Below are 57,671 nucleotides of genomic sequence, written 5' to 3'. Positions count from 1 at the left end.
TTCGCGTTGGCACTGTTCCGGTATTTTTGCCGTGGTGCCAGGTATGAACAGCCTCAATAAATGCCTCCCCCTTTGTAAAAGTCAGAGGAGTTTCTTTCTCATAGGTGATCGTCAGCTCACCATCAAGTATATATCCGTAAGCGGGAACGGGGTGCATATGCTCAGAAACGACTGCCCCCGGTGCCAGCGTAATAACAAAAGAGGTTATTTGAGCCTGCCGGTCTGCTGGGTAAAGAACAGGTTGCTTTGTAATGGTGGTCTCGCACTTATCGAGGACAAGCTCGACCTCGGTATACAGATTTTCAACTTCCCGGGTCGTTGCGCTTTCGGAATTTACACCCAAATCTAAAGGATCGCGACCAGCCACATCTGCAGGTTTCATGAGAAACACCTTCCTCTTATTATTGGTTATTTCCAGCTGTTCTCTGCGGAATTTTTCGGCATATCCCGCCTCTGTTCACATTTGGTTAAACCGTTACTTGGCAGGCTTCACCTTCCGGTCCTCTATCACAACTCAGGGTCAAAAAAATGGCTGGACACAATTGTATACTGTTGTATATAATTTAGTAATGCCAAATCACATCCCGCCTAAATCAGGAGCTCCACCCCTACTCAAACCTGCCCCTGACAAATTGTTAGCCTTCCGCAGCAGTTTGATTGGAACCTGCGTCAGAAAGACGCTATAGCAACAACAACTATAAGCTGATTGAATTCCATGAAGCACTTTTAATGCATTTATTAGTTGATCAACCCACGCCATGACGGCGAACCACAAAACTCCGGGAGATATCGGAGAGGTTCGTCAGCTCAAAGCTCCGTTCCCAGCTCAAGTCGGGTAACGAAATAAGGAGATCGCCGAATGACCCAATCTCTAAACAGTTTTAAGGCCAAGCAAACGCTGCAAGTCGGCGACAAGTCTTACACTTACTTTTCCATTCCAGAAGCTGAGAAGAACGGCCTTGAAGGCGTCTCCAAGCTTCCTTTCTCTCTAAAGGTCGTTCTGGAGAACCTGCTGCGCTTTGAAGATGGCCGCACCGTCACAGCTGACGATATCAAGGCCGTCGCAGAATGGCTCAAAACCCGCAAGTCCACACACGAAATCGCCTACCGCCCTGCCCGCGTGCTCATGCAGGACTTCACCGGCGTTCCGGCCGTTGTCGACCTCGCCGCAATGCGCGACGCTGCGGTCAACCTCGGCGGTGACCCAAAAAAGGTGAACCCGCAGGTTCCCGTTGATCTGGTCATCGACCACTCCGTCATGGTGGACTACTTCGGCACCACCTCCGCTTTCGCCCTCAACGTGGAACGCGAGTATGAGCGCAACAACGAGCGCTACGAGTTCCTTCGCTGGGGCCAATCCGCATTTGACAACTTCCGCGCCGTTCCTCCGGGCACCGGCATCTGTCACCAGGTCAACCTTGAGTACCTCGCCCAAACCGTCTGGACCAAGGAAGAAAACGGCGAAACCGTCGCCTACCCTGACACCCTTGTCGGCACCGACTCCCACACCACTATGGTCAACGGCCTCGCTGTTCTCGGCTGGGGCGTCGGCGGCATTGAGGCAGAAGCGGCCATGCTCGGCCAGCCGATCTCCATGCTGATCCCTGAGGTCGTCGGCTTCAAACTCACCGGCGAAATGGCAGAAGGCATTACCGCAACGGACCTAGTGCTGACCGTCGTTGAAATGCTGCGTAAGAAAGGCGTTGTCGGCAAGTTCGTCGAATTCTACGGCCCCGGCCTCGACAACCTGTCGCTGGAAGACACTGCCACCATCGCCAACATGGCACCAGAATACGGCGCCACCTGTGGCTTCTTCCCCGTTGACAACGACACCCTCAAATACCTGAAGTCCACGGGCCGCACCGCAGACCGGATTGCACTGGTAGAAGCCTACTCCAAGGCACAGGGCATGTTCCGCGACACCCACTCCGAGCCAGTCTTCACAGACACGCTGGAACTGGACATCTCCACCGTGGTCCCATCCATCGCCGGACCAAAGCGCCCGCAGGACCGTATCTCCCTGATCGACGCTTCTGAAGGCTTCGCCAAAACCATGGCGGAAGAATTCAAGAAAGCTGGCGAAGAATACAAACGCGCACCAATCGAAGGCCGCGATCATGACCTTGGCAACGGTGACGTCGTCATCGCCGCGATCACCTCGTGCACCAACACCTCCAACCCGTCCGTTCTCATCGGCGCTGGATTGGTGGCCCGCAAGGCGCGCGCGAAGGGTCTTAAGGTCAAGCCATGGGTGAAAACCTCACTGGCCCCCGGCTCGCAGGTCGTTACCGACTACCTTGAAAAAGCTGGCGTGCAGGATGATCTCGACGCCCTCGGCTTCAACCTCACCGGTTACGGCTGTACCACCTGTATTGGCAACTCCGGCCCACTGCCCCCTGAGATCTCTAAGAGCATCAGCGACAACGACCTCGTCGCCTGTTCCGTTCTCTCGGGCAACCGCAACTTCGAAGGCCGCGTCAATCCGGATGTCCGCGCCAACTATCTGGCCTCCCCGCCACTGGTTGTCGCCTACGCCATCGCAGGCTCGCTGAACATCAACGTAGCCAAAGACCCGCTCGGCAGAGATCAGGAAGGCAATCCGGTTTACCTGAAGGACCTGTGGCCAACCACTGAGGAAATCACAGACCTCGTCCGCTCCTGCATCACTGAAGAGATGTTCGAGCAGCGCTACGCTGATGTCTTCAAAGGTGACAAGCACTGGCAGAACATCAAGGTCGAAGGCGGCATGACCTACGGCTGGCCACCAGCCTCCACCTACGTGCAGAACCCGCCTTACTTCGAAGGCATGACCATGGAGCCAACACCCCTCACCGACATTGAGGGCGCGGCAGTTATGGGTCTTTTCCTCGATTCAATCACCACCGACCACATCTCCCCGGCTGGGGCGATCAAGGCCGACAGTCCGGCTGGTCAGTACCTTGAATCCCACCAGATCGCGCCGAAAGACTTCAACTCCTACGGCTCCCGCCGTGGTAACCACGAAGTCATGATGCGCGGCACCTTCGGCAACATCCGCATCAAAAACCAGATGGTACCGGGTGTTGAAGGTGGCTACACCATGAAGGACGGCAAGCAGCGTTGGATCTACGACGCCTGCATGGAATACAAGGAAGCAGGCACCCCGCTCGTTGTCTTCGCTGGTAAGGAATACGGCACTGGCTCCTCCCGTGACTGGGCGGCCAAAGGCACCAAACTGCTCGGCGTTCGCGCTGTCATCGCCCAGAGCTTCGAGCGCATCCACCGCTCCAACCTGGTCGGCATGGGCGTCCTGCCATTCACCTTCAAAGAAGGCGAAAGCTGGCAGTCCCACGGTATCGAAGGCACTGAAAAAGTCACTATCCTCGGCGTCGCAGACCTCAAGCCCCGCCAGATGGTCGACATTCAGGTCGAATACGCAGACGGCACAAAGAAAACCATCGAAGCCCTCTGCCGCATCGATACCGAAGACGAACTAGAATACATCAAAGCCGGCGGAATCCTCCACTACGTGCTGAGGAACCTGGTAAGCGGCTGAGGCTAGCTTGGTTTAACGTGGATACAGAGACGGGCCCTTCGGGGCCCGTTTTTGTTGGCTTTTCCGCCACCTCAAAGCAAACCTCCTCCGCCGTCATCCCGCACTCGATGCGGGACCCAGAGCCAAATTCACAAACCTATCCAACTGAATTCAGTACCGTCCCACACGCGACGACGACAACATAAAGTAGCTCTGGCGTTATTGCTGGTAGCTTCTCGCTAGATCCCGCATCGAGTGCGGGATGACGATATGAGGGGCCGACCCACACAGTCACTATCCCAGCCCCTAAGACCGGGTTCAAAAGCCAAGCCCACAAACCCATCCAACTCCGCGCTTTAAACTAGCTCCGCGTACAAATCCCGCCAAGTCGGATTAAACCCTTCAATCAGCTCAATCTTCCAAACCCGTCTCCAACGCTTCAGCTTTTTCTCCCGAGCAATAGCATCCCCAATCCGCTCAAACTCCTCATAGTAAACCAGCCGCGACACATCATAGCGCGCTGTGAACGACACCGCGACTTTCTCCCGGTGCTCATACACCCGACGCGCCAGATCATTGGTTACGCCTATATAAAGCGTGCCATTCCGTCTGCTTGCGGTGATATAAACAAAATACGCCATGCCCAAGTCTGCGGCGTTCCACGCAGAACAACAACAACATGAAATGGCTAAGGCGTTATAGGTGGCAGCTTCTCACTGGATCCCGCATCAAGTGCGGGATGACAACTGGGGCTTCTGCCGCATCAATATCGAAGACGAACTAGAATACATCAAAGCCGGCGACATCCTCCACTACGTGCTGAAGAACCTCGTAAGCAGCTGAGCCTAGCTTAGTGTAATGCAGATATGCAGACGAGCCCTTTGGGGCCCGTTTTTTGTCGGCAAGCCTCGCAGTAGAGCCCTCCACCGCCCTAGATATCATCCCGGCCCTCATATCCTGTTTCAGAGCCACTTGCGAGGACCTTAGCAACCGCCATCCTGGATCCCGCAGTGCGCTGCGCTTATGCGGGATGACGGCATTGGGGCGTTGCAGCTGTTCCTCTCCCCTGCGTCATCCCGGCCTCCGAGCCAGGATCCAGAGCAGCACTCTCAAACCTGTCCACCTCAACATATAAATGTCTTCTCTGGGGCATTACTCATTTCAATGCCATTTCCAGTTTTCCCAAAAACACTTTTGCCTTAGTTTACCAAGCGAAAAATAAGAGGGGGTGAGAGCTATGCCACACGCGATTATCGAATGCTCAAAAGACGTGCTGAAACTACATTCGAGCCAGACTCTTTGCGAGGAGGTTCACAAAGTCACCTTTGCTTCAAACTTATTTGGTGAGCGGGATATCAAAGTCAGGCTATTGCCTTTTGAAGATTATCTGGCAGGCGGTAAACGCGAGGATTTTATACACATCACTGCCTACATATTGGCGGGCCGTACCACAGATCAAAAAGCTAAATTATCAAGTTCAATTTTGGAGCGGATGTCGGATTTATTCCCTCAGGTCGAATTTATAACGGTTGATGTAAGAGATATAGATCGGGAGATTTACGCGAAACGGTGAAACCACCAGTGCCATCTTGGCTCCCGAGCCGAGATCCAGAACCACTTCGTCAGATATTCACCACCACTCTACTGGATCCCGCATCAAGTGCGGGATGACGGAAAGGGATGCTTTCTGAAGTGTTGCAAACACACACCGCCGTCATCCCGGCCTCCGAGCCGGGACCCATGCAGCGGTAGCGTTATACCGTGAAGGTTGTGTTGTTCGAGAGTTAGTCTTGTGCCCCTCAAAAAACTTATCCCCCACACCAAAACACACCCCATACTTACTCCCATGCCTACGTAACGGGCTGCTGGCGGGCCGTCCGTCAGTTGGTCGTAGGCTGGATGGGGCTACTGTGGAAGGTAACGTATTTCGCAGCAGGTCCGTGGAGGTTGCCCAAACGCCATGAGTGTTGAGGCGGGAGGATGCGCGGCTGAACCAGAGGGCGTCAGCACTGGGAGGCATTTTCGTAACAGGAGTGCCTTCTCAAAGCGTCTTTTGGAGCTTGGCCATAGCCTCCTACAAAAACGTCCGGGCAAGGCGAACAGCCAATGCCGAAGAATCTATACAAACAAGTAGCGCAGGCACTGCCTGCTCGCCTTGCTCATCCCGTTTAACCGGGTTTCACGTGAAAACACCGCCGGAAATTTCCAGCGGTGCTATCAGTGTTTGTGTCTGGGGGGATCGCAGCAGATCACGCTGTCACCCGTTCTTTGAACATGTGGAGCCGGTCTGTATCCTCCCACAACAGCTTATAACCAAGCTGCTCCATAAACACCTTGCCGGATTTGGTATTGATCGGATTAAACGTCCAGCGGCTGAAGCCCTTGCGCTGAACATCGTCTTCCACACGCTGTAACAAACACTTCGCCAGTCCGTAACGGCGAAAATCCGGATGTACATACATGTTGAAGATATGCGCACTGTCCTTGTGGAGCCCCCAATAACAATAGCCGATGACCTCCTCGGACATATCAGCCACAAAGGTGCGCAGCAAAACCTCTTCCACACGCTTGCGGTGCACGGCCTCACACGCCTTCCACCGCTCAAAGTTCTGCGGCTCCAGCTCCGCCATATAATGAGCCTCAAGCTCCAGAATTGCCGGAGTATCCTTCGCTTCTGCCACTCTGATTATGGGAACAACCATCTGCGGCCCCCTATGTCACCAGTTCAACCTGACCCGTATGAAGGTCATAAACACCACCGACCACCCTCAAGGTTCCATCCTGAACGTGGCTGTTCAAAATAGGCGCGGCCTGCTGCAGAGCAGCGACGCCCCATTGCACATTGGCTTTGATGGCATTGGAAAGAATATCTCCACTCTCCGACTGCGCCTGCTGCACAGGAGGCAGAAGAAGCTCAACAAGGCTCGGAATATGGCCCGGCAGCTGGTTCCCGCTCTGAACGGAAGAAATAGCCGCCTGCACAGCACCGCAGCCCTGGTGACCGAGCACCATAATGAGCTGCGTACCCAGCTCCTCAACACAGTACTCAAGGCTGGCAAACCCTTCCGGCGTCACCACATTGCCAGCAATGCGCACCACGAACAGGTCACCGCGTCCGGTATCAAACGCCAGCTCCGGCGCAACACGGGAGTCCGAACAACCCACAATCGCGGCAAACGGGTTCTGCGCTTGTGCCAAAGCTTCACGGGTGCTCGGAAAATCAGCAGGGGTGATATTCCCCTCCACATAGCGCTTGTTGCCATCCATCAAACGCGTGAGAGCTGCATCGCCGCTGATCTCATTCTTCGGAATAGGAGGTTGCTGTGCCTGGGCAGACGAAACAGCACCAACACCACCTGTCGCCAGAGCGGCGCCAAACACGCCGGCCGTCTTCAGGAACTTACGGCGCTCCGGTGATCCGACCAGTTCCGCTTTCTTATTGCACATCCAACACATAGGCTTCTCCTGGCCAAACAAACAAAAGTCACCACAAGCCTAGAAGTCCATTCTGGATAATCTGTTGTCGAACAGCGCGAAACAGCCTTAAACCGCAAGAACCCGCAATCGCACCTAAATTTCCCTTTCCAACCGGGGACCAATTTCTCGGAATTCGTTATTAAGATAAAAACTTAACGTCGTCTTCCAGGCCGGCTGATGCGGCGCTGCCACTTCCAGATAAGGCCAATCCAGCTCTTGCCCTTTTAAAACGGCCCGCGCCAGCAAGCTCTTCCCAATCCCGGCACAACGCCCGGACGGCACAACGTAAAACTCAACAATCTCACCGAATGGGCCTCCCGCATAAATGGCCTTCTTTTCTGCAAGAGTGATAAATCCCAGCAGTTCTCCCTGAGACCGTGCCAGATAAGCCCAATAACGAAAGTTACCATCAGACAAAATATCCCTCGCCGTTTCCTTAAACCGATCAAGGTCCAACTCATCCTCGGGCCAAAGCTCTCTTTCCATTGCAAAGACAAGCTCCCCTAAGCGAGAGGCATCTGCTTCAATGGCAGGTTCCACTATGATCTCTTCAAATGTTTCAAATGTCATGGGCCAATCTCCCTGATCTCTGATCGCCATGGAGCGCATCCCCACACCATCTATCGTGATCTGAGATAAGGATACGCAAGAAAACAAAAAACCTAGGGCAAGGCACCCATGCGCTGGAAGCCTAGCAATTTTCAGTGAGTCTCCCCATTGTCAAAACTGAGAGAACTCTATCGCCAAACACGACACCAGAAAGGGACCGAGTTATTCCCCTCATTCATGGCAAAGCTATACTCAAGATCGTGTTGCGACCAACACAACAGCAAAGCACTACCTCCATCTGCGCTTACCTGAGCTTGGCAAATTTTCTTGGCGTTTCTGATAAAAGCTACAAATAGCCAAAGTGAGGCAAGCCAAAATTGGAAAATTTGGATGGGCTGGAACCAGTGCGCCGCATGGGCTCTCCGCAGTTGCTAAAACCAACAGCCCAACAAAAAAGCCCTCGCAAGCAAAACCTGCGAGGGCTCGGAATTTATAAGGGTCGTTGTTGCTTAGTGGCGGAAGTGGCGCATGCCGGTCACGACCATTGCAAGGCCAGCTTTATCAGCGGCTTTGATCACTTCGTCATCACGCATGGAACCGCCCGGCTGAATAACAGCAGTCGCCCCAGCTTCAGCAGCGGAAAGGAGACCATCTGCGAACGGGAAGAACGCATCAGAGGCAACCACACAGCCCTTCGTCAACGGCTCAGCAAGGCCAGCTGCTTCAGCAGCATCCTCAGCTTTGCGCGCTGCAATGCGAGCACTGTCAACACGGCTCATCTGTCCTGCGCCGATACCAACAGTGGCGCCGTCTTTGACGTAGACAATCGCGTTGGACTTCACGTGCTTCCCAACACGGAACGCCATCTTCAGATCAGCCAGCTCCTGATCTGTCGGCGCGCGCTTTGTCACCACCTTCAGATCCAGATCATCGACAACACCGTTGTCACGATCCTGGACAAGCAAACCACCGGAAACAGTCTTCACATAAAGACCTTTCGCACGCGGATCAGAAAGGCCACCGGTCACAAGCAGGCGCAGATTCTTCTTCTTGGCAACCAGCGCAATTGCTTCTTCCGTTGCATCAGGAGCAATGATCACCTCGGTAAAGATCTTGGTGATCTCTAGAGCAGCATCCGCATCCAAAGTACCGTTGAGCGCAACAATACCGCCGAACGCAGAAACCGGATCACAAGCAAGAGCTTTCTCGTAGGCTTCCTTCAGCGTCGCCGCTTCAGCAACACCGCATGGGTTGGCATGCTTGATAATGGCAACAGCAGCCGTACGGGCCGGATCAAACTCGGAAACCAACTCGAACGCGGCATCCGTGTCATTGATGTTGTTGTAAGAAAGCTTCTTGCCCTGCACCTGACGCGCAGTCGCCACACCTGGACGTTTCTCGCCAGTCACGTAGAAGCCAGCGGCCTGATGCGGGTTTTCACCATAGCGCATCACTTCGTTCAGCTTGCCGCCGATCGCGCGATAGTCAGGAGCCGCTTCATCAAGCTGGTCTGCCATCCAGTTCGAAACAGCAGCATCATAAGCAGCTGTGCGGGCATAAGCCTTCTGTGCCAGCTTCTTACGCAAAGCGATTGGAGATTGGCCCCCATTCGCATCGAGCGCATCAATTACCGTCGCGTAGTCTGCAGGATCAACCACAGTGGTGACATAGGCATGGTTTTTGGCCGCTGCACGGGTCATCGCAGGACCACCAATGTCAATATTCTCAATACCGTTTGCATAGTCAGCGCCAGAAGCAACTGTCTCTTCAAAAGGATAGAGGTTCACACACAGGAGATCGATACCGGTAATGCCATGCTCGTTCATCGCAGCAACATGCTCAGCATCATCGCGGATGCTCAGGAGACCGCCATGAACCATCGGATGAAGCGTCTTCACACGGCCATCCATGATTTCCGGAAAACCGGTCACCTCGGAGATATCTTTAACAGGCAGGCCTGCGTCCGCAATTGCTTTGCGGGTTCCACCTGTTGAGATCAGCTCAACTCCACGTTCAGAGAGAGCTTTCGCAAATTCAACAAGACCAGTTTTATCGGAGACAGAAATAAGCGCGCGTTTAACCGATACGAGTTCAGGTATCGGAACGCCTTTGGAGACAACGGCCATGGGTAAAAGCCTTATTCTCTAACGGAGGACAAAGAAGGGTTTGACGCCCGCCAGATAACACTTATTCACAGCCGTGGGAACCCATTTATTGAGTGCTGGGGCAGGTTTGACTGATAACCTTTCGGAGCAGTTTACTTCACTTAATGAGTGTGAGAGTAAATGACGTTAGGTCTTCCGCCGTCCTTTGGCAGATGCTGTCTTTCTCAACATCCATGTCACGCTCTGTGCCTCTTTCACACTAAGCGTAATGACGATCTGCTGCGTTTGCTGGTGCCCGAAAACGTCCGACAGGTAGATTGATTCTTCAACAGTGAACTCGAGCCCGTCAGCGGTAAACTCCCAGGTCTCACCATCCGGGCAAGACAGAACAGCTGCTTCACCTAGTGGCAGCATAGAGCAGCTTACCTGAGGATGCAGATGGAAGCGGATCGTCGCCACCTCTGCCTCAGTCTTGTCAGATGTCGGCTTGAACCGGTCAATCCCATCCAGAACAGTACCATCGCGAGATAATGTCAGATCACGCTCATGAACAATGCCATAGCGATCAACATATCCGTCATGGCTCGCAATCACGCGGTCAGAAAGCTCAGTATCCTGACGCTCCGCCTTAACCTCCTTCGGTCCGGACAACACCGGATTGCCCAGCACTTTGTCAAAACGAGAGGACGTCAGAAAACGGCAAGACGATGTATCCCCAATACCAGCGGTAGAATGGGCCGCCGTAGAACGCGCTACCATCTTCCAAGCAACCTGCTCACGCGTGGAAACACCACAGTTGACCACGATGCGATTACGCTTAGAGGAAAACTCAAACGACAAACAACCCGCATGGGTGGTGTTGGAGAACCGTGTTGGCGGAGGCGCGCCCACATCAACCATTACAAGGCTATCTCCACCCATCAGACGCTGGTAGCCGGAGTGAGGTGCACTTACGGGCGGCGTGCCGCGCGCGTCGTCGTAGGCAAGAATAGTTGCAACCACGTCGCCCGGCGTTGAGCCCATACCGTTGAAATGCGCAAAGGAACCATCACCATGTCGGAAGAAACGGATCATCGGCATCATACGGTCAATGGATTCCATCATGGTCGGTGACACCGTTTGCCCTTGCATCACAAGTGCTTGCCGAATTGGAAGCAGGTCCACGAGGATCTCGATGATTGCACCGGGATGCCGCGAGATATGACCGCCATCCGCTAGAATCTGACGCTTAAGCTCCTGATCAAGGCGCTTCAAAGCCTGCTTGATGTGACGTCCCTGCCCGTCCATGGAAACCGTCGCACAAGCGTTCGCCATAGCAACGGTGAGACGCGGCAGGCCTTCCGGCGTTTTGCCCATGGTTCGACGCAGGAAACGCACCTGTCGATACAACGAACGCATAAAGGAGCGATAGAAATCTGCCTCACACCCGGTCAACAGCAGCGGAGATTGGGCCATCCAGCTCAGCACGCGGCGGGCAACAACCTCTTGTTTCCAGCCAATGTCATCCCAGCGCCCACAGGTCTTGATCCAGTCTTCCACCAACGCGCGCGCATTTTGCTGCGCCATGTTGGTTTCAGCAGCACGCAAATGACGGAGCCATGAAAACCCGTGGAGCGCCTTCGCCCATTCCTGATTCGGCGGCTCAACGTCAAACGGAGACTGCCCGCCAACCTCAACCAAATGCCCGGCAAACAGGAAACGGCCCGCATAGATATCAGCAGCATTGGTGGCATCTGCAGTTCGAAGATCCTGAGGGGCAATCAACAGACGCGATGGCGCACTTCCAAACGAGAACGCGCGGAGCATTGATCCCCCTCGCGCCCAGTTCAGACTGTTTTGAGCCATGTTTTGTGTCAAAAGGCTAACGATTCGAAGCCTCTCGGACACTGTTGCGCCCGTCATACCCTTTCAGCTCTCCGCTAGAGCGTATCCCCGAAAAGCATCTTCGGTTTTCGGATCAGGATACGCACAAAAACAACGAATTGGAGCGTGTTCGTGAGTGTAGTGAGCAACGACACGTTCCAGTGAAACTTGATAAATGGTTTGCGCCCAAGCGGTTTAAATCTCGTTAACCATGCCCGATTTGCGCAAATCATTGGTGACATTCCACCACCTATTTTTCTAAGAGGCGCAATCGGGCCGCGAAAAAGCCATCCAGTCCGCCGGATGTTTTGCCAGAAGATGGGTTCTGCCCCGGCATTGCACGGAAGTCACCCTGAGAGTTAACTGCCTCAGCAACACCGCCCAGTTCTTCTGCACTCACCGGCACTCGCTGCACCTCAGGATGCTCCAGCAAGAGGCGTTGTATTTGCAATTCACCCTCTTCCTGCTCAAGCGAACAAGTGCAATAAACCAGCGTTCCGCCCGGTTTCAGCCAGCCAAGGGCTTTCTCAAGCAACTCGTACTGCAGATCTGCCAGCTTGAGCACATCATCTTCGCGCTTCAGCCACGCCACATCTGGGTGCCGTCGAATGGTGCCGGTTGCAGAACACGGAGCATCCAACAAAATAGAATCAAACAGATCGATGGGCACAAACTCGCGCAGATCAGAAACTTCTGTATCCGCTTCCAATCCAACACGCTTCAGGTTCTGTGTGAGACGCTGCAAACGACGCGCTGAGATATCGACAGCGGTTACATTCGCGCCAGCTGCAGCGAGCTGCATGGTTTTACCACCCGGCGCGGCACAAAGGTCAGCAACCGCTTTGCCTTTTATATCACCCAGCAAGCGAGCCGGAACTGCCGCCGCTGCATCCTGAACCCACCACTTGCCGTCATCAAATCCTTCGAGCTTTTCAATCGGTCCGTCCGGCTGCAAACGCACGGAATAGCCAAGCTGAACCTCACCGCCAAGCTTCTCAGCCCAGGCATCCTGATCCGCAGGCACCGATAGATCCAGATACGGTTCTTTCATATGCGCAGCAGACATCGCACGCGCGGCTTCTTCACCGTAAACTTCACACCAGCGGGTGAACATCCACTCAGGGGCATTCAACTTCGCTGCATCCTGCTCTGCGATAATCGCAGCACCTTCACGGGTTGCCCGGCGCAGCACAGCGTTGACGAGGTTTTTGTAAGGCTTGGCACGTCCATCCCGGCCAGCAAGCGTCACCGCAAGGGAAACAGCTGCATGATCAGGAACGGACATAAAGAACAACTGCGCCATGGCAACGTGGAGAATATCCAGAACACGACCAGTTTTCTCAGGGATCGGGCGATCAAGGAAGCGGTCAATCACATCTTGGATCTGCCCACGACGACGCAGCGCAGTGCCAATAATCGCACGCACCAACGCGCGGTCATTTGGCTCAAGACGCTTGTATCCCGGATGGCCATTGTTCAGATCTAGCTCACCATCCAACGGCATACGCTTGCTGAGGACCTTACCAATCAGGTCCGTCGCTGCTTTACGCGCGGCATAACCGGGATCATTAAAGGTGCCCTCTGCGCCTTCGGTTTCGGAAGCACTGTCGTTTCCACGTGAATGTTTCGGTGCTCCAGAACGCCCTCTCCCCTTGAACTTGGAGTTTCTGTCCTGGGAGGATGTTTTCTTACGCTCTGCGCTCATCATTGATCCATGTAATCCAGAATGTGTCGCCAGTCCTAGGGCGCCATCTCTTCTTGTAACTGTGCATTCCTGCGTGAAAGGCTTCTGTCAGAAACCGGGCTATACCATCTGGTTGCACTGGAGGTTTTGGCGGATTACTGCCAGTTGCAACCACAGGAGAACTGTCAAATCCTGCTCGGCTAACCACAGAACCCGTAATATTGCAAAGATATTTTGGGAAGCCCGAATAGTTATTCAGGTAAACACGGCACAATCAACAAAGCAAACGCGAGAGGCACCTCGCATTCGCCCATTTCCCTTGATGCCGCCTAGCCCCACGGCCCCTTTGGCCTGCGCGGCTCATCATGATCAGATTGATCATGACCTTGATGCTGTTCGGTCTGACCAGCAGAGCCCCAAGGGCCACTTGGACGACGGGTTTCACGCTCGGGCTGAGAATAGGATGTCTCTTGAACATGAAAGTGCCCGCCACCAGAACCATGCATATTATCGGTAAAGCCAGCTTCATCAGCCATCTCGTGAAGTGCGGCAATGCGATTATCTGTGTTTGGGTGGGTGGAGAACAAATTATCCATGTTCTGACCCGAAAGCGGGTTGATGATGAACATATGTGCCGTTGCCGGGTTATGCTCTGCATCCTCGTTCACAATGTGCGCCGCACCACCTGCAATCTTATGCAAGGCGGAAGCAAGCCACAGTGGGTTGCCGCAAATCTGCGCCCCCATCCGGTCAGCTGCATACTCACGCGTTCGCGAGATCGCCATTTGCACCAGACCAGCAGCCATAGGAGCCAAAATCATCATCAGGATCGTGCCAATCAGCCCCAGTGGATTGTTCCGGTTTCCGCCGAAAAAGAGCGCAAAACTCGCGAGCATTGAAATCGCACCGGCAATCGTCGCTGTAATGGTCATGATCAACGTGTCGTGGTTCTTCACGTGCGCCAGCTCGTGCGCCATAACACCCGCAACTTCTTCTCTGGTCAACGTGTCCAGAAGGCCAGTCGTCGCTGCAACCGCAGCATTCTGCGGGTTTCGGCCTGTCGCAAACGCATTGGGCTGCGGGTTATGAATCACATAAACCTTGGGCATTGGTAGTTCTGCACGCGCTGCCATGGTCCGCACCATGCCATAAAGCTCGGGAGCCTGCTGCTCATCCACTTCCTGCGCGTGGTGCATGGACAAAACCATGCGGTCCGAATTCCAATAGGAAAAAATGTTCATGCCGGCGGCGATAACAAGCGCAATCAGCATGCCGCTTTGGCCACCAATCAAGAAGCCAATTCCCATAAACAAAGCGGTCATCGCCGCAAGCAGCATACCGGTCCGAACATAGTTCATGGTTTCAATGCTCCAATTTCTTCTCTCGCAATCGCTAATTCACGCAGTCGTTCACTAACAAACGCAACACCCATTGCAAAGCAAAGGCTCTCGCGCCTATATCTAAGCCAACGCGATCATTGTGAAACTACCGCTTCCTGCTTAAGTGGTAGCTCCAAATGGCAAACGCAAGCTTACAAAAGCGATAAGCAGCACCAGCCAACGGGGTTTGAGATGGAAAAAACCGAAAAATCAGCAGTCGAAAATTTCAAGGCGAAGGACATCGACACCGCTGAACAAACCAAAGAAGCTCCACAAAAGCGCCGGCTTGAAGATCTTCCACCCGCTGCACAGCGTGCGTTGAAGGAAGCCGAAGAACGCCGCGCCGAGATCGATGCAGCCCAAAAGGCAATGCAAAAGGAAGTCAATGGCCGCGGTGGTCTGGACCCTGCACGCTACAGTGACTGGGAAGTCAAAGGCATCACCAGCGACTTTTAGGCTTCAAAATATCTTAAACCGCCGCACAATCACGAACAGCACCACCCCAATAAAAATCAGGATCGCGCTGACGACCGTAAACGCAACGGGATCATGGCTACCCGGAATTCCAGCCACATTAATGCCTAGCAATCCGGTGATGAAGGTAAGCGGCAGAAAGACGACCGCGATTGCCGCCATCGTCAACATGTAGCGATTGATATTCTCTGATCTCTTGAACATGATCTGATCGTGAACAATCTCAGCGCGCTCACGAATGGCATCCATCTCCTCCGTAATCCTTAGTGTTCTGTCCCCCGCCTCACGGATTCGGCGTCGATTAACTCGATTAACCCACTCGAAATTCTCCACCTCGAAGTTCCGCAGAGTGTCCAGATGCACCAACATGCTTCGACGAATAATCGTCGCCAACCGCCGAACCTGCGCCAACTCACTCTCCCAAGGGTGATCTCCGGTCTCAAGAACCACATCCTCCAGATGATCAATCCGGTCCTGCAAGCCCTCCACCATCTCTTCAGCACTTCCGGCAACTGCAAGCGCAAGCCGCGCCCAGAATTCTGCCGTGCTTGCAGGCGGTACGTGAGTCTGAAATCCTTCTAAGAGCCTTTGGAAAATATCTAGCGGATTATGCCAGATACAGATTATTCGTGTGGCATCAACCCAGAGCTGAACACACTCCATGTCGCTGCTGTCCTGCTTTGGCAACGCGTTGAACACGTTCATGGCGATAAACGCCCCTCCACTACGCATATGGCAATGCGGACGCACGTCTCGCGCTAGCAACTCATCGATATCGCAGCTCTCCAGCCCAAGATCTTCAAGAAAATCCCGGTTTTGAGAGGATGAACGCTGCAGGTAGGCCCAATAAAACTCACCGGGCTTCAATTCATAGTCACGCAATTGCTGCAGGTTAAGCTGGCGCATACCTTTGGATTTTGAGAAAATAACAACAAACGAGGAGTCCAGATGGATGTGACTCGCCTCAATGTTTTCTGTGGTTTGCGCCATTTTGACAAATCCCGGCCTAAGTTCAATTCTAACTCAGCGCGACAATCAAAACCCACACTTCTAAAAAATCAGATGACAAACCCCAGAAGAACCCCCTATTCAGCTTCGCGCATAACAAATTGGTTAACAGCCAATTTACCAAAAAATACTAAAATTTGGTGCTCTGAGCATTTACTGTAAATTATTCCAGCGAGAATTCTTGTGTCTACGAAAGAAGTTGAAAAAAAATCTAGCGGAGGAAACCCGTTTCAGCGTCTGAACCAGCAACTCGCTGGCATCGAACCGGGGCTTGATCCAATTGTCATGACGATAGGTGAACCGCGTCATGAACCCCCAAGCTATGTCATTGAAGTTCTTGAAGAACACAAAGCAGACTTCCGCAGATACCCTGCTATTCGTGGCACAGACCAATTCCGCACCGCTGTTGGCAACTGGCTGAAGACCCGTTTTAATCTGTCTGACGCCTTTGATCCAAACAAGAGCATTATCCCGCTCAACGGGTCTCGCGAGGGTCTCGTCTTCGGTTGTGTCTCCGCACGCGACTATCTGAAAAAAGACGGTAAGCCAGCTGTTATTTTGCCAAACCCGTTCTACCAATCCTATGGAGCCGGTGCCCATATTGCGGGTGCCGACGAAATTCTTCTGCCAGAACCGGCGGACGGCGTACTGCCAGATCTGGATGCAATCGACCCTGACCTGCTCGACCGGACCGTCGCCTTCTACTTTGCAACCCCGGCCAACCCGCAGGGTACCGTGGCGCCCATGGCGTACTTGCAAAAACTCATCAAGCTGGCGCGGAAGCACAACTTTATGCTCTTCGCCGATGAGTGCTACTCGGAGATCTACCGCGACACACCCCCAACAGGTGTTCTGGAAGCTGCTGAAGCCCTTGATGGTACGCTGAAAAACGTTGTGACCTTCAACTCGCTGTCAAAGCGCTCCAACCTGCCGGGCGCACGCTGCGGCTTTGCTGCCGGAGATCCGGAGTTCATCCAGTTCTTCGCTGATTTCCGCAACACAGCCGCTCCTCAGGTCCCGATGCCCATTCAGGCACTCGCTGTACGTGCTTTTGGCGATGAAGAGCATGTGGTCGAAAACCGCCGCCTCTACAACGAAAAGTACGATGCAGCCGAGGAAATGCTTTCCCCGCTGTTCGGCCCCGTGCGCAAGGATGGTGGCTTCTTCCTTTGGCTGGATGTGTCCCGCTGGGGCTCCGGCGCTCAGGTTGCGGAGAAGCTGTGGCGCGAGGCAGGCATAAAAACCCTTCCTGGAGCTTACATCGCCTCAGACATGCCAGACGGCTCAAACCCCGGCGACAAATACATTCGCCTCGCCCTCGTTGAATCTTTGGAAGTAAGCAAGGAAGCTTTCCGAAGAATTTTGGACTCTCTGGAGTAATCGAATGCGTCAGGCTGCTGCAATGCAACGACCCAAAGCAAACTCTGTTTCGCTGGCTGATACCGAGAGCCCGGTAAAGCGCTTTATCAAAAGCAACATGATCGTCATTGGCGGCGCGGTGATCCTTGTCATCGGCCTCTGTGTGGCGGCGGCTCTCGCAACATGGTCAACCAACGACCCGAGCTTGAATCACGCAACCAATGCGGAGATCAACAACGCTCTGGGCCAAACCGGTGCCATTGTGGCAGACGTGTTGATGCAGACAATCGGTCTGGCAACAGCCGTTTTTCTAGTGCCCGTCTTCATTTGGGGCTGGCGCCTGTCGCTCAAATACACCTCCGGCGTCACGCGCAAGCGCTTCGCAACATGGTTCCTTGGAACTCTGTTATTTGCAGGTGGTCTGGCCGCGATCCCAGTTCCGGCAAGCTGGCCAATCCCAACCGGACTCGGCGGATTCCTTGGCGATTGGATCTTCTCCATCCCCACCACCATCTTGCCTGAACTCTCAACCGGCCTGAGAACGCTGACGGGCACCGTGGGCCTTGGCCTACCAGCTGTTGCGCTGCTCGCCTACGCCGCTGGCCTTATCGGCAAAGACCCTGTGCCACAAGATGGCGCGGAAGAAGAAGCCGTTGAAGATGAATACACCCCGCATGAGGCAATGCCTTTCTCTGCGGATTCTGAGGAAGAGTACGAAGGCGAAAACAACCGCTATTACGCCATTGTTGGGGCGTTAAGCCACTGGAAGCTCATGGCAACCAGCGCAATCCAGCGCACCATCTTCAGACGCAAGCTGGCCACAAACCAGAACTGGCAGGAAGAAGACTACGCGGCTGCCCCGCACGATCACAATCAGGCTCAGCAGCCAGAGTACTATGAAGACGAACAGTACGACCCGCAGGCTGAACAGCAGTGGGACGAGCAGGAAGCCTATCAGGAAGAACCAGCCCAGAGCGGCGGTCTCGTTGCCCGTGTCCGGCGCAAGCTCGCGTCAAAGCTCATGCCAAGTGAAGACGATGGCCTTGGCGAATACTATCATCAAGAAGCCCAGCCAACGCGTACTGATGTGCAGTTTGATCCGCACGACGACACCACACAGCACTACGCTCCGCACGATGCGCAGCCGCACGATGAGCAGTGGGAGCATTCCCCTGCAAATGAGCCAATCTTTGACGACCAAGGCTATGAGCAAGACTCTGCCGACGAGCATTACGAAGATGACGACCTCGTACGCGGACCACAGCCGGTAGAACCAACTGGTCCAATTGGCATTGCCAGCCCGGATGAGCCAGCCCCTGAAGCCCAACCTGCCCCGCAGCCCGCACGGCCGGGTCGCAGTGTTCCACGATCATTCGCGCAAGAAAAGAAAAGCGCCGCAATCGTCAAACAGGCACCGTTTGAATTGCCGAGTATCGAACTGCTGACCGAGCCTCAATCAGACGGCAAGCAGCGCCTGAGCAAAGACGCTCTGGAACAAAACGCTCGTATTCTGGAAGGTGTTCTGGGTGACTTCGGCATACGCGGTGAAATCATCGCGGTCCGTCCGGGCCCCGTTGTTACCCTTTACGAGCTGGAGCCAGCGCCGGGTATCAAGTCTTCCCGCGTCATCGGTCTTGCCGACGATATCGCCCGCTCCATGAGCGCAATTTCCGCCCGTGTTGCTGTTATTCCGGGCAAAAACGCAATCGGGATTGAGCTTCCAAACGCCAAGCGCGAAACCGTGTTCCTACGCGAACTGCTGGATTCTGTTGACTTTGACGAGTCCAAAGCAAAACTGGCCATGTCACTGGGCAAAACCATTAATGGCGAAGCTGTCATCGCCGACCTTGCCCGCATGCCTCACCTGCTCGTGGCCGGTACCACCGGTTCAGGTAAGTCGGTTTCCGTAAACACTATGATCCTCTCCCTGCTCTACAGGCTTACCCCAGAGCAGTGTAAGCTGATCATGATCGATCCAAAGATGCTGGAACTGTCCATCTACGACGGCATTCCGCACCTCCTCACTCCAGTTGTGACCGATCCGAACAAAGCCGTTGTTGCTTTGAAATGGACCGTCCGTGAGATGGAAGATCGCTACAAGAAGATGTCCAAGGTCGGCGTCCGTAATATCGACGGGTACAACACCCGTATCGGGCAGGCCATGAAGAAGGGCGAAAGCTTCACACGCACCGTCCAGACCGGCTTCGACAAGAATACCGGCGAGCCGATCTTCGAGGAAGAAGAGCTCCCAATGGAGAAAATGCCCTACATCGTCGTCATCGTCGATGAAATGGCAGACCTCATGATGGTGGCTGGTAAGGACATCGAAGGCGCCATTCAACGTCTGGCCCAGATGGCACGTGCTGCCGGCATCCACCTGATCATGGCAACGCAGCGTCCATCCGTGGACGTCATTACCGGTACCATTAAAGCAAACTTCCCGACACGTATCTCGTTCCAGGTAACCTCCAAGATCGACAGTCGCACGATCCTTGGCGAAATGGGTGCAGAACAGCTGCTCGGCATGGGTGACATGCTGTATATGGCAGCCGGCGGCAAAACCCAGCGCGTTCACGGTCCATTTGTCTCTGACGGTGAAGTGGAAGACATCGTAAAACACCTGAAAGAACAGGGCACACCAACCTATCTCTCCGACGTGACGGAAGAAACAGAAGAGACCGGTGGTTACAATGCCCTGACACAGGGTTCCGGCAACGCAACCAACGACCTGTTCGATCAGGCAGTCGCAATTGTCGCCAGAGACCGCAAGGCATCCACCTCCTATATTCAGCGCCGCCTCTCAATCGGCTACAACCGTGCCGCTTCGCTGATTGAACGTATGGAACAGGAAGGCATGATCAGCCCACCAAACCATGCTGGAAAACGCGAAATCCTGCTGCCTGAAGGCGACGAGCAGTTCTGATAGAGCGCTTACGGGTGGCCTGCTCGCCTATGATTATTGGCGGGGCACCCAAGTCGTTCACTAGGATTTGAAGGTTCCTTTGCGCCTATCTCTAAGTAATTTTTTAGAATTTGAGAGATATGCCCTATCTTTGCCTTATGATAACGATAGCTTCTTTAATCAAGGTTTCACCGACAACTGAACACCAGTTTAGAGAAGAGTTAATGAACTCGACTTAGGGTTGTTCTACGAGTTTTGACAGCGGAGTTTTATATATGGTTGCATCTCACGCGATCTCTTTTGGCAGGATTGGTAAAAGCCTCGCAGTTGCTGCAGCACTTTTCATCGGTTCTGTTCCATTAACTGCGGAACACTCCGCCGCTCAGCCAGTCCCTCAGCCACAACCGGTTGCGCTCAACAACACGCAGGCCGTTGAGGCGGTAAGCAAGTATTTCAACACCGTGCGGAATATGCACGGCAAGTTTGTCCAGTTTGGTCCAACCGGCGGGCGTGTAGAAGGCCAGTTCTTCATCAGCCGTCCTGGTAAAGTCCGCTTCTACTACAACAAACCATCCAACCTCGACATCATCGCGGATGGCAAAATGGTCTCCGTAAAAGACCGCAGGCTACAGACGCAGGATATCTGGCCACTTTCCCAGACACCATTGCGCTTCCTGCTCTCTGACCGGATCGATCTGCAACGAGACGCGAACGTTACCAACGTGCAGGTTGAGCCAGATCTCATCACAATCACGATTGACGACAAAACCCGCTTCACATCCGGTCGCCTGACGCTGATTTTCGATGCACGAACCTACAAGCTCAAGCAATGGACCGTACGCGACGCACAGGGCTACGACACCTCTGTTTCAATCTATGACGTCGTTGAGAACGGTGCGACCAATCCGGATCTGTTCAAGATCGATTACATCGCAAATTCCCGTCAAAGACGCGGTGGTGGTTAAGCATCAGCCCAGAATTTGCTATATGAAAGAGGAGTGCTTCGGCGCTCCTTTTTTATTGGCCAGAGAACCTAATGCAGTTTTTCCCTGTTTCACCCGACCTGCCGTCCCTTCCCCTTGCTCCGCGCTTGCTTGCTGAGCTCTGTCAGGAGAAAGGCATTAAACTCGCTCTCGACCGCGAGTTCTTCTATTTCGGATATATTGAAACGGGCGGCGGCAAACGCTTTCCCATCAAGGGCGGCGCCTTCGCACTCAACAGCTACTCTGCCGGAGAAGCCGCCCGCGACAAGGACTTCTCAGGCCGCCTTTTACAAGACGCTGGCCTGCCCACTCCAGACTTTAAACTCATCCACTCAGACAGGGCCATCAAGCAGCTCAGTACCGCAAACCCGCATGTTGCTCAAAGCCTGAACCCAATCACAAAAGCCCCCGCAATCGCAGAGTCGCTCGGCTACCCGCTGTTCATTAAACCCAACGAAGGCACACAAGGCGTCGGTGTCCAGAAGGTCTCTGACGAAACCGAGCTGAAAACCCGCCTGAAAACCGCTTTGCGGGACAATGACCGGATGCTGCTCCAAACAGCTGTCTCGGGTGCAGACTACCGCGTGATCGTGCTGGATGGAGAGGTTCTGGCGATCATCGAACGGCGCGCGCTTTCCATCATGGGCAATGGCACAAACACGATTGCAGAGCTCTTGGCGGAAAAGATCAGGACACTCACCACCCGCACCGGTGGCTACAAGGTGGACGCTGGTGACCCACGCCTGCTGAAGGCCATACAGGAAGCAGGCTATGATCTGACCGCCATCCTACAAAGCGGAAAACGCCTGCCGCTGCTCTCCAACGCCAACCTGTCAACAGGCGGTGAAGCAGTAGACGTAACCGACCTCGCCTCCCCGAGTTTCAAGGCACTGGCCGTAGAAGCAGCACGGGTATGCGGCTTGCGCTATGCAGGCGTAGACATCCTGTGCGATGACCTTAGCGAAGAGCAGTGCTCCGCCAACATTCTGGAACTGAATGCCGGTCCCGGCCTCACCAACTTCTGGCAGGCAGCCCCACACCACCAACAGCGCGTCCGCACCATTTATCGCGGCGTTCTGGAAGCCATGCTGGAAAGCGCCTGAAACAGGCCCCCAAAATGCAAAATGGCGGGAAAATCCCGCCACTTCCAACAACTCATAAAAAGCAAGCTTACCAAGCACCAAGTTTGGTCTCTGGCGTGTACTTTTCGCCGTCAACATGCTTGATCACAGCCTGACCACACATGGTAACGCCTTTGGTTGCATCATAAGTCATGGTCGGAGATCCATGCAGTTCCCATCCCTTGTTGAGCGCTTCCGTTACACGGTGGCAAAACTTAGAGGAATCCGGTTCGGTGATGAGGCGGTAAAGGCGCATGTTATTTCCCTTTAGTTCTTCAAGTGTTGGCGGAACCTATCAGCCAAATACGAGAGAAGCCAGAGGTTTAAACATGCGCTTCGTTCAAATCTAGGCGTCCACGTGCCGCGCGATGGCTTCGGCAATGGCAACGGTTTTGCGGCCCATATCGGCATGAAGACGCTCAACCATCTTGCCGTCCACCTGCAAAGCACCCTTATCGTGATTTTCCGGCAGTTCGAACGCGGTAATCATCTTCTTCGCCCACTCAACGTCCGCTTCACTAGGCGCGAAGGCGGAGTTACAGGCCTCAAGCTGCTTTGGATGGATCAGCGTTTTACCGTCCAACCCCATATCGGCACCTTGCTTACATTCATCAGCAAAGCCCTCCAGATCAGAGAAGTTGTTGTACACACCATCCAGAATATCCGCACCACCAACACGAGCGATCGCAAGGAAGGTCATCAGCCACGGCATCAACGCTGCACGACCCGGCAGGATCTTGGCGCCGCTTTCCTTACTCAAGTCATTAGTGCCAATAATGAACACATCCAAACGGTTGTGCGGATCCTTCGCAGCCTCGGCAATCTCCGAGGCATTAAGAATGGCACCCGGCGTTTCCAGCATCGCCCAGATGCGAACACCGTCAGCTCCCTGCTCTGCTAGATAGTCAGCAACTGGTTTGATGTCCGCAAGGCTCTCCACCTTCGGCAGCAAAACAGCATCCGGCTTAGCAGCAACGGCTGCTTTCAGGTCATCATTGCCCCAAGGGGTCTTCATGCCATTGATGCGAATAACAAGCTCGCGGTGGCCATATCCACCACCAGCAACGGCCTCACACACCTGAGTACGCGCCATCTCTTTGGCATCTGGCGCCACGGCGTCTTCCAGATCCAGCAGCAACACGTCCACATCCAGCCCCTTGGCCTTCTCCAACGCACGTGCATTCGAACCTGGCATATAAAGCGCACTACGGCGCGGTCTGATACTATGAACTTGCTGTGAGCTAGACATGATACTTCCTGTTGCATTGCAAAATCAGAGTGAGTTTAGAGCCCACCCCTCATCTTCACTACTCACCATTCGGGCTAATTGTGTGTTTAGAACGGGCAAACATTAGGTCTTTGGCCGCAATAACGGCCCGGCCCAAGTGCGAAGTCGAAACCAGCAACACGCACAGGGAGATAGTCGGTCATGTCACCTCCATCTAGCACCTGCCACCAGAACGGGTGATCCCACAACATTCACGAGCCTATAGGCTTTGGTACCTTGATTTTCGGGATATTTTGGGGTCACTCTATAGCGCAAAATTAAACGAAGGAACGGGAAGAGGTATAATGGCTGATCTTATTTGTAGAGCCTTAAAACCCGGTGATGCGCCAGACTTGGCCCCTCTCATTGCAGAGAATGCACAAGCCTTGAAGCGTGGCGCTCCACGTCGTCCAGACGAAGTCTTCGCCGAGCGCCTGCTCGAAGACAAGTCCATCGAAATCATCGGTGCGTATGAAGACGAAGATCTGGTCGGCTTCGCAGCTTTCTTCGATATTCCGGACCTGATCTCCGGTCTGCGCATTGGCCAGCTCGACGACATCTACGTGATGCCGGACCACCAACATAAAGGCATTGGCCGTTCACTGGTGGAAGAGCTCTCCAAGATCGGCACAGCACGTGACTGGCTTCATGTTCGTTGGCTGGTGCCAAACAAGAACAAAGTCGACAACAGCCTCTTTGAAGATCTGGCGGAACCTGGCGATGAAGACAGCTTCATTATCCCGATTAGCCGCCTAGCACTCGCATAATCCAAAAGCGGCTCATTAAGAGCCGCTTTCTCCTATGACCAGCTGAGGCACAGGCCCCAAATCAAAGAACGCGATCCGCGCACGACCATTTTCAAGCGTCACCGGAATCCGGATCGTCGGAACACCATCCTCCGCACTGCCCTGTCCAATACTCGTCGCCGTTCTCTGAAGCGCCTCAAGCGTTCTGTCGTCTTGTGGAAACAGAGGCCGTAACACGGCTTCCAGCTGGTGGATGCCGGTAATCACCAGCGGCAGCGTTCCATTCAAACGCCCCTGTCGGTCAATCACCAGATTCCCTTCAGTGGCGATGGAGAACTCACCGCTCTGCAGTTGCAGGCTGGAGACATTGACCCTTATCTCTTCATCAACCAATAAATCAGCTAGATCGTGAACTTCTCCATCCAGCACGCCAGAACCCTCCGGCAACTGCATTAGAAGGCTGATATCAAGCGGCACATCACCGGAAACATTCCCGGCGGTCAGACCAACGATCCGCAACGCCACATCAAGCGCATTCTCATTGCCTTCAACACGGCGCATATGCGCTTCTGTCTGATCCGCACCAAGCTCGAGAGACTGGTCTCCAACGATGTAGGTCAGCGTGGGATCATTGAAGACAGCATCAACCTGCGCAGGCCTGTTGTTTTCAGCAACCACGCTGGCCTGTGCTGTTGCCCAGTTTGCGGAGTATGCAGGCCCGTCTTCGCCAAGATTCATCTCGGCCGGACCACTTGCCTCTAAAATCACGTGGGTCGGGTTATAAGCCAGCGCGACACCGCGTAACTCATTGATAAAGTACCACTCTCCGTCTTTGTCCATACGAAACGGAGTACAGCTCAATTCAAATCGGAACGGGTATCCACCAAGCTTTTGGTCACCACATTCAAGGCTTCCACCTTCTGCTTCGGCGACGTTTATTCCATTGCGAATTACGTCCGAAACAATACCGCGTCCAACCGCCCAATAGGCGGACCATCCGCCAATGAGCAGGACGACAAGGATCGCTAGGACGAAATACGCCGACTTTCTTGGGGGCCGGGATACTTTTGGTTCAGTCATCTACTCTCCGTTACCCTCACACAGTGCTGTGAGTTGCATGCTGATTACGAGCCTGATAGGCGATGTGTATCTAAGAATTCTACGAGAAAATAGTTATGCGAGATTTATGGATATTTGGCTACGGATCACTAATTTGGCGTCCTGGCTTTCCTTATGAACAAGTTGTCCCTGCAATTGTACATGGCGTTCATAGATCTCTCTGTGTTTATTCATGGGTTCATCGCGGGACTCAGGACAACCCTGGACTGGTATTTGGGCTGGACAAAGGCGGTGCCTGCATCGGCATGGCGTTCAAAGTCGCACCGGAAAACTGGCAGAACACACTGCATTATCTCCGCGAACGCGAACAACAAACCATGGTCTATCTGGAAACCCACCGCAGCATTCGATTGCTGGATGATGAAGGCAGCAAGGTACGCGCAGTCACATTCGTCACAGACCGGAAGCACAAGCAATATGCAGGCGCTTTACCTCTGAAAGAACAATTGCAGATTGTGAAGGGCGCAAAAGGCTTATCCGGCGCAAATCCGGAGTATGTCATCAACACATACACGCACATGAAGGAAATGGGGGTGAAAGACCAGAATGTGGAATGGCTGGCACGGCAGCTTTCACTCTGAAAACAGACTTGGACTATTCGTCTTCTGGCTTGATGTAAGAAAAGATCCCGGTCCGCAGGTCATTTTGAGCGCGGTCCCTCTCTGTGGTGTCTTCTGCCAGAAGGTGGACATACGCATCCTGCGAGGGCTTAAGCACAGGCATAGGGTTCTTCTCATTCGGCATACCCTGATACCCGAGCCAGATCACACTCTCACTCTTCGTATCCGTAATCAGAACCAGCTTTTCAGCATAGTCGGGAACCTCCGCCTGCGAAATCCGGGTAAAGAGGTAACGATGCCCGGAAGCACCAGACCAGTACTTGAACTGACTGCCGGCTCCCAGCTCCTCTGACACGCGCGGAGACGTACCACTTGGCAGGTTCTCGTCAAACAACGAGTACTGCGCCGCACTCCCCTGATTTCTCCTACTATTTCCCATAGTACTTTTTTAGAACAAACTAAGAACAAATTACAAGTTGAACCAGAGATTTCCCAAAAAAAGAAGCCACCTTTAAGGCAAAGGCAGCCTTCTTTTCAGGATACATCTGATTTCCACGTAAAATCTTTATTTTTTCTTATATTCTGCCTGTCGTGCACGGGCTTCTTTGATGATGATGTTATCCGGCGTCGCTTTTTCTGCTTCATCAAGCAAACGATCAGAGGCCGTTTCAAGGCGCTCCTGCAATACCCGGAAGAATTCCTGCGGCTCCAATCCCGGCTGAATCGGCTCCAGAATCTCTGCTGTGATCGTACCCGGAAAACGGAAGAAGCGGCGGCGCGGCCAGTAAACACCCGAGTTGACCGCAATCGGAACAATCGGACAGTTCAGTGTCTTGTAAAGGTGCACGATACCATATTTGTAATGGGGCTCCGCACCAGCCGGACGACGCGTTCCTTCAGGGTAGATGATGATATTGCGGCCTTCCGCAATCGCCTCGGCAGCCTTTGTGCTCATAGCAGCAAGGCCCTTGCCCTTCTTGCTACGATCAACAGGAATCTGCCGGAACTTCATCAGATACCACCCAAAGAATGGAACCCAGCGCAGCTCCCGCTTCAGGATAAACGTTTGCTGACGATAGTGCTCGGCAAGCGCAAACGTTTCCCACGCAGATTGATGCTTGGAAGCAATAATACAGCCTGTTTTTGGTAGGTTTTCGACACCCCGAATTTCGGATTTTACACCTGCCACCCAGCGAAGCAAAAACTTCTCTACCCGGCCCCAGAATGGCAACAACCACCAGCCGTACCGGACGGGAATCAGAAACAGGAAACTACACATCAACATGATAATCAAAGTACTGACGTAAAACAGCACGTTGAAAAGAATAGAACGCAGAACGACCATTATACCTTCACAACCATATCCGTATGGCCCCCCGCCAAAACGAACTCAGAGTATACTTCACGATATTAAGCGGAGCGATTTACAGGAAAAACGAAATCCAACTTAACTCGCAGCCGCACGAGGATATACTTCACATACTCGCGCAGGAGAAGCTTTGTTATTGAAGAACTTTCATACCAATGTTCCAAATCCAGCTCTTTATGATAGACGGGACTGGGAAAAAGGGAAGCTTTTGGAAGGCGAACCTGCAGTTCTGCCAATGCTCTAGGCATATGATAGGCACTGGTGACGACCAACAGAGAACTAAACCTGTTTTCTCGTACCCAGTTCGCCGTTTCCTCCGCATTTCCGATGGTATCTTGTGCTTTCCGGTCCAGATCTACACAGCAATCAAACAGCCACATCCGTTTGGAATTCAGCCGTGCAATCTGCTTTGCACTGGTTGTCGGATGTACGCCAGAGATCAATAGACGCTTGGCGCTGCCAACCTCCAAAAGATCCAGACTTTGCGAAATCCGGTCTCGTCCGCCCGTCAAAACCACAATACCATCAGCGTGTCTGGGCACTACCGCCTGCACAGAAGGTTGCAGCACTTCCACAAACCACAAGAAACCGCCGACAAACGAGAACAGGCCAATCAGGAACAGCACCAGAAAGATACAAACACAGCGGCGCACGAACATTTTGCGGCCAGAGGGCTTTTCAGCGTCGGCTGGTGCCGGATCTTGTTCACCGGGGGCTTTATGGTCTGCCGCTGTATCGCGCGTATTCAAAGAGTGCTCCATGATGTGGCAAAAAAGTCAGAGCCACAAACCTGAAATGGTATTTTCCTGACTACATATCAGAACTGGCGAAAATGGGAAGAAAACAGCATTTAGTCCATATTTGCCAAATGTCTGTGGACAGCCAGACGGGACGTTAGTGCAGTCAGCACTGCAACAAGCACCACAATAGCAACAATCCCAATATATCCGATTGCACTCACCTGCGCAGAACCAAACAGCGCTTGCACCTGATTTCCACTAACGGAAGTGACATCTGAGTCACTAAGGAAGGCAACAATCAGGAAACTCAGGGCAGCCATTGTCCCCCCAAAGATCCCGCCCTTCAGCCCAAGCCATAGGAAGTGCCGCTGAAACTGGGAAGCAATGAAGCCAACTTCAGCTCCTACAAAGTGAAGTACTTCTACCACATCCTTATTGCCAGACATGGCCGCTTGCGTTGCGAAAATCACCGAGAGCACCATGGAAAACAGCACAAGCACCAGAATACCAAAACCAACCAGCACAGCTGTGTTCGCCATGGCAGAAAGCTGCCGATTCCAGACGCGGTGATCATCCACAGAGGCCGCCCGGATATCCTGTTCAATCTGCGCTTTCATCTCGGGCAGGTTAAGCATTTCAGGGTCACTGATCTCAACAAGAACCAGACGCGGAACAGGCAGTTCCTCCAGCTCAAGCCCCGCTCCAAGCCACGGCTGAAGTAGTCCCTTGGTCTCCTCATCAGACAGCGCGCGCGCATCCCCCACGCCGGGAAACTCACGGACCAGTGCCAATGTGCGATCAATCTCCTGCAACATGTTCACGCCATCTGCAGGCCGAATCTGCACGGTCACTTCGCGCACCAGATCATTGGTCCAGTCATTGGCCGCATCATTGACGATCGTCACAAACCCGACGGTCAGGCAGGCAAGAAAACTCATGATCGCCACTACAAGCATCAAAGCCTGCCCGGAGATCGCCTGCGGTGGCACAATCGGCGCCGGTCTTTCTTTGATCTTGAACTTCAGCCCAGGCGCTTTCTTAGCCACGACTTTTTTCGGCGGACGCCCACCTTTGCCTTTAGGAGGGCCTTTTCGTGGCCCACTGGGCCGCTTTGGACCCGCAGGCCCACGGCGCGCTCCGGGTTTTTGAGCGGACATGGGCGGTTCTCTTCTTCGCTGAGTATCAGTCATGAACAGCCAACCGCCCGTCGTTGAGTATTAGGTGCCGAGCCTCCACCTGCTCCAGCAAGTGAAAGTCGTGAGTTGCGATCACCACAGAGGTGCCAAGTCGGTTCAACTCTATAAACAGGCGCAGCAAACGGCGGGCAAGTGGCGGATCCACGTTTCCTGTCGGCTCATCTGCCAGCAGAACTTCAGGCCGGGTAATCAAAGCGCGCGCAATCGCGGCACGCTGCTTTTCACCACCCGAGAGAACCGGCGGCAGCACATGCATCCGGTCACCAAGCCCCACCCACTTCAGCAGGTCAATCACATCCGGACGATACTCTGACTCGGACTTGCCCGCCACACGGTGCGGCAAGGCCACGTTTTCATAGGTGGTGAGATGGTCCAGCAGCCGGAAATCCTGAAACACCACACCAATCCGGCGACGCATCGACGGCAGCTCACCCTTGGTGATCTTTGTGGTATCTTTTCCAAAAACAGAAATCAGCCCGCGTGTGGGCCGCATGGAGAGAAACAACAGGCGCAACAAACTGGTTTTGCCCGCTCCCGAAGGACCAGTGAGAAACTGAAAAGATTGCGGCTCAATGGAAAAGGTCAAATCCCGAAGTACTTCCGGACCCATTCCATACCGGAGTCCCACATTCTCAAAGCGTATCACCGAAAGTTCCCCTAGCAGCCGTGAGGTTTCGCCCTATCAGAAAAATGAGGCCAAACTCATGCAAATTACTCTAAAAAATAATCTTCTTGCATTCAATTTTTCACTTAACCTGCCACCACAAATTTATGCGAGCCTGTTCCTTTGGATATCCCCCTAATAAATTAACACTTCATTAAGCATATAGATGTCCTCCTATCCATATGGGATCATGTTTTGGCACTCAACCTGAGGGGGAAGCACCCGTAATCAGGCTAGTCAAAACCTACCTTTTTGAGTACTTGTAAGTAAATTGCATATCTAGTGGCTCTGAGACGTAATTCCGACAGGTTCCTTCGGGTGTAGGAACGGAATACGCTTGCAAAATAAAGGATTTAAGCGGCTTGACCATCCTTTTTTAAAGGCAACCCGCTTTTGGACCACGCTTAATGAAAATTACCTGCCCTCAATGTAACACTGCCTATAAGATCCCCACCGACAAAATTGGCGATACTGGCCGCAAGGTAAAGTGCGCCAGCTGCAATCATATCTGGCATGTTGAACCTGAGGTGAAAGAACAACGGGCCGCGACACCCGACGCAGGTCCAGAAGTACACAACAATTCAACAACCTCTGAAAACCGCAAACAAACGTCTTTTTCTCAAGGCTTTGACGATAGCGACCTGTCCAGTGCAACTGCCAGTACCGGGCGCCACTCAGCCTTTTCAGAGGACGACCTTGCTGCAATTCCCAAGAAAGCCCCTTCGAATTCAGACCCTTTCTGGGACATCGGCACGAGCACACAGTCTGCGGGCAAAGCGGGTTCCTCCTATGAGGGACCAACTGGTAACGCTGCTTCTAAGGACGAGAAACCCGAGGAAAAAAAACGATCTGAGGGCGTTTCACGCAAAGCAGACAGAAGATCTCGAAAAAAAACCAAGTCATCCCGCAAATCAGCTGTTATAAGCGCGAAAGGCCTGCTGGGAGCAAGCCTTCTTGCTGCTTCACTTGCGCTCTGCTTTTCAGTGGTGAAATACCGTGAGGCAATCGTAAGAGGTTTCCCTGACTTGGCTGGTCTGTACCAGTTGGCTGGTATGACCGTAAATCTACGTGGTCTTGTATTTAGGGATCTGAGAACGTTCCGCGAAGTGGACGACGGTTCCGTCGTGCTCGTTGTGGAGGGATCTGTAGAAAATATCGCAAGAAGCGAGACGTTTATTCCGGCGATTAAGCTGGCATTGCGCTCGCAGGACACGCAAGAGATACACTCCTGGATTGTTGAGCCGCGAGAAGACAGGCTTGCACCAGGTGATAAAACCCGGTTCAGAGCTCGGCTAAACAATCCGCCAGAGCGAGCCGCCGACATTCAATTGCGCTTTGTTGAGCGCCAGAAAAAAAGAGCGAGCATTAGATGACCGGTAACCCGGAAATCCGCGTGCTGTTTGATGAAGAAGCAATTGCGACACGCGTAAAAGCAATCGCAGAAGCTATCGCACAGGACAACCCTCACAAACTCCTCGTTGTAGCGGTCTTGAAAGGGAGCTTCATTTTTGCAGCTGACCTTGCCCGCTCTTTACACCGAGCAGGTTCCGTTCCGGAAATGGAATTTTTACACCTTTCAAGTTATGGAAGAGGAACGGTGTCGTCGGGAGATGTAAAAGTACTCCGCGATATCGAAAGCGACGTGACCGGAAGAGACGTCATTTTGGTAGATGATATTCTCGAGTCCGGCCGCACTCTGAAGTTTGCACGCGACCTGATCGCCGAACGTGGTGCAAAGTCTGTCCGGGTAGCTGCACTCCTGGACAAACCGAACCATAGAAAGGCCGACATCAAATCGGATTATACCGGCTTCGATTGCCCGGACAAATTCGTGGTTGGCTACGGCATGGACATGGGGCATGCATGGAGACAGTTACCATTCATCGGCTACGTGCCGCAGGAAGGTGACGACTAACTAAGGGGGGCTATTATGGCTCACATACTTCTAACGGAAGACGATGATGCGGTCCGCGCCTTTGTAAAACGTGCATTGGAGCTGGACGGGCACAAAGTGACCGCCGTGGAAGATGGCGCCGAAGCCGCTCTTGTACTGCTGCAACAGCAAGGCAAGTTTGATCTTCTGCTCTCCGACATCAGAATGCCGGAGATGGATGGGATCGAACTTGCTATGCAAAGCAGCGCTCGCTACCCGGGCCTGCCAATCCTTTTGATGACCGGTTACGCCGACCAGCGTGAACGCTCGGAAGAAGTCGGCAAATGCGTGAAGGACGTGCTGACCAAGCCATTTTCACTGGTAGAAGTCAGAAAAGCCGTCGCCACCGCCCTGAAAGACGAGCAAAGCCCGCAGCAAACTGCGTTTGCATAAAGCCAGCCCCCATAAAAGTTTCAACACGCGATCCCTCCCCCGAGAGATCGCGTTTTGTGTATCTGCAGCACAGCGCGTCAAAGCTGCATCTCGCATTTAACTGCCACAACGCCGCAAAACCAACATCATCCTCGATTTCCATAGGGCGCTTTCTGCACGAAAGCCCTGAAGCAACAAAGGGGATGAGGATGAAGCCCGCTACACTGCTTTGCTTGATTGTACTAGGCACGTTTTCCGTCTTCGAGGCGCAGGCTCAACAAACTCCCCGTGTCCAACCATTCAATATCGCCGAGGATGAAGGCGTATTCCTCATCATCACGGACATCCATTTTGACCCCTTCGCAAATCCAGACCTCGTTCCCATGCTGGATGAAGCACCCGTCGAAAACTGGCTGGAGATCCTATCAAAGGACCGAGGGACCACTTTTGCCGATTATGGCTCGGACACCAACTTCCCGCTCATGATGTCAGCCCTGCAAGCAGCCGCAACACGTGGGCCTTCCTACGACTATGTCATCTATGCCGGTGACTACCTCGCGCACAACTTCGCGGAAAGCTACGCCCAACACGCAGGCCCCAACGCCCAGGGCCATGATACATTTGCCGTTAAGACAATCAGTTTCGTCAACATGATGATGCGCCAGACACTTGGTAATGTCCCCATTTACGGCGCCTTTGGGAACAATGATTCACTCAGTGGCGACTACAGGATACACCCACTCAGCCCCTTACTCGATGACGTAGCTGACCAATGGAACTACCTGACCAACCAACCTGAACGCCTCAATGACTTCACTGTTGGCGGCTTTTACAAAGTTGCCCATCCCACAATTCAGGACCATGACATCATCATCCTGAACAACGTTTTCTGGTCTACAAGATATCCGCTGAACCCCGACGCTAATCAGGGTGATCCGGGAGCGGCCCAAATGGACTGGCTCGAATGGCAACTCTACGACACGCAAGTGCGTGGGAGAACAGCAGAAATCGTTATGCATATCCCGCCGGGAATTGACGCCTTCAGCGTCCTGCGAAGTGCGCAGGCCTGCGAAAACAGTGCTGTCAGCTTTTGGAAAGATGCCTACACACAACAGTTTCTGGAGATGGCGAAAACCTACAGCACCACAATCACCAGCAGTATCGCCGGACACGCACACCATAGTGACTTCAGAGTTATCTCCGATGACGACGGCTCGCCATATTTTGCAACCCGGATTGTCCCCTCGGTCAGCCCCATATTCGGCAACAATCCGGCGTTTTCCTACGTTCTCTACGATAAGGAATACGCAAAACCAAATGACTACGCCACGCTGTCCCTGACCAATCTGGAAGACGTGAGGGGTGGAGAAACGCCAAACTGGGAGCTGGAGTATGTTTTCAGCACATCCTACCAGCAGGCTGACCTGTCGCCTGCCAGCATAGCAGCCGTCGCTGAGGAGATAAGCACATCAGAGGCAGCCCGAGAGGATTTCATCAAGTACTATTCCGGCGGAACAGCGGCGGACAATCCAATCACCGACAGCAATTGGCAGACGTTCTCCTGCGCCCAAACCAACATCACCAGAGCTGATTACATCGCCTGCCTCTGTCAAAATTAGCTGGCGTGCGCATAGCTCCGTTTGAGAGACATTCCCATGAGCATACTAATGTCACCTCACGCGCCGCCTGGTGTGTGAACAATAGGAAACCATCATTCTCACACCGGTTTTGCTTGCATTATGCGCAGTATTGACAGGGCAGGAACATTTCAGTATGCAATTTATTGCAATATATTGCAGGTTTATGCATGATTCTAAATGTTCCAGATACCCGACAAAATACACTCGCTCAACGGCTGGTGAACGGCCAACAAATCGTGGCAGCTGAGGCCGCTCAAGAGTTTGGCGTTTCGCTTGATACGATTCGACGAGACATACTAGCGCTAGAGGCAGCAGGTAAAGCACACCGCGTACGCGGTGGAGCTGTACCAATTGTGGAGCCCGCTTTACCGTTTCATACGCGCATTGCAGATAGGGATGGCCCCAATCCAAAGCTAATCCAGGCAGCCGTTACAGAAATTGGCGCCTCATCAACCCTCATAGTAGATGGCGGTCTAACCAGCCTATATGTGATCGAGCACCTCCCCACTCTAGAGGGAAGAGTTGTGATGACACCCTCACCTTGGGTAGCGATTGCCTGTCAGGAGAGAGGCATTGAGGTCTTCTTGCTAGGTGGAATTTTGAGTCCACAAGGGGGCATCGCAACTGGAGCAGAGGCAGTCAACAATGTCGGCACGGTCGCAGCAGAAATTGCGATATTGGGAGCGTGCGGGATTGATGCAGAATTTGGCCTAAGCTCTGATGACTATAGCGAAGCCAGGATGAAAAAGGCCATGAGCCACGCGGCGCGGCGAACTCTTGTCGTATCCGATCACTCTAAGATCAACCGGAAGGCTCGCCACCAAACCCTTGCCCTATCCGAAATTGATGTGATCGTTACCGATGCACAGCAAGACATGATGGAGCCCTTTATTAACCTTGGAACGATGGTCAGCCGACCGGATGACTAATCTGGCGATCCAAAAAGACCTCACTTTTGCGATGGTGTACCGCAAGCAACCGTTTTCTCCCAACAGAAACGTCCAACCATTTTCTTATTTTGAAGCCTCTCCTCAAAAGGAAAAACATGTCCTACTCCCTTCTGGAAGACGCACATGCGGTAATCTTGCCAGCCTTCGCTTCAACCTCTTTGAGCGACGAATGCAAACGGTTCCTCGATCGGGGCGGCAGCTCAATCTTGATTGGTGAAAGTCGTAACGAATATGTTGCGCGACAGATGTCCTTTGAACGTCGCTGCACCGAAACGGCAGAATCTTTTACCAGCTTGGTGGGCGAAGCAAAGAAACTAAGCAACAATTTGCTTGTCGCCGTAGACCAGGAGTTGGGTGGGATCTGTCGCATGCATGATCTTGTGCCGCAGTTCCCCACAAACGAAGAACTGATTGGCATGAGTGCAAGCGAAGTGGAAGACATCACCTATCGTGTGGCTAAAGCCAGCCAAGCTTTGGGGGTGAACGTTTTTCTTGCTCCTATTGTTGACTTGGTGACCGGCGTGAATCCGTGGTTGGATGGCCGCACCTACTCAACAGATCCTGAAGTTGTTGGGCGTGTGTCCGCAGCTTTTGTGCGAGGTGTCCAAAAAGCTGGCGTAGCTGCGACCGCAAAGCACTTTCCAGGCTTTCACAACATCACCGGAGACCCAGCAATTGATGCCAATGCACATGTGGAAGACGACGCCGACAGCTATGCGCCCGGTTTTAACCCGTTCGCTGATGTGATTGCCGCCGAGGTGGAAATGATCATGGTTGGGCCAGCTATCAATAAAGCGTTTGATCCTGCACGCGCGGCGCTCCGGTCAAAGCCTGTTATTGAAATCCTGAAGCTGGACCTTCGGTATCAAGGTATTGTGATGGCAGACAACTTGGATTCCAAAGCCACCATGCACGGTGACAGCATTGAAAAAGTCGCAGTGGACGCAATCAGAGCTGGTTGTGACTTACTGCTAACGCCAGATGTCGGGACCCAGCTGGAAGAGGTTTCAAAAACGCTGATAAACGCAGTCGAGACTGGTAATATTTCACGAGATGCTCTTGCACAATCAGCTGACAAAATACGAAGGCTGGCACAAAAGTATACTGCCAAGCTTTAGGCAACATCTTGTTCCACAAGCTCACTCCAAAAAGACAACAAACCAAAGGAGACACTCATGCTGAAGGATGAAGACCTGATCAGCTTTGATCAATTTGAAGCCGCGATCTTTGACCTAGACGGAACACTTGTGCATTCCGAGCATGTTTGGGACCAAGCTAAACGAGAGATATTGGCTTCATACGGTATCACCCCAAGCCAGTCCCTGCTCGATAAACATGTCGGGCGTGGTCTGAACGGATTCTTGGACGATGTGTTTGAGCAATCATTAAGTGGCGAGGAATACGAAGAAGTCCGCAATAAGATTGGCGCCCGCGCAGACGTTCTTCTGCCGGAACTATCCTTACCGGTTGAAGGCGCACCGGAATATCTCAGCGCTCTGCACGTCAAGGGGGTACGCATAGCGATTTGCTCCTCATCTCCTGAACGCCATATTCAAAGTGCTATCGATCGACTGTCCCTGCAAAGCCAAGTGGAGTTATATGTTTCTGGATCAGATCTGCCACGCGGAAAGCCTGATCCATTACCTTATCAAACCACATTACAACGTCTTGGATTAAGTGCTTCAAAAGCTTGTGCCTTTGAAGATTCCTCTCCTGGCGCTGAGTCCGCTCTTGCTGCTGGGCTAACGGTTTTTGGTATCGGAGTGCCAATCGCAGGAACAGAGTTTCCCAAACGCACGATACAAGTAAAATGCTTCCGAGACTTACCATTACCATGACCCCTTCGGGGCACCCGAAATTGGGAAGCTTAATTTATTTGGAAAGCCAGCACGCTGTACAAACATCCAGTTTCCTGCTCTTCTACCTGCATATTTCAGTATAGAATTTGAGCGAGCCTTTCCATGGACCAAGAGACTGCTACACGTCCCCATATGTCGGAACTCCGCAATGTCCTGACAAGCGTAGAGGATCCATCAGCGCCCATTCCCTCAGCATTAAAGCACTACGCAGCGGGCCGGATCTACTCAGCAGTCGAAACCTGTTTTGCCCACTGGGAGAACGTGCCTGACCTGTGCAACGCAGATCTCTATTTCGACTACCTGAACGCACTGGAAGGCACTCAGGACCGGCTGGGCTTTCTGCTCGCAACGCAAAGCTACCTAGCCCGCCTGCAAAACGCTCACACCCAGTTCATTGACCGCACGCTACTAAAAAATTCTAGCTTTGGCTTCTGGGCGCGCCCGCTCCCGGCTTCAGCCTCAACACCAAATGACCTTGTCTGGACGGTCTGCAAATCAACCCTATCTGATCTGAAAACGGGTGACATCATCAAAGAGGTCAACAACAGGCCCGCCAAAGAATTCTTCGACCACTACACGCAGTTTGTCAGTGCCTCAAAACCTGAAGCGGTGAGCTATTCCCTAATGTTCAGAGGCTTTCTATTCCCTGAGAGGCTCAATCTCACCCTCTCCGATGGCAGGAAGCTACACATCTCTCGTACCGCAGCAAAACCTCCGCTTACTCGTCAAAAACGTGTTGAATTAGATCGCTCCGGAAAACATCCACGCCTGATCATCCGCAGCTTTGCGGAGCCTGAGTTTGAGCAACAGGCGCTCGCATTCTTGAACCAGATCGACAACGAGGCCCCGCTCATCCTCGACCTGCGCGGCAACGGCGGTGGCGACACACCTTCCAGTCTGAGGAAAAAATTCTGCAAGGAACCAACCCCGCTCAGCATGGAACGTACACCGCAATTCATGGGCCTTGAAAAAGCTGAACAAGCCCTACCTGCATTCCAGAACGGAGAACTCTCTGCACTTCACCTGCCCCCCAACGTTCAACGCACACCCATGACGCTCCTCACAAAAGGAGAAATCCAGCCGGCAAGCCTCACCCCATTCAAAGGAAAACTGGTTGTCCTGATCGACATCGGCAGCTGCTCAGCAACCGAGGACCTTTTGATACCCCTTAAACAGTCCGGGCGCGCAGTATTCGTGGGCGAAGCATCTGCTGGCTCGACCGGACAACCCTACTTCGAAGCCCCCCTGCCAGGAACACAGCTCATGGTCTCGACAAAACGAACTGACTTTCCAGATGGAAGCACGTTCGAAGGCGTGGGCATACAGCCGGACTATCCAGTCCCCCTTACGGCAGAAGACCTCCAGCAAGGCAACGACCCAGCCTTAATCCGGGCAGAGCAACTCTTGAGCTAACCCGCGCGCAGCAAGCACACACCCAAAGGAGACACCCCACATTGCCTAAGCGACGCAGTATTACGCAGCAAATCGGATTTACGCAGCTGTAGAAACCTGTTTTGCCCACTGGGAGAACTTTCCTAATGGATTTAGCACGGCTTAGGCGAAGAGAGCTCAAGGCAAGTAGGCCCTAAAATCAAGTTTGCAAATGAGCCGGTGAACGTGGACCCAACTTTCAGAGAGCTAGGACAAAAAGGAATGGTTACGCCTAAGAAACTAATTGCATTTTCTGTAGTCTTTGTAATCGTCAGTATGACACTCTATATCATAAGTAATTCTACTGAAGGACCATATGAAGATATTCTGAGGAATGCGGATACAGGCGACTTTATACCTTTGAGGAAGATATTTTCATCAAAGTTCCAACAAGCCTGTGTAGTTACGCCATACCAAGATCAAATATCTTTTGACCCCAAAATTGATTCCAAAGTCAATAATAAGATCGCCGAAAATCGTATAATTTATAGCGATGACATGTGGGTATTAGCTATTGTAAACAAAAGTGAAGTGTTGATTTTGGAGTTTAGTAGAAAGCCAACATTGGACATCCTAGATAGTACTCTGTTCCATAGAAATATGGGCGAATTTTACCCTAATTTCTCACCAAAAACATGCGTGGAATATTCCCGTGGAGGTTTTCTGAAGACAAGGCTGAAGGATCGCTACTACGTTACTCTAGGGGTAGAAGAATGATACTAAATGACCTCTTAGAGCGCTATACAAGCAAGGCGAATGCTTATGCTCAGTACTATACGGCCTGGATTCGAAGTAGGGCAGAGCAGTTCCTGAGCTAAACCGCGCGCAGCAAGCACACAGCCAAAAGAGACATCCCCACATCGCCTAAGCCACTCTGTTCATCGGCAAAATCACCGAGGCTCAGTAGCGCTTCATCAGGCGTTCCAGATACTCGAGTTCAAGCTGGGGACGGTCAGGATCGGACAGCCGACGGCGGAGTTCTTCAAGGATACGCCGTGCGCGCTGAACCTCGATCTCATCAGGTACCTTCACTTGGCTGCCAAACTCAGGCCCTTCGACCCGGCGCATCCGGCCCAGAGGGTCCTCGTTAAGCGGTGAAGTGGTCGCCTGCCCTCGCCCGCCACTTTGCCCTGCCAGCTGCTCTGCAAGCGCCTGGGCGCCTTTACGCAGCGATTCCAAGGCCTGACTCTGCTCAGACACCGCCTCATCAGCTTCCTGAGCACCCAGCGCATCGCCAGCTTCCTCCATGGAGTTGCCAGCACTATCCAGATCCTTGTTCGGCTTGGTACCATTGTTCGCCATGCCATCAAGCAGTTTTTGCAGCTCATCCGAGAGATTACGCTGTTGTTTTTGCAGCTGCCGGAAGGCTTCCTGCGCCTCCTCATCACTCATCTGGCCATTCTGACCACGCTTGTCTTGCTGATCACTACGCTGGTGGGGGCGGCGCTGCTGGCTGTCAGGATCAAACTTGTGCGTCTCATCCATCAGCTTGCGCTGCTTCTGAATCATATCGCCAAGGTTCTCCAGTGCCTGCAACATCTGGCGCTGCTGTTCGTTAGGCGTCTGCTGTCGTTGCTGGGCGTTTTGCATGTTCTCCAGCATCTGCTGCATCTGCGCCAACAACTCCCGCGCCGCTTCCAGCGATCCGGTTTTCGCCAGCTCTTCCATCCGGCGCAGCATGTCATCCAGATCGCGGGGCGTGATCTGCTGCCCGTTCTCATCCATCGGCATCTGGCCGAGCTGCTGCGGATTATCCCGCATCTGCTGCGCCATGGACTTCAGATAATCATCCAGCGCCTTCCGCAGATCATCCATCAGCTCGGCAATTTCCTGCTCAGACGCCCCCTGCTCCAGCGCCCGCCGCAAAGCCTCCTGCGCCTCCCGCAAAGCACGCTCGGCGGCAGACAGGCCACCGTCCTCAATGGTCAGCGCCACATTCCACAGCACATCCAGCATGGCCCTCAGATCATCATCGGTTTCGGCTGCCACCAGCTCGCTATAGGCAAAGCGCAGCGGCAGGTAGGAGCCTGCATCGTCAATAAACCGCTCCGGGGCAATCATCAGCACATCCAACACATCAACCACCTGAGAGTAGCTCTCAACATTCATAGCCAGATTGCGCCGCTGCTCAACCACCGCCCGCGCCAACGGCTTATTGAACCGGCGCTCCGGCAGCTTAATATAAACCGGCTGTGACCGCCCCTCCTGTTCGGCCTCATCACGGGCAACAAGCACAAGCGACACCTCGGACCCCGCCCACGGATGCGCCGTCAGATCCTGATAGGTCTGCCCAACCGCCATCTTGGCATCTTTCGGCGGCAAGCTCAGATTAAAGCGCGGTGCCTCCACCAGAGAGCGACCCGACGTTTTCTCATCATCCCGCTGAACCTTATCCATAATGGCTTCCGCAGAAACCACACGGTAATCATCCTGCACCAGATACGTCAGCTTAAGACTGCCTGACAGCTGCTCTTCGGGGTCATCAAACAAGCGAATCCGCGGTGGCAAATCCGGTCGGATAGCAATCTTCCAGGAGTACTTGGGCGAGTCATTTTGCAGGATCTGCAATCGCCCGCTGGAGTTTAGCGGAAACCGCCACTCGGTGGTTGTCATCGCCTCGGAAGTTTCCCCGGCACCCGTTTGAACACGCTCCGGCTCCAGAAACTCTTGTCCCTGACGAGAAAAGTAGACAACGGAAAACTCACCCGTTCCCTGCGCCCGCACCAGCACCGTACTGCCACTGGCAATGGAAAGCGCATTACGCTCATCGCGCAGCTGGTTGGCGTCTCCACTGAGAAAAACCGGGGCTTCGCCGGTATAGGCAGGCGGTGTCACCCAGGCATCAATCCGGGCTGGTACGACACTCCCGACCCCTTCAGCGCGGAACGGTATCAACAGGCTGGACCAACGGTTCGCATCCGAAACGGAATAGCCGACCACGAGCAGCATCACTGCAAAAACCCGCAGGGCGTAGGGATCTTTGGTGAACCCTCGTGGATTGACACCACCAACCCGCAGGTTCTTGAGCCGCGTCCGCAAGGCTTTCTGGTGGGCGGCCCAAAGAGCGAGAGCCTCATCATCATCCATTCCGGTCGCCTGCTCATCCCGATAGGAGAGCAAAGGCCGGTGCGGCAGCCCGCTTGCAAGCTCAACCTTGCGCAGCCCCTCCACCTCATTAGGAAGCTTCAGGCGCAACAGCGGATAGCTGCTCCATGCCAGAACCGCGAGAAACACAATGGAAACAAAGGCAGAGCCGTAAAACCCGAGCAGTTGCCATGCGCCCAGAAAGCTAACGGCTACATAAAGGCAAACCACGATGAGCGGAATCTGAACTGCAGGCCAGAACCGCTCCCAAAACAAATAGAGCTGCGCTTTAAAAGCCAGCCTTTTCAATCGATACTGTAATTTTTGAGAAAACAGAGCCTGCCAGAGGCTTAAAGCGAGAGAGCGTTCACCAAAATGCCGCTTATGCCCTCGCAATTCGCTTGCTGAAGCTATGGCATTCTTGAGATTTTTATTACCGCCATTCTCATTCTGATGGGTCACAAAGGCCTCGCTAACCGCCGCCTGCTCTTTTTCTTTTCAGCATACGGCGATTAGCAAAGGTCAGCAATCTGGCAAACCTAAGGGGCTTTGAAACAGAGTTAAGCCTTTTCAACCCAGTTCGGCACAACGTCTTGATTTAGTAACTCATCATAGCTTGGCCGTTGACGGATGATCGCAAACTTGTCGCCATCCACCAGCACTTCAGGCACCAGAAGGCGTGTGTTGTAGGTGCCCGATTGGGTCGCGCCATAAGCGCCGGCAGAATAAACAGCCAGCAGGTCGCCTTCCTCAAACTTCGGCATTTCACGGTCGCGTGCCAGATAGTCACCAGTCTCACAAACAGGGCCAACAATATCTGCCAGCATCTGCTCTCCGTTCTGGCGCTCTTCGCTCACCGCACCAATCTCATGATGCGCTTCGTAAAGAGTTGGGCGGATCAGGTCGTTCATCGCAGCATCCACGATCACGAAATTCTTGGCCTCACCCTCTTTGCGGTAAATCGTTTCGGTAACGAGAATACCTGCATTTCCTGCGATCAGACGACCAGGTTCGGTGATCAGCTTCACACCAAGACGCTCGATATGCTTGCGAACAATCTTTGCGTATTCTGTTGGCAATGGCGCTTCAATACCGCCGCCATAAGGAATACCAAGACCACCGCCCACATCAAGATGCTCAATTTCAATACCATCTTCGTGCAGCATGCCGATCAGCACACCAAGGCGCTCCAGAGCATCATCAAACGGACCCAACTCGGTAATCTGAGACCCGATATGCATATCCATCCCGGTTACCTTCAGTCCCGGCAGCTGCGCAGCTTCATTATAAACAGCTCGCGCGCGGTCCCAGGCAATACCAAACTTGTTGGCAGCCAAACCGGTTGAGATCTTGGCATGGGTTTTTGCATCCACGTCAGGGTTGATGCGCAGAGAAATCGGCGCGACCTTACCCATCTTGGTGGCAACTTCCGAAAGGCGCTTCAGCTCAGGCTCGGATTCTACGTTAAAGCAGAGGATTCCTGCATCCAGAGCAAACCGCATTTCCTGACGGGTCTTACCAACGCCTGAAAACACAATCTTGTTGGCTGGAATACCTGCCTTCAGTGCACGACGCAGCTCCCCTTCAGAAACAACGTCCGCACCAGCGCCAAGCTTAGCCAGCACCGTCAGAATGGCGATATTGGAGTTCGCCTTCATTGCGTAGCAGGTCAGATGATCTATTCCATCAAACGCACCATCAAAGACCTTGAAGTGGCGTTCAAAAGTTGCTCGGGAATAGCAGTAAAACGGAGTTCCAACTTCCGCAGCGATTTCGGTCAGCGCAACATCTTCAGCGTGAAGAACGCCGCCCTTGAATTCAAAGTAGTGCAAGTTAAGTCCTCTGCACTGGCTCTACCCCCGCGGGATCAGCAAACCAGTCTAAAAATCGAAGTCAGGGTCATCCTCACTCCCACCGAGCAGTGGATCCAGGAAGAAACGCGGGTTCTTCTCGTCTGGAATCTCTGGTCGGGGAGCAGCGTCTATTGGTGGCGGCCCGCCAGCCTCGGCAGCCTCACGCGCCTCGCTTGGCGTGTCCAAACCAATTTTACGCCCACAGGCAGAAACACTCAGACCGAGCGCTACAATTGTGAGGCCAATTAAAAGCTTGGAACTACGATCTTTTGTAATCTCTTTCATGCCTTGCGAGCTCATGTTCTCTCTGCTCCAATCTGGATGATCTTAACAAACCAGAAATTCGACCTAATTACCAGCTCGGGCTAGCCCAAGCCTACTCTTAGTTTCATTTCTGCACCTTAACACCGGTGACTGCAAGATCATCCGCGGAACAGTCTTACTTTTCCGTCTTCTGCTCACGCTCAAGCTGCTTGAGCCATCGTCTGGATTGCTTACGCACATTTACAGGGCTCGTGCCACCGTAAGACACGCGGCTGCGCACAGATTTATCAACGGAAAGAACGCTGTAGACATCATCTGTGATCTGCGGTTCAACGCTCTGCATCTCTTCCAATGTCAGGCGATGAAGATCCACACCCTTATCGACAGCCAGCTTAACAAGTGCACCAGTTACATGGTGTGCGTCACGGAATGGCATGCCAACAACACGCACACACCAGTCAGCCAAATCAGTCGCCGTGGAGTAGCCAGAACCCGCTGCTTTCTTCAAAACAGCTGCATTCGGCTCAAGATCACGCATCATTCCGGTCATGGCAGCCAGAGCCAGAGACAGGTTCGGCAGCGCGTCAAACGCTTGCTCTTTGTCTTCCTGCATGTCCTTGGAATAGGTCAGCGGCAAACCCTTCATCATCACGAGCAGAGAGTTCAGCGCACCATAGATACGGCCCGTTTTCGCGCGGATCAGCTCGGCAGCATCCGGGTTCTTCTTCTGCGGCATGATGGAAGAGCCGGTCGAGAACTTGTCGGAAAGCTTGATGAAGCCGAACTGCGCAGAACACCAGATCACGATCTCTTCTGCCAGACGCGACAGGTGCATCGCGCAGATGGAGGCATCCGCCAGCGCTTCAATGGCAAAGTCACGATCGGAAACGCCATCAAGTGAGTTCGCAGTTGGCCGGTCAAACCCAAGCGCGGACGCAGTCATCTCACGGTCAATCGGGAAAGAGGTACCAGCAAGCGCGGCACACCCCAGCGGGCTCTCATTCATACGCGCACGCGCATCTTGAAGACGAGAGCGGTCGCGAGCGAACATCTCTACATATGCCATCAGGTGATGACCGAAAGTCACAGGTTGCGCAGACTGCAAGTGCGTAAAGCCCGGCATTACAACCGCTGCATGTTCCTCGGCTTTCTCAGCAAGGGCCTGCATCAGGTCAGTCACCTGTGCCTCAAGATCGTCCAAAGAGTCGCGTACCCAAAGGCGGAAATCTGTGGCAACTTGATCGTTGCGTGACCGGGCTGTATGAAGACGACCAGCCGTTGGGCCGATCAGTTCTGCCAGGCGCGCTTCGATATTCATGTGAATGTCTTCAAGCGCACGAGAGAAGGTGAAGGTGCCTTCTTCGATCTCTGACAGAATTGTGTCTAGACCCTGAGCTATCTTTTCGGCATCTTCTGCGCTAACGATGCCCTGTGCAGCCAACATGCTAACATGAGCCTTGGACCCGGCTATATCTTGTCGGTAGAGCTTGCGATCAAAATCGATGGAAGCGTTGATCTCTTCCATGATTGCATCTGGCCCTTCCGCAAAACGGCCCCCCCACATGCGGTTGCTCATGTTTAGCCTCATTATGATTTGGGTTTGATATGAAGAAACTGACAGTTACCGGAAAGTTCAGCCTCGGAAAAGGGCTTATTGCAGCATTAGCAGGGTTTATTGTCGTAGCTGCCGCCGCATGGGCTCTAAATCCGGCAGGAAACGGGGATCCACAAGTCCACACCAGCTCTTCTTCAATGAATACCGCAAAAAATCTCAAGAATTTTACGACGGGCGAAGTCGCTGCTTTCCTACCTGCCGAGCGGCCTTTGAACCTCTCGGAGCTCGAATTTCATGATGCAGACGGCAATCTCGTCAAAATGGCAGACCTGAAAGGTACCAAGCTGCTCAACCTGTGGGCCACATGGTGCGCGCCCTGCCGCAAAGAAATGCCTCATCTGGACAACCTGCAGCGTCAGGCTGGTGGTGAAAACTTTAACGTCATCGCCGTCAACATGGACCGGGGCGAGGGCAATCAAAAGCCGCTGGAGTTTCTGGAAGAAATCGGCGTGAAGGATCTGGCGTACTTCTCTGACCACACCATGGCAACCTTCAACGACCTGCGTAGCAAAGGCAAGGCCCCCGGCCTGCCAAGCACAATCCTGATTGGTGAAGATGGCTACGAAATCGGCACAATGTTTGGCCCTGCCGACTGGGCCTCCCCGGAAGCGCTCGATTTGATTAACGCAGCACTGGCCGGGCAGAAAGAAAATCAGACTGCCCAGACCGATTAATTTTAGCCCTTACCGGCAACAGGGCGGTCTCTCATTCGCATGAGACCTTCCTGAACCGCAGAGGCGACAAGCACACCATCGCGCGTATACAAACTGCCACGGCTAAAGCCACGGCCACCGGCTGTGCGCGGGCTGTCCTGCGTGTAAAGCAGCCACTCATCCATGCGGAAGTCACTGTGGAACCACATAGCGTGGTCCAGACTTGCCACCTGCAGGTTTGGCACAAATACGTTGATGCCATGTGGGAACAGCGCAGTGTCCAACAACGTCATGTCAGAGGCATATGCCAACACGCACTGGTGAATCCGTGGATCATCCGGCAACTTGGAAGCCGCACGAACCCACACATGTTGCACCGGCTCTTGCTTCTTACGAGAGAAATACTGTCCCAAATCCAGCGGACGCAGTTCAATCGGGCGCTCACGTTTCCAGTATTTCTGAACCGGCTCCGGTGCCTTTGAGATCAGCTCATCCGAAATCTCGGAGATCGGCATCAGATCTTCCGGCATCGGCACGTCCGGCATCTCGATCTGATGCTCCATACCGGTTTCAACACGCTGGAATGAGGCAGACATCGAGAAGATCGCCTGACCGTGCTGAATTGCAACCACACGCCGTGTGGTAAAGCTGCCGCCATCACGAATCCGGTCCACCTCGTAAATGATCGGCACCTTGGGGTCGCCCGGACGCAGAAAATATCCATGCAGCGAATTGGCCTGACGCTCTGCGCCAACCGTACGGGAGGCTGCAACAAGGGCCTGACCAATCACCTGCCCACCAAAAACACGCTGCCATCCGCTTTGCGGACTTGTCCCGCGAAACAGATTCTCCTCCAATTTCTCCAGGTCCAAAAGGTCCAGTAGATTTTCAACAGCCTTCGTCATTGCAGACAAACCTATTTTAGTAGTGATTTCGATTGAATGTGAGTAGTGTGACGCTATATCGGTAGTGTCAACGGTTAATTGGGCTAACCGAACGATTACAGGGAAGAATTCCATGAGCAAAAAACAAGCCGCCAATGAAGATTTTTACGACGTTACCATAGGCGGTGGCGGCTATGTTGGATTGTCGCTTGCGCTTGCTTTGAAGCAGTCAGAACCTTCCATGAAAATCGCGCTGGTAGACCTGCGCCCACGCTCCGCAATCGAAAATGACCCACGCTCCTCCGCCGTCGCGGCAGGCGCTGTACGTATGCTCGATCAGCTCGGCATCTGGCACAAACTGGAGGCAGAGTCCCAGCCGATCACAGAAATGATCGTCACGGACAGCAAGCTGCACGACAGCGTGCGCCCCGTCTTCCTGACCTTTGCTGGTGATGTTGATGATGGCGAACCATTTGCCCGCATGGTTCAGAACAATCATATGGTTGGCGCATTGCATGATGCAGCCACAGATGCAGGTGTTCACATCTACGCTCCCGACAGCGTCAAAGACTTCGTTGTCGAGCCAGCCCACGTCCAGATTTCCCTTGGCAGCGGCAAAACCATCCAGTCCCGCCTGATCGTTGCAGCCGATGGCGTCCGCTCCAAACTCCGCGACCTTGCAGGCATCCAATGCAACCGCTGGAGCTACAACCAAAGCGGCATCGTCACCACCGTGGCGCATGAGCGCCCACACAATGGCCGCGCAGAAGAGCACTTCCTGCCCTCGGGCCCATTCGCCATCCTGCCCCTGAAGGGCAACCGCTCCTCCATCGTCTGGACGGAAAAGACAGCGGAAGCCAACCGTTTGGTAAATGGCGATGAATTCACCTTCGAGATCGAACTGGAGCGCCGCTTCGGCCATCATTTGGGTCAGCTCAAACTAGACGGCCCACGTCAAGCCTTCCCGCTCAACCTCGTTCTGGCGCGCTCTTTCGTCTCCAACCGCTTCGCACTGGCAGGCGATGCCGCTCACGGCATCCACCCAATTGCGGGTCAGGGCCTCAACTACGGCTTCAAGGATGTTGCAGCCCTCTCAGAGGTTCTGGTAGACGCCCACCGCCTCGGCCTTGATATTGGTGCCGCACACATTCTGGAGCGCTACCAAAGCTGGCGCCGCTTCGATACTTGGCAGATGGGCATGACCACCGACGTACTGAACCGCCTGTTCTCCAACAACATCGACCCCGTCCGCGCCGTCCGCGATCTCGGCCTCGGCCTTGTCGAGCGCATGCCGTTCCTGAAAAGGCACTTCATCGGCGAAGCAGCTGGTATGGCCGGCCCTTCCCCAAAGCTCCTACTCGGCAATCCATTGTAAGGCACCTACGTGAAAGACAAACGCTCCATCCTCATCACCGGATGTTCCACCGGCATTGGTTATTCCGCCGCGTACATTTTGAGAGAGAGAGGATGGCAAGTCTTTCCCACCTGTCGCAAGCCAGAGGATGCCGAACACCTGCGCTCGGAAGGCTTTGACGCCTTCCACCTGGATTATTGCGATACCGAATCTATTCAGTCCGCCGTTGAGTCAGTTCTGAAAATCACCGGTGGACGCCTTGATGCCCTTTTCAATAACGGCGCCTATGGCCTTCCCGGCGCTATCGAAGACCTTCCCACCGATGCCTTGCGCCGCCAGTTTGAAACCAACTTCTTCGGCTGGCACGAGCTGACCCGTCTTGTCATTCCGGCCATGCGCAAACAAGGCCATGGCCGCATCGTACAGTGCTCCTCAATCCTCGGCCTCGTCGCCATGGACTACCGCGGCGCCTACAACGCCACCAAGTTTGCACTGGAAGGCTACACCGACACCCTACGGCTAGAACTGCATGGCTCAGGCATACAGGTTAGCTTAATCGAACCGGGTCCGATTCAATCCAGGTTCTCCCAAAACGCCGTCAGAATGTTCTTCAAGGAGATCGGCGAGGACGCCAAGAACGCCTCCCACTTCCGCGAAAGCTACAACCGCCGCCTCACCATGCTTTCCAAAGGCGGCACCACAAAATTCAAACTCCCACCCGATGCCGTGGTCAAAAAACTGATCCACGCCATCGAAGCCCCCAAGGCAAAGGCGCGTTATTACGTTACCGTTCCAACCTACATCATGGGTACCCTCCGCCGCCTCCTGCCAACATCACTGGTCGACATAATCCTGAGAAGATTTGCAAAGTCGGAGGAGTGAAGCAACAAAACAACCCGGGCGAAGCTGGATCATATTTCCAATGCTCTGAACTCACACCGCCCGGCAAAAGAGATACCTCATGGCATTATTTCATCCCGATAACCACACCCTGAGCGAACAACACAAGCGGATCTACGCCTATTGCGAGCTCGCTTACACCACTGTTGATTTCAGCGCAGCAGCCTTGTTCGTTATTGGCAGCATTCTCTTCTTTAGAGAGGCAACCACTTATCTGGGCACCTGGTTGTTTTTGATTGGCTCGATTTTGTTCGGCTTGCGCCCGACAATTAAGCTCTTTCGCGAACTCGCCTATATCCGCCTCAGGAAATATCAGGAAGTCCGCGATGAATCCGAGAATAATACGGGTTGGCTAAATCCCGATATGAGGTGAAGCTAGTCAGAAGTTCTTCCAACGACCAACCACAGAGCTGCGTTTTAGCTCAGTCGAGTCCGAATGACCTTCATACTAGCACTGCATATTCTTCTCGTTCTGTCGTTCACAATTCGAATTCTGCTGCGAGATGACTTGTCACCGCCGGTCCGCCTGGCATGGTTCATCGTCCTGAACGTGCTTCCCTATGTTGGCATCGCCATTTACTTCCTCTTCGGGGAAACCGATCTTGGCCACCGCGCAGACAAACGGCACAAAGAGATTTTTGATGAGATCCATGAAAATGCATCACAGTTCATGGGTGCGCCAGCTGATGTCGATCATTTAATCGACCCAGAGTATCGCAACGGCTTCCATTATGCGGGCTCAATCAACGGCTTTTATCCAATTGCCGGAAACAACGCCACGCTGATGGAAGACGCCACCGCAACCCGTGAAAGCATGATAGCGGACATCGATGCGGCGCAGGAGTATGTGCATGTCCTCTACTACATCTGGCTCGATGACTACACAGGCACGGCCCTTGCAAATGCCCTGATCAGAGCAGCCCAAAGAGGGGTCCAATGCCGCGCAATGGCAGATGGCCTCGGCTCACACAAGTTTATCAAATCACAGCTCTGGAAGAGAATGAGCGAGGCTGGCGTTCAACTGGCTGTCGCATTGCCGATCAACAAACCCGTTCGCACCCTGCTGACCAGCAGACTGGACCTGCGCAACCACCGCAAGATCACCATCATCGATGGCAAGGTAACCTACTGCGGCAGCCGAAACTCAGCTGATCCGGAGTTTCTCGTAAAAGCCAAATACGCGCCCTGGGTCGACATCATGCTGCGCCTGACCGGACCCATTGTGACCCAAAACCAGCTTCTATTCATCAGCGATTGGATGCAAGCAACAGATGAGAGGATTGATGACTTTGAATTGAAGGCAGAACCCGCAGAAGAAGGGTTTCCCGCACAGGTGATGGGCGATGGCCCAACGGAGCGCAAAGGAGCAACACCCCAACTCTTCGCCTGCCTTATCGCGACCGCCCGCTTCGAACTCACCTTATCGACCCCCTACTTTGTCCCCGATGAAACCGTTCTGGAAGCCTTACGCGCGGCGGCATATCGAGGCGTAAAAGTCACGCTGATCTTCCCAAAGATCAACGACAGCTGGATCGTGGCAGCCGCAAGCCGCAGCCATTATTTCAAACTTCTGGAGGCGGGCTGTGATCTCTTTGAGTTCAAAGGCGGACTATTGCACGCCAAGACACTCACAATGGACAAGAAGATCACGCTAATCGGCTCTTCAAATCTGGACCTGCGGAGCTTTGACCTAAACTACGAAAACAACATTCTCCTGCAAGACAAAGCAATAACGCAGGCTGTTTTCGGGCGACAACAACAATACCTCCAAAGTTCCGAACAAGTTCGTTTCGAAACCGTTTCAAATTGGCCCTATCTCCAAAGAATTAAAAACAACATCATCGCCACAGTGAGCCCGATCCTGTAGCACTGCAACAACGTATCCACCCGTTGCTCTTCACCGTCTGAAAGTACCATTACCAGCAAAACTAGGGTTTCCGATTTCTGCTATTATTCCGAGTGTTGCAGATTCGGAGGGGAGATATGCAGTTGCGGAATTTGAGGTTAGCTCTGGCGGCTTTTGTCATTTTAATGTCAGGCCAAGCTCTTCTCCCTGCGCACGCTTCAAACCTTAAATACGCCACTCGCGCTGCAGAACGAGGCGACGCCCACTATCAATATAAACTTGGGACTTATTACGAAGACGGAAAAGGCGTTCAGCAAGACTATGCTCAAGCCGTAAAGTGGTACCGACGCGCTGCCGAACAGGGCCATGCCAGCGCGCGACATAGTCTCGGATACCAATACCAATATGGCCGTGGCGTGCCGCAAGACTACAAAGAAGCTATAAAATGGTACCGCCTTGCAACAGAAGGTCGCCATGGAGGCCATGCAGGAGCGCAACTTAGCCTAGGGTACATGTATGACAAAGGGCTGGGCGTATCACAAGACTACAGAGAAGCTAAAAAATGGTACCAGCATTCCGCTAAACGAGGCAATGCAACAGCACAACATAACCTCGGCCTCCTATATCAATATGGACAAGGCGTACCACTGGATCACAAAGAGGCTGCAAAATGGTACCGGCTTTCCGCAGATCAGGGTAATGCCCGAGCACAGCTTGACCTTGGATACCTGCATGATAAAGGGCTGGGAGTTTCGCAGGACTATGCTCAAGCTGCAAAGTGGTACCACCTCGCAGCTGAGCAGGGCTATACCAAAGCACGATACAACCTCGCGCTCCTATATGAAGACGGACAAGGCGTTCAGCAAGACTATCCTCAAGCCGCTAAGTGGTACCGCCTAGCAGCCGAGCAGGGCCATACAAGTGCGCGCTACAACCTCGCACTCCTATATCAAGATGGATGGGGCGTTCCGCAGAGCTATGCTCAAGCCGAAAAATGGTACCGCCTCGCAGCTGAGCAGGGCCATACCAAGGCACGATACAACCTCGCACTCCTATATCAAGATGGACGAGGCGTGCAGCAAGACTACCACGAAGCAGCAAGATTGTACCGCCTCGCAGCATCAAAAGGCCATCCTAAAGCACAGTTTGAACTTGGCTACATGTACGCTAACGGGCAAGGTGTTGAGCAGGACTACAGCACCGCAGCAAGATGGTACCAACATGCAGCAGAACAGGGCCATACCAAAGCACAAGACACCCTTAGCCTCCTATATCGCGAAGGCCGGGGCGTACCACAGGACTTCAAAGAGTCCGTAAAATGGTATCAGCTCGCCAAGGGTCAAAACCAAGCGGAAGCGCAGGCTGATCTTGGGTACATGCTTGAAAAAGGAAAAGGCGTATCGCAAGACTACAAAGAAGCCGCGAAATGGTACCGACTTGCCGCAGACCAAGGCAATGCAATAGCACAATCTAACCTTGGGCTCCTATATCGCAAAGGCCGAGGCGTACCGCAGGATCACAAAGAGACCGCAAAATGGTTCCGACTTGCCGCCGATCAAGGCAACGCAATAGCACAGGTTGAACTCGGGTACATGTACGCAAAAGGAAAAGGCGTTCCGCAAGACAACAATGAAGCCGCGAAATGGTACCGACTTGCCGCAAGTCAGGGCAATGCAATAGCACAAAGTAACCTAGCGTATTACTACAAAGATGGACGAGGCGTTCCGCAGGATTACGTGGAAGCAGCAAACTGGTTCAAGCTTTCCGCTTCTCAAGGCAATGATTGGGCACAATATGAACTCGCTCGCTTATATCAAAATGGGCAAGGAATTGAGCAGGACTACAGTATAGCAGCGAGATGGTACCAACATGCGGCTGAACAAGGCCATGCCAAAGCACAGCTTGAACTTGGGTATCTATACACAGTAGGGCTCGGCGTGCAGTTGGACCACAACCAAGCTGAAAAATGGTACCAGTCAGCGGCTAATAACGGCAATGCTCTGGCACAAAGTCGTCTTAGTGGCATGCGCAAAACTGAAGAAGAATTGCAGCACTATTACGCTAATCTTGCAAAAGAGTACCTTCTGGCCGCTGAAAAGCATCTTTCCCAGTTTCACTATAACATCGGTCGCGCCTTCACAAACGGACAAGGGCTGCCTCAAGACTATACCCAAGCCGCAGAGACGTTTCGCATTGCAGCTGAACAAGGTCACGCCAACGCACAGTTCAATCTCGGGCGCATCTACGAAATCGGTCTGGGTGTAGAGCAGGATTATGACAAGGCTCTAAAATGGTACATTCGCGCCGCTGAACAGGGTCTTGCCGACGCACAGTATAACCTCGCCGTTATGTACGCCAACGGGACAGGTCTGCCGCAAGATACCGCTGAAGCTTTGGCGTGGTACCGTTTCGCCGCGGAGCAAGACCACGTCGACGCGCAATTTAACCTCGGGTTTATGTATGCCACAGGACAAGGTGTATCAAAGGACGAAGCCGAAGCTGCAAAATGGGTTGGCCTTGCCGCTGAGCAAGGTCATGCAGAAGCGCAGTATCGCATCGGGCGTGCCTACGAAAATGGAGTAGGCGTAAAAGAAGACCATGTAAAATCTGCGAACTGGTACTACCTTGCCGCCCAGCAAAACCATGCCGAAGCTCAATATTACCTCGGACGTATGTATGCCACCGGCCAAGGCACTCCACAAGATGAAGCAGAAGCGGTCAAATGGGTTCTCCAAGCAGCCCAACATGGTCATGTAGATGCGCAATACCGTATCGGCCTAGCCTACTTTAAGGGGCATGGAGTCCACCAGAACCTCAAAAACGCATACATCTGGTTCTTTATTGCAGACGCAAATGGCAGCAAACCTGCGCTAAAATACCAAGAGGAAGCCGCAGAGCTCCTGACCGCAAATGAAAGAGAGCAGGCCGACAGAGAGGCGAAGGCACTCATCAAAATGATAAAGGACAAAAAAGGGATAGATCCTGCCAAAACTCCACCAGAGATCAAGCTTTCCCCCATCGTTCCTACTTGATTAATGAGCAGTCTGAATCGGGCCCGCTCCCCTCCAACTAGGTAAAGGCGAAAAACAATCCTGAAACTATTATCTTTTACTGGCGTGACGACACCCCCGTCCTTCAGGGCGAGGAGACGTTACTGATAAGTGCTGCAACACATTGCAAATCCCCCACACCGTAGGGATCATGCAGGCAAGGCCTCAAACTTGCAACAATGCCCGTTAACCTGAAGTAGCCTACCGCTTAAAACGAGTATCGCAATCCTAGGTTAAATGTGTTCTGTGTGCCGCTAATCTCGATAGGATCAGCCAACACAGCATTAGTAAAATAATTGAAGTTGTAGTCCGCAATGATCCCCACGTTTTTACTAACTTCGAGTGCAACGCCAGCAGCAAGTTTCAGTGCAGGATGAGTAGTTGTTTCGGACTGAGAGCCGACAAGCAAAGGATGAAAATGGCTAAGATCGCCATTTACGCATAATTCGAAGTCTACGACGCCAATACCCGCACCAGCGCCCACAAATGGGGTGAACCTAGTTTTGTTGTTGAAGTCATAATATGCAACTGCGATCACGGACCATACGTTGATGTCAAGTTGAGCAGAACCGACGCCAAAATCATAAGATTCTGAGTAGGCAGGAGAGTATGCCCCTTCAACGCCAACACGCACATTCTCGATTAAAGATTTACCGAAGTTGATACGGCCGATAAAACTTGTTGCATCGTCAGAAATGCTACCACCGAAAGCTTTAGCTTTAAGCTCACCCAAGCTGACACCCGCAGATGCTTCTGCATACCAACCTTCTGTTAGAGCCAGAATGTTAGCTGCATACCAACCTTCTGTTGGGGCCTGAACGTCAGCTGCTGAAGCAGAAATGACAGAACCCAAAGAAATTGCTGCAGCAGCAACTAATAGCTTGTTCATTTTACCTACCTATTTTTAAATCATAGAATGGAAGATTGTCGAGCTAAGTCAGCACGTTAGAAAGATAATTGCAGCGAATTACATTTCGTATGAGAAGATTTAAGAAAGAATTACTTCAGCATTCCGTAGGGTAATGCTGAAGTAATCTCTACTTCAACGTTGCAGTTGGGCAACATATCTACCCATCGGGCGCCAAAGAACGACCGCGGCCAAATGGCTCTGTTGCATCTGTTGAGTGAAGACACAAATAGCCTTGCCCAGGCGTAATTTAGGCGTGAATTCCAACAGGCGGTTGATAAAGGAAACCTCAGTCCCACCTCCGACAGATCTGATCCAGCCAACAAACTGCCCTGCATGGACAGCAGTCGAAGTCGCAGGTCTTCGCCGTGAAGGTGGTGTTGTAGAAATTCGTGTGGTTGCAACGATCAATCCCAAATAACCAAATTGGACGCCTTAGACCGGACCAGACAAAAAATTACGGTCCTGAAACGGTTAATTTGTAGGAGGTGGAATTGAGTTTATTGAAGTCCGAAGAGATCATCTCAGACGCGGAGATTGAACGAGTGCACGCGAATGCAAACTTTGGAGACATGGCAAAGCGTGATGTGGTGAATAGCGGAGTTATCAAGGCCGCGTTTGGGTACGGTACTGGAAGCACTGCTTACCGTATCCTCCGCGATCATCGTCTGGTCAAAAAGTTTGATCGCAGGGGCCTGCGCCTAACTCAGCTTGGTTATCGCTACCTGCGCTCAATTGTTTCACACGCAACGCTCTTGCAAGAGCACGGCGTGCGCGGCGGTTAAAGGGTCCAACAAACTCCTCTTTTATGGATTCACCTTATCCATCAAAGATGCCTGAAGGAGATCAGCAACCTTCACCCGCGCTTTCACATAGGAAACACCTTTTTTCTCAAAGGTGTCGCCTTCCAGCGTGAAGCCGAGGCGCTGGTAGAAAATGACTGCATCTTGTCGCGCATCGCACCAGAGCTGATCTGCCTTTTGCACCTCGGGCTGGCTGGCTGCAAAGCGGATGAGGTTGCTTCCAACCCCACAACCCTGTTTTCTGGCAGAACCGCCAGCTTACGTAGTCTCACAAACGGCAGGTCGAAGAAGAAGGATCCAACACCAATCAAATCGTCCTTTTCAAAGGCCCCAACATGCAGCGCCTCTTCATCGCCCGGCACCATCACCCGCTCTATCGGCGAGTCTGGCCAAAGCACTTTTTGACGAAGATCGTAAGTGAGATCAGCGGGAATGCTGCGAAATCTAATCATCTTTCCAACCAACTATAACGGCCCCTCACCCCCGCTTAATCAAGGACCAGCTCATAAGCAAGCTCAATGCAAGCGCCGGAAGCAGAAGCAGGAAGGCGCCCTGAATGCCCAGATGATCGGCGGCGTAGCCGATAACGAGCGGACCAACGAGGAAACCACCAAGTGCAATTTGGCTCATCAGGCCCACATTGGTCGCGGCAGACCGGCCCGGCTTTTCAGCCGCCGCCGTAACAGCCAGCGGGAAGCCACCAGAAACACCAAGCCCAACCAACCCGAAACCAAGCAGTGACACCGCATAATTTGGCGACATCACAAGGATACCAACTCCGACAAGCGCGAGGATAACAATTCCTGCAGCAACCACCTGAACTTCAACACGGGACCGCAACCAGTCTCCGGTCAGACGGCCAAAGGTCAGCATCATGGCAAAGGTGCTGTAGGCGATACCGGCATATCCGGCGGAAAGATCAAACAGATCAGCCACATAAATCGCTGACCAGTCCGCAATAGCACCCTCTGTCATGGTGATGCCAAACGCAAAGAAACACACCGCAACCAAAGCCCAACTCGGCATCTGAAAGCGCCCTTCGGACTTTTCAGCGACATCCGGCTCTCGCCCTTCAGTCAGGCTGAGGGAGGTAAACAACGCAGGTAGCAACGCCATCCCACTCGCCATCAGGATGCTCTCGGAGGGTCCGTAGCCAACCCAGGAAAAACCGGAGCTAATCAGGCTTCCCACCAACACGCCAAGGCTCCACACACCATGACAGCCCGACATAATGAGGCGACCACACTTCCGCTCGGTCTTATCCGCAATCACGTTCATGCATAGTTCCACAAACGCCAGCGAACCACCAACAACGGCCAGATAGACAAAGAGCTGCAGAATGGAACCGGCAAAAGTCGGCAACGGCATCAGACAAATGAACCCAAACAGACCCGCAATCAAAAGCTGGCGCGCACCAAACCTTTCCGTCAGTCGCCCGGCAAACATCAACATGATCAGCAAACCAACCGGCATACCAACAAGGGCCAATGCAAATTCCCCCTCACTCACCTGAAGCCGCTGCTGGATTTCTGCGATACGCGGAAACCAGGCACCAAGCGCAATAGGTTGAAGGAAGAAGACACCGCGAATAAGGTTCACATCGCGAGCACCGAGCACGGCTTGTTGTGTCACGGAAAAAGCTTTGAAGAGAGGAACGACGTTTTTTGTATCTATCGTGATATTTTAGAGAAACGCAAGCTTTGCAGTGCGATTGATGCAACGCTACTGTACACGCTAACATAGCAACGCAAATCAACGCGGATATATGCGAAAAAACGCATTTCGACGCAAACCATCGCAAAAAGGAATTTTCGTGCCTCTTAGCGACACCACAAAAGCGAAGTTAAAGAACAGAGTTGTCTGGAGTCGTCTCGTTGGATGGGGACTTTTGTGTTACGCAACAGCAGCTTACGGCGGCATTGTCACCACACCCGCTATCCCTGAGTGGTATGCCTCCCTCAACAAACCGCCCTTCAACCCACCCAATTGGCTCTTCGCACCCGTCTGGTCTGTACTCTATACGCTTCTGGCCTTCTGCATCTGGATGGCAACCGAATTCCAACAGAGCGCAACGAGCGAAGGCACCAAGCCACCTGCCAAAAAAACCATTCAGTTTACGTTTGTTATCCTGTTGTTTTTGAACGGAGTTTGGTCATGGGCATTCTTCGGCCAGCAAAATCCATCATTAGGCCTC

At 53.1% G+C, this 57,671-nt stretch carries 53 protein-coding genes and 1 pseudogene (2 of these 54 cut by a window edge); 27 read left to right on the top strand and 27 right to left on the bottom strand.

Annotated features, from left to right (window positions below; all coding sequences use genetic code 11):
* On the bottom strand, nucleotides 1–382 hold the 5' portion of the coding sequence (locus tag IE076_RS07645; RefSeq protein WP_189436160.1) for a cupin domain-containing protein. Its footprint begins 59 nt before the window's first position; the window shows 382 of its 441 coding nt (coding positions 1–382); its start codon is at nucleotides 380–382; its stop codon lies off the left edge, out of view.
* Nucleotides 383–859: 477 nt separating this feature from the next.
* Here IE076_RS07645 and acnA point away from each other — a divergent pair, with 477 nt between their 5' ends.
* Nucleotides 860–3,535 (top strand): aconitate hydratase AcnA, encoded by a 2,676-nt coding sequence (acnA, locus tag IE076_RS07640; RefSeq protein WP_189436159.1) that lies wholly within the window; start codon nucleotides 860–862, stop codon nucleotides 3,533–3,535.
* 335 nt (nucleotides 3,536–3,870) lie between these two features.
* Here the strand turns inward: acnA and IE076_RS07635 are convergent, their stop codons facing one another.
* A complete protein-coding gene (locus IE076_RS07635; protein WP_189436158.1) occupies nucleotides 3,871–4,155 on the bottom strand; it encodes a GIY-YIG nuclease family protein in 285 nt (94 codons plus the stop codon).
* A 61-nt stretch (nucleotides 4,156–4,216) separates the two neighbouring features.
* On the opposite strand from IE076_RS07635, the gene IE076_RS07630 reads away from it, so the two are divergent.
* Entirely contained in the window at nucleotides 4,217–4,357 is a 141-nt protein-coding gene (locus IE076_RS07630) for a hypothetical protein (RefSeq protein ID WP_189436157.1), read from the top strand.
* Between the two features lie 394 nt (nucleotides 4,358–4,751).
* Nucleotides 4,752–5,087, top strand: a complete 336-nt coding sequence (locus IE076_RS07625; protein ID WP_189436156.1) for a 5-carboxymethyl-2-hydroxymuconate Delta-isomerase — start codon at nucleotides 4,752–4,754, stop codon at nucleotides 5,085–5,087.
* A 676-nt stretch (nucleotides 5,088–5,763) separates the two neighbouring features.
* Here the strand turns inward: IE076_RS07625 and IE076_RS07620 are convergent.
* The 7 genes from IE076_RS07620 to htpX all read right to left on the bottom strand — a co-directional run bounded on the left by IE076_RS07620 (nucleotide 5,764) and on the right by htpX (nucleotide 14,550).
* Complete coding sequence (locus IE076_RS07620; protein ID WP_189436155.1) at nucleotides 5,764–6,216, bottom strand: GNAT family N-acetyltransferase; 453 nt, start codon at nucleotides 6,214–6,216, stop codon at nucleotides 5,764–5,766.
* 10 nt (nucleotides 6,217–6,226) lie between these two features.
* Nucleotides 6,227–6,961 (bottom strand): carbonic anhydrase, encoded by a 735-nt coding sequence (locus IE076_RS07615; protein WP_189436154.1) that lies wholly within the window; start codon nucleotides 6,959–6,961, stop codon nucleotides 6,227–6,229.
* A gap of 123 nt (nucleotides 6,962–7,084) precedes the next feature.
* Nucleotides 7,085–7,561, bottom strand: coding sequence for a GNAT family N-acetyltransferase (locus tag IE076_RS07610; RefSeq protein ID WP_189436153.1), 477 nt, complete (start codon nucleotides 7,559–7,561; stop codon nucleotides 7,085–7,087).
* Between the two features lie 488 nt (nucleotides 7,562–8,049).
* Nucleotides 8,050–9,666 (bottom strand): bifunctional phosphoribosylaminoimidazolecarboxamide formyltransferase/IMP cyclohydrolase, encoded by a 1,617-nt coding sequence (gene purH / locus IE076_RS07605; protein ID WP_189436152.1) that lies wholly within the window; start codon nucleotides 9,664–9,666, stop codon nucleotides 8,050–8,052.
* A gap of 165 nt (nucleotides 9,667–9,831) precedes the next feature.
* Complete coding sequence (locus IE076_RS07600) at nucleotides 9,832–11,451, bottom strand: heparinase II/III family protein (RefSeq protein ID WP_209008929.1); 1,620 nt, start codon at nucleotides 11,449–11,451, stop codon at nucleotides 9,832–9,834.
* A gap of 307 nt (nucleotides 11,452–11,758) precedes the next feature.
* Nucleotides 11,759–13,213 carry a 16S rRNA (cytosine(967)-C(5))-methyltransferase RsmB gene (gene rsmB, locus IE076_RS07595; protein ID WP_189436370.1) on the bottom strand — a complete coding sequence of 485 codons (1,455 nt, stop codon included), beginning with the start codon at nucleotides 13,211–13,213 and terminating at the stop codon, nucleotides 11,759–11,761.
* A 308-nt stretch (nucleotides 13,214–13,521) separates the two neighbouring features.
* Nucleotides 13,522–14,550, bottom strand: a complete 1,029-nt coding sequence (htpX, locus tag IE076_RS07590; RefSeq protein WP_189436150.1) for a zinc metalloprotease HtpX — start codon at nucleotides 14,548–14,550, stop codon at nucleotides 13,522–13,524.
* A 213-nt stretch (nucleotides 14,551–14,763) separates the two neighbouring features.
* Between htpX and IE076_RS07585 the strand changes: the two genes are divergently transcribed.
* Nucleotides 14,764–15,027, top strand: a complete 264-nt coding sequence (locus tag IE076_RS07585; protein ID WP_189436149.1) for a DUF1674 domain-containing protein — start codon at nucleotides 14,764–14,766, stop codon at nucleotides 15,025–15,027.
* Nucleotides 15,028–15,030: 3 nt separating this feature from the next.
* Here IE076_RS07585 and IE076_RS07580 read toward each other — a convergent pair whose 3' ends face one another.
* Nucleotides 15,031–16,035, bottom strand: coding sequence for a CorA family divalent cation transporter (locus IE076_RS07580; RefSeq protein WP_189436148.1), 1,005 nt, complete (start codon nucleotides 16,033–16,035; stop codon nucleotides 15,031–15,033).
* 201 nt (nucleotides 16,036–16,236) lie between these two features.
* On the opposite strand from IE076_RS07580, the gene IE076_RS07575 reads away from it, so the two are divergent.
* The 4 genes from IE076_RS07575 (at nucleotide 16,237) to IE076_RS07560 (ending at nucleotide 22,400) form a co-directional block, all read left to right on the top strand.
* Nucleotides 16,237–17,433 (top strand): aminotransferase class I/II-fold pyridoxal phosphate-dependent enzyme, encoded by a 1,197-nt coding sequence (locus IE076_RS07575; RefSeq protein ID WP_189436147.1) that lies wholly within the window; start codon nucleotides 16,237–16,239, stop codon nucleotides 17,431–17,433.
* 4 nt (nucleotides 17,434–17,437) lie between these two features.
* Nucleotides 17,438–20,335: a DNA translocase FtsK gene (locus tag IE076_RS07570; protein ID WP_189436146.1), complete on the top strand. Its 2,898-nt coding sequence runs from the start codon at nucleotides 17,438–17,440 to the stop codon at nucleotides 20,333–20,335.
* 254 nt (nucleotides 20,336–20,589) lie between these two features.
* A complete protein-coding gene (locus IE076_RS07565; RefSeq protein ID WP_189436145.1) occupies nucleotides 20,590–21,279 on the top strand; it encodes an outer-membrane lipoprotein carrier protein LolA in 690 nt (229 codons plus the stop codon).
* Between the two features lie 71 nt (nucleotides 21,280–21,350).
* The gene (locus IE076_RS07560) at nucleotides 21,351–22,400 is read left to right on the top strand and encodes an ATP-binding protein (RefSeq protein ID WP_189436144.1); all 1,050 of its coding nucleotides are present in this window, start codon (nucleotides 21,351–21,353) and stop codon (nucleotides 22,398–22,400) included.
* 67 nt (nucleotides 22,401–22,467) lie between these two features.
* On the opposite strand, the gene IE076_RS07555 is transcribed toward IE076_RS07560, so the two are convergent.
* Both IE076_RS07555 and IE076_RS07550 read right to left on the bottom strand, forming a co-directional pair.
* On the bottom strand, nucleotides 22,468–22,674 hold the full coding sequence (locus IE076_RS07555) for a DUF1737 domain-containing protein (RefSeq protein WP_189436143.1): 207 nt from the start codon (nucleotides 22,672–22,674) through the stop codon (nucleotides 22,468–22,470).
* Nucleotides 22,675–22,764: 90 nt separating this feature from the next.
* Entirely contained in the window at nucleotides 22,765–23,667 is a 903-nt protein-coding gene (locus tag IE076_RS07550) for an HpcH/HpaI aldolase/citrate lyase family protein (protein ID WP_189436142.1), read from the bottom strand.
* Between the two features lie 323 nt (nucleotides 23,668–23,990).
* On the opposite strand from IE076_RS07550, the gene IE076_RS07545 reads away from it, so the two are divergent.
* A complete protein-coding gene (locus IE076_RS07545) occupies nucleotides 23,991–24,452 on the top strand; it encodes a GNAT family N-acetyltransferase (protein ID WP_189436141.1) in 462 nt (153 codons plus the stop codon).
* Nucleotides 24,453–24,467: 15 nt separating this feature from the next.
* Here IE076_RS07545 and IE076_RS07540 read toward each other — a convergent pair whose 3' ends face one another.
* Nucleotides 24,468–25,511, bottom strand: a complete 1,044-nt coding sequence (locus IE076_RS07540; protein WP_189436140.1) for a DUF2125 domain-containing protein — start codon at nucleotides 25,509–25,511, stop codon at nucleotides 24,468–24,470.
* A gap of 95 nt (nucleotides 25,512–25,606) precedes the next feature.
* Here IE076_RS07540 and IE076_RS07535 point away from each other — a divergent pair, with 95 nt between their 5' ends.
* Entirely contained in the window at nucleotides 25,607–26,131 is a 525-nt protein-coding gene (locus IE076_RS07535; RefSeq protein ID WP_189436139.1) for a gamma-glutamylcyclotransferase, read from the top strand.
* Between the two features lie 13 nt (nucleotides 26,132–26,144).
* On the opposite strand, the gene IE076_RS07530 is transcribed toward IE076_RS07535, so the two are convergent.
* The 5 genes from IE076_RS07530 to ftsE all read right to left on the bottom strand — a co-directional run bounded on the left by IE076_RS07530 (nucleotide 26,145) and on the right by ftsE (nucleotide 30,061).
* On the bottom strand, nucleotides 26,145–26,549 hold the full coding sequence (locus IE076_RS07530) for a hypothetical protein (RefSeq protein ID WP_209008928.1): 405 nt from the start codon (nucleotides 26,547–26,549) through the stop codon (nucleotides 26,145–26,147).
* Between the two features lie 126 nt (nucleotides 26,550–26,675).
* Nucleotides 26,676–27,455 (bottom strand): lysophospholipid acyltransferase family protein, encoded by a 780-nt coding sequence (locus IE076_RS07525; RefSeq protein ID WP_189436138.1) that lies wholly within the window; start codon nucleotides 27,453–27,455, stop codon nucleotides 26,676–26,678.
* A 65-nt stretch (nucleotides 27,456–27,520) separates the two neighbouring features.
* Nucleotides 27,521–28,228: a YdcF family protein gene (locus IE076_RS07520; RefSeq protein ID WP_209008927.1), complete on the bottom strand. Its 708-nt coding sequence runs from the start codon at nucleotides 28,226–28,228 to the stop codon at nucleotides 27,521–27,523.
* A gap of 101 nt (nucleotides 28,229–28,329) precedes the next feature.
* Nucleotides 28,330–29,376 carry a cell division protein FtsX gene (locus IE076_RS07515; RefSeq protein ID WP_209008926.1) on the bottom strand — a complete coding sequence of 349 codons (1,047 nt, stop codon included), beginning with the start codon at nucleotides 29,374–29,376 and terminating at the stop codon, nucleotides 28,330–28,332.
* A gap of 25 nt (nucleotides 29,377–29,401) precedes the next feature.
* Complete coding sequence (gene ftsE / locus IE076_RS07510) at nucleotides 29,402–30,061, bottom strand: cell division ATP-binding protein FtsE (protein ID WP_189436136.1); 660 nt, start codon at nucleotides 30,059–30,061, stop codon at nucleotides 29,402–29,404.
* Nucleotides 30,062–30,486: 425 nt separating this feature from the next.
* On the opposite strand from ftsE, the gene IE076_RS07505 reads away from it, so the two are divergent.
* The 9 genes from IE076_RS07505 (at nucleotide 30,487) to IE076_RS07465 (ending at nucleotide 38,981) form a co-directional block, all read left to right on the top strand.
* A complete protein-coding gene (locus IE076_RS07505) occupies nucleotides 30,487–31,452 on the top strand; it encodes a zinc-ribbon domain-containing protein (protein WP_189436135.1) in 966 nt (321 codons plus the stop codon).
* Nucleotides 31,449–31,994, top strand: coding sequence for a hypoxanthine phosphoribosyltransferase (gene hpt, locus IE076_RS07500; protein ID WP_189436134.1), 546 nt, complete (start codon nucleotides 31,449–31,451; stop codon nucleotides 31,992–31,994). The genes IE076_RS07505 and hpt overlap by 4 nt, the downstream gene beginning before the upstream one ends.
* Before the next feature lie 15 nt (nucleotides 31,995–32,009).
* Nucleotides 32,010–32,405 (top strand): response regulator, encoded by a 396-nt coding sequence (locus IE076_RS07495; protein ID WP_054661543.1) that lies wholly within the window; start codon nucleotides 32,010–32,012, stop codon nucleotides 32,403–32,405.
* 188 nt (nucleotides 32,406–32,593) lie between these two features.
* Nucleotides 32,594–34,003: an acid sphingomyelinase family protein gene (locus tag IE076_RS07490; RefSeq protein ID WP_189436133.1), complete on the top strand. Its 1,410-nt coding sequence runs from the start codon at nucleotides 32,594–32,596 to the stop codon at nucleotides 34,001–34,003.
* Nucleotides 34,004–34,191: 188 nt separating this feature from the next.
* Nucleotides 34,192–34,953 (top strand): DeoR/GlpR family DNA-binding transcription regulator, encoded by a 762-nt coding sequence (locus IE076_RS07485; RefSeq protein ID WP_189436132.1) that lies wholly within the window; start codon nucleotides 34,192–34,194, stop codon nucleotides 34,951–34,953.
* Between the two features lie 116 nt (nucleotides 34,954–35,069).
* Complete coding sequence (locus IE076_RS07480) at nucleotides 35,070–36,092, top strand: glycoside hydrolase family 3 N-terminal domain-containing protein (protein WP_189436131.1); 1,023 nt, start codon at nucleotides 35,070–35,072, stop codon at nucleotides 36,090–36,092.
* 57 nt (nucleotides 36,093–36,149) lie between these two features.
* Nucleotides 36,150–36,812, top strand: a complete 663-nt coding sequence (locus IE076_RS07475; protein ID WP_189436130.1) for an HAD family hydrolase — start codon at nucleotides 36,150–36,152, stop codon at nucleotides 36,810–36,812.
* A 123-nt stretch (nucleotides 36,813–36,935) separates the two neighbouring features.
* Nucleotides 36,936–38,246: a S41 family peptidase gene (locus IE076_RS07470; protein ID WP_189436129.1), complete on the top strand. Its 1,311-nt coding sequence runs from the start codon at nucleotides 36,936–36,938 to the stop codon at nucleotides 38,244–38,246.
* A 240-nt stretch (nucleotides 38,247–38,486) separates the two neighbouring features.
* Complete coding sequence (locus tag IE076_RS07465) at nucleotides 38,487–38,981, top strand: hypothetical protein (RefSeq protein WP_189436128.1); 495 nt, start codon at nucleotides 38,487–38,489, stop codon at nucleotides 38,979–38,981.
* 183 nt (nucleotides 38,982–39,164) lie between these two features.
* Here the strand turns inward: IE076_RS07465 and IE076_RS07460 are convergent, their stop codons facing one another.
* The 4 genes from IE076_RS07460 to argH all read right to left on the bottom strand — a co-directional run bounded on the left by IE076_RS07460 (nucleotide 39,165) and on the right by argH (nucleotide 45,041).
* Complete coding sequence (locus tag IE076_RS07460; RefSeq protein ID WP_209008925.1) at nucleotides 39,165–41,657, bottom strand: TIGR02302 family protein; 2,493 nt, start codon at nucleotides 41,655–41,657, stop codon at nucleotides 39,165–39,167.
* Between the two features lie 251 nt (nucleotides 41,658–41,908).
* Nucleotides 41,909–43,180: a diaminopimelate decarboxylase gene (gene lysA, locus IE076_RS07455; protein ID WP_189436126.1), complete on the bottom strand. Its 1,272-nt coding sequence runs from the start codon at nucleotides 43,178–43,180 to the stop codon at nucleotides 41,909–41,911.
* Nucleotides 43,181–43,228: 48 nt separating this feature from the next.
* The gene (locus tag IE076_RS07450) at nucleotides 43,229–43,501 is read right to left on the bottom strand and encodes a hypothetical protein (RefSeq protein WP_189436125.1); all 273 of its coding nucleotides are present in this window, start codon (nucleotides 43,499–43,501) and stop codon (nucleotides 43,229–43,231) included.
* Between the two features lie 139 nt (nucleotides 43,502–43,640).
* Nucleotides 43,641–45,041, bottom strand: a complete 1,401-nt coding sequence (gene argH, locus IE076_RS07445) for an argininosuccinate lyase (RefSeq protein ID WP_189436124.1) — start codon at nucleotides 45,039–45,041, stop codon at nucleotides 43,641–43,643.
* Between the two features lie 29 nt (nucleotides 45,042–45,070).
* Here argH and tlpA point away from each other — a divergent pair, with 29 nt between their 5' ends.
* A complete protein-coding gene (gene tlpA, locus IE076_RS07440) occupies nucleotides 45,071–45,754 on the top strand; it encodes a thiol:disulfide interchange protein TlpA (protein WP_189436123.1) in 684 nt (227 codons plus the stop codon).
* Nucleotides 45,755–45,756: 2 nt separating this feature from the next.
* Here tlpA and tesB read toward each other — a convergent pair whose 3' ends face one another.
* Entirely contained in the window at nucleotides 45,757–46,638 is an 882-nt protein-coding gene (gene tesB, locus IE076_RS07435; RefSeq protein WP_189436122.1) for an acyl-CoA thioesterase II, read from the bottom strand.
* 112 nt (nucleotides 46,639–46,750) lie between these two features.
* Between tesB and IE076_RS07430 the strand changes: the two genes are divergently transcribed.
* The 5 genes from IE076_RS07430 (at nucleotide 46,751) to IE076_RS07410 (ending at nucleotide 53,749) form a co-directional block, all read left to right on the top strand.
* Nucleotides 46,751–47,992 carry a ubiquinone biosynthesis hydroxylase gene (locus IE076_RS07430; RefSeq protein WP_189436121.1) on the top strand — a complete coding sequence of 414 codons (1,242 nt, stop codon included), beginning with the start codon at nucleotides 46,751–46,753 and terminating at the stop codon, nucleotides 47,990–47,992.
* A gap of 9 nt (nucleotides 47,993–48,001) precedes the next feature.
* On the top strand, nucleotides 48,002–48,853 hold the full coding sequence (locus IE076_RS07425) for an SDR family oxidoreductase (RefSeq protein WP_189436120.1): 852 nt from the start codon (nucleotides 48,002–48,004) through the stop codon (nucleotides 48,851–48,853).
* A gap of 79 nt (nucleotides 48,854–48,932) precedes the next feature.
* A complete protein-coding gene (locus tag IE076_RS07420) occupies nucleotides 48,933–49,244 on the top strand; it encodes a YrhK family protein (protein WP_189436119.1) in 312 nt (103 codons plus the stop codon).
* Between the two features lie 63 nt (nucleotides 49,245–49,307).
* Nucleotides 49,308–50,738 carry a cardiolipin synthase gene (gene cls / locus IE076_RS07415; RefSeq protein WP_189436118.1) on the top strand — a complete coding sequence of 477 codons (1,431 nt, stop codon included), beginning with the start codon at nucleotides 49,308–49,310 and terminating at the stop codon, nucleotides 50,736–50,738.
* 116 nt (nucleotides 50,739–50,854) lie between these two features.
* Nucleotides 50,855–53,749 carry an SEL1-like repeat protein gene (locus IE076_RS07410; RefSeq protein ID WP_189436117.1) on the top strand — a complete coding sequence of 965 codons (2,895 nt, stop codon included), beginning with the start codon at nucleotides 50,855–50,857 and terminating at the stop codon, nucleotides 53,747–53,749.
* Between the two features lie 226 nt (nucleotides 53,750–53,975).
* On the opposite strand, the gene IE076_RS07405 is transcribed toward IE076_RS07410, so the two are convergent.
* Together IE076_RS07405 and IE076_RS23135 are read right to left on the bottom strand one after the other, a co-directional pair.
* Entirely contained in the window at nucleotides 53,976–54,656 is a 681-nt protein-coding gene (locus IE076_RS07405; protein WP_189436116.1) for an outer membrane protein, read from the bottom strand.
* A gap of 268 nt (nucleotides 54,657–54,924) precedes the next feature.
* A pseudogene (locus IE076_RS23135) lies at nucleotides 54,925–55,007 on the bottom strand (IS6 family transposase); the annotation flags it as partial.
* 161 nt (nucleotides 55,008–55,168) lie between these two features.
* On the opposite strand from IE076_RS23135, the gene IE076_RS07395 reads away from it, so the two are divergent.
* The gene (locus IE076_RS07395) at nucleotides 55,169–55,459 is read left to right on the top strand and encodes a hypothetical protein (protein WP_189436115.1); all 291 of its coding nucleotides are present in this window, start codon (nucleotides 55,169–55,171) and stop codon (nucleotides 55,457–55,459) included.
* Between the two features lie 21 nt (nucleotides 55,460–55,480).
* On the opposite strand, the gene IE076_RS22635 is transcribed toward IE076_RS07395, so the two are convergent.
* On the bottom strand, nucleotides 55,481–55,660 hold the full coding sequence (locus tag IE076_RS22635) for a GNAT family N-acetyltransferase (RefSeq protein ID WP_244649628.1): 180 nt from the start codon (nucleotides 55,658–55,660) through the stop codon (nucleotides 55,481–55,483).
* Nucleotides 55,661–55,954: 294 nt separating this feature from the next.
* Entirely contained in the window at nucleotides 55,955–57,109 is a 1,155-nt protein-coding gene (locus IE076_RS07385) for an MFS transporter (RefSeq protein ID WP_189436114.1), read from the bottom strand.
* Between the two features lie 256 nt (nucleotides 57,110–57,365).
* Between IE076_RS07385 and IE076_RS07380 the strand changes: the two genes are divergently transcribed.
* On the top strand, nucleotides 57,366–57,671 hold the 5' portion of the coding sequence (locus IE076_RS07380; RefSeq protein WP_189436113.1) for a TspO/MBR family protein. The gene runs 150 nt beyond the window's last position; the window shows 306 of its 456 coding nt (coding positions 1–306); it begins with the start codon at nucleotides 57,366–57,368; the stop codon falls past the right edge of the window.

Origin of the sequence: Pseudovibrio japonicus (genome assembly GCF_014651595.1) — a bacterium.
GTDB classification, from domain to species: domain Bacteria; phylum Pseudomonadota; class Alphaproteobacteria; order Rhizobiales; family Stappiaceae; genus Pseudovibrio; species Pseudovibrio japonicus.
This window is presented reverse-complemented; position numbering and strand designations above follow the sequence as displayed.

Coding starts and splice junctions, on each gene's coding strand:
- IE076_RS07540 (WP_189436140.1), bottom strand. CDS start 25,511: ATGACTGAACCAAAAGTATCCCGGCCCCCAAGAAAGTCGGCGTATTTC.
- IE076_RS07495 (WP_054661543.1), top strand. CDS start 32,010: ATGGCTCACATACTTCTAACGGAAGACGATGATGCGGTCCGCGCCTTT.
- IE076_RS07485 (WP_189436132.1), top strand. CDS start 34,192: ATGATTCTAAATGTTCCAGATACCCGACAAAATACACTCGCTCAACGG.
- IE076_RS07615 (WP_189436154.1), bottom strand. CDS start 6,961: ATGTGCAATAAGAAAGCGGAACTGGTCGGATCACCGGAGCGCCGTAAG.
- IE076_RS07620 (WP_189436155.1), bottom strand. CDS start 6,216: ATGGTTGTTCCCATAATCAGAGTGGCAGAAGCGAAGGATACTCCGGCA.
- IE076_RS07480 (WP_189436131.1), top strand. CDS start 35,070: ATGTCCTACTCCCTTCTGGAAGACGCACATGCGGTAATCTTGCCAGCC.
- IE076_RS07550 (WP_189436142.1), bottom strand. CDS start 23,667: ATGTCTAGCTCACAGCAAGTTCATAGTATCAGACCGCGCCGTAGTGCG.
- IE076_RS07475 (WP_189436130.1), top strand. CDS start 36,150: ATGCTGAAGGATGAAGACCTGATCAGCTTTGATCAATTTGAAGCCGCG.
- acnA (WP_189436159.1), top strand. CDS start 860: ATGACCCAATCTCTAAACAGTTTTAAGGCCAAGCAAACGCTGCAAGTC.
- IE076_RS07405 (WP_189436116.1), bottom strand. CDS start 54,656: ATGAACAAGCTATTAGTTGCTGCTGCAGCAATTTCTTTGGGTTCTGTC.
- IE076_RS07560 (WP_189436144.1), top strand. CDS start 21,351: ATGCAGTTTTTCCCTGTTTCACCCGACCTGCCGTCCCTTCCCCTTGCT.
- IE076_RS07430 (WP_189436121.1), top strand. CDS start 46,751: ATGAGCAAAAAACAAGCCGCCAATGAAGATTTTTACGACGTTACCATA.
- IE076_RS07585 (WP_189436149.1), top strand. CDS start 14,764: ATGGAAAAAACCGAAAAATCAGCAGTCGAAAATTTCAAGGCGAAGGAC.
- IE076_RS07625 (WP_189436156.1), top strand. CDS start 4,752: ATGCCACACGCGATTATCGAATGCTCAAAAGACGTGCTGAAACTACAT.
- tlpA (WP_189436123.1), top strand. CDS start 45,071: ATGAAGAAACTGACAGTTACCGGAAAGTTCAGCCTCGGAAAAGGGCTT.
- IE076_RS07410 (WP_189436117.1), top strand. CDS start 50,855: ATGCAGTTGCGGAATTTGAGGTTAGCTCTGGCGGCTTTTGTCATTTTA.
- IE076_RS07420 (WP_189436119.1), top strand. CDS start 48,933: ATGGCATTATTTCATCCCGATAACCACACCCTGAGCGAACAACACAAG.
- IE076_RS07570 (WP_189436146.1), top strand. CDS start 17,438: ATGCGTCAGGCTGCTGCAATGCAACGACCCAAAGCAAACTCTGTTTCG.
- tesB (WP_189436122.1), bottom strand. CDS start 46,638: ATGACGAAGGCTGTTGAAAATCTACTGGACCTTTTGGACCTGGAGAAA.
- IE076_RS07525 (WP_189436138.1), bottom strand. CDS start 27,455: ATGGTCGTTCTGCGTTCTATTCTTTTCAACGTGCTGTTTTACGTCAGT.
- cls (WP_189436118.1), top strand. CDS start 49,308: ATGACCTTCATACTAGCACTGCATATTCTTCTCGTTCTGTCGTTCACA.
- IE076_RS07450 (WP_189436125.1), bottom strand. CDS start 43,501: ATGAGCTCGCAAGGCATGAAAGAGATTACAAAAGATCGTAGTTCCAAG.
- IE076_RS07535 (WP_189436139.1), top strand. CDS start 25,607: ATGCGAGATTTATGGATATTTGGCTACGGATCACTAATTTGGCGTCCT.
- IE076_RS07565 (WP_189436145.1), top strand. CDS start 20,590: ATGGTTGCATCTCACGCGATCTCTTTTGGCAGGATTGGTAAAAGCCTC.
- IE076_RS07600 (WP_209008929.1), bottom strand. CDS start 11,451: ATGCTCCGCGCGTTCTCGTTTGGAAGTGCGCCATCGCGTCTGTTGATT.
- IE076_RS07490 (WP_189436133.1), top strand. CDS start 32,594: ATGAAGCCCGCTACACTGCTTTGCTTGATTGTACTAGGCACGTTTTCC.
- IE076_RS07545 (WP_189436141.1), top strand. CDS start 23,991: ATGGCTGATCTTATTTGTAGAGCCTTAAAACCCGGTGATGCGCCAGAC.
- IE076_RS07580 (WP_189436148.1), bottom strand. CDS start 16,035: ATGGCGCAAACCACAGAAAACATTGAGGCGAGTCACATCCATCTGGAC.
- purH (WP_189436152.1), bottom strand. CDS start 9,666: ATGGCCGTTGTCTCCAAAGGCGTTCCGATACCTGAACTCGTATCGGTT.
- htpX (WP_189436150.1), bottom strand. CDS start 14,550: ATGAACTATGTTCGGACCGGTATGCTGCTTGCGGCGATGACCGCTTTG.
- IE076_RS07635 (WP_189436158.1), bottom strand. CDS start 4,155: ATGGCGTATTTTGTTTATATCACCGCAAGCAGACGGAATGGCACGCTT.
- IE076_RS07505 (WP_189436135.1), top strand. CDS start 30,487: ATGAAAATTACCTGCCCTCAATGTAACACTGCCTATAAGATCCCCACC.
- rsmB (WP_189436370.1), bottom strand. CDS start 13,213: ATGAGCGCAGAGCGTAAGAAAACATCCTCCCAGGACAGAAACTCCAAG.
- IE076_RS07515 (WP_209008926.1), bottom strand. CDS start 29,376: ATGTCCGCTCAAAAACCCGGAGCGCGCCGTGGGCCTGCGGGTCCAAAG.
- argH (WP_189436124.1), bottom strand. CDS start 45,041: ATGAGCAACCGCATGTGGGGGGGCCGTTTTGCGGAAGGGCCAGATGCA.
- IE076_RS07465 (WP_189436128.1), top strand. CDS start 38,487: ATGGTTACGCCTAAGAAACTAATTGCATTTTCTGTAGTCTTTGTAATC.
- hpt (WP_189436134.1), top strand. CDS start 31,449: ATGACCGGTAACCCGGAAATCCGCGTGCTGTTTGATGAAGAAGCAATT.
- IE076_RS07530 (WP_209008928.1), bottom strand. CDS start 26,549: ATGGGAAATAGTAGGAGAAATCAGGGGAGTGCGGCGCAGTACTCGTTG.
- IE076_RS07470 (WP_189436129.1), top strand. CDS start 36,936: ATGGACCAAGAGACTGCTACACGTCCCCATATGTCGGAACTCCGCAAT.
- IE076_RS07555 (WP_189436143.1), bottom strand. CDS start 22,674: ATGCGCCTTTACCGCCTCATCACCGAACCGGATTCCTCTAAGTTTTGC.
- IE076_RS07610 (WP_189436153.1), bottom strand. CDS start 7,561: ATGACATTTGAAACATTTGAAGAGATCATAGTGGAACCTGCCATTGAA.